The 54,718-nt window shown below is 64.9% G+C and carries 57 protein-coding genes (2 of these 57 cut by a window edge); 17 read left to right on the top strand and 40 right to left on the bottom strand.

What is annotated here, in order from left to right; all coding sequences use genetic code 11:
* Positions 1-644, top strand: the final stretch of a protein-coding gene (locus tag I6F28_RS02025) for an AMP-binding protein (protein ID WP_225139453.1). 931 nt of this gene lie to the left of the window's left edge; 644 of the gene's 1,575 nt are visible here — the last part of the coding sequence; its start codon lies off the left edge, out of view; it ends in the stop codon at positions 642-644.
* Between the two features lie 20 nt (positions 645-664).
* Here I6F28_RS02025 and I6F28_RS02030 read toward each other — a convergent pair whose 3' ends face one another.
* Complete coding sequence (locus I6F28_RS02030; RefSeq protein ID WP_060735112.1) at positions 665-1,831, bottom strand: acyl-CoA dehydrogenase family protein; 1,167 nt, start codon at positions 1,829-1,831, stop codon at positions 665-667.
* Between the two features lie 96 nt (positions 1,832-1,927).
* Between I6F28_RS02030 and I6F28_RS02035 the strand changes: the two genes are divergently transcribed.
* Both I6F28_RS02035 and I6F28_RS02040 read left to right on the top strand, forming a co-directional pair.
* A complete protein-coding gene (locus tag I6F28_RS02035) occupies positions 1,928-2,431 on the top strand; it encodes a MaoC family dehydratase (protein WP_341850358.1) in 504 nt (167 codons plus the stop codon).
* A complete protein-coding gene (locus I6F28_RS02040) occupies positions 2,431-3,282 on the top strand; it encodes an HpcH/HpaI aldolase/citrate lyase family protein (protein ID WP_225139166.1) in 852 nt (283 codons plus the stop codon). The genes I6F28_RS02035 and I6F28_RS02040 overlap by 1 nt, the downstream gene beginning before the upstream one ends.
* Positions 3,283-3,313: 31 nt before the next feature.
* On the opposite strand, the gene I6F28_RS02045 is transcribed toward I6F28_RS02040, so the two are convergent.
* Complete coding sequence (locus I6F28_RS02045; protein ID WP_192893299.1) at positions 3,314-3,715, bottom strand: hypothetical protein; 402 nt, start codon at positions 3,713-3,715, stop codon at positions 3,314-3,316.
* Positions 3,716-3,979: 264 nt separating this feature from the next.
* On the opposite strand from I6F28_RS02045, the gene I6F28_RS02050 reads away from it, so the two are divergent.
* Positions 3,980-4,198: a hypothetical protein gene (locus I6F28_RS02050; protein ID WP_036007194.1), complete on the top strand. Its 219-nt coding sequence runs from the start codon at positions 3,980-3,982 to the stop codon at positions 4,196-4,198.
* Entirely contained in the window at positions 4,195-4,371 is a 177-nt protein-coding gene (locus I6F28_RS02055; protein ID WP_172786903.1) for a hypothetical protein, read from the top strand. The genes I6F28_RS02050 and I6F28_RS02055 overlap by 4 nt, the downstream gene beginning before the upstream one ends.
* A gap of 294 nt (positions 4,372-4,665) precedes the next feature.
* Here the strand turns inward: I6F28_RS02055 and I6F28_RS02060 are convergent, their stop codons facing one another.
* From I6F28_RS02060 to I6F28_RS02075, 4 genes are all read right to left on the bottom strand, one after another.
* A complete protein-coding gene (locus tag I6F28_RS02060) occupies positions 4,666-5,775 on the bottom strand; it encodes a trypsin-like peptidase domain-containing protein (protein WP_425248837.1) in 1,110 nt (369 codons plus the stop codon).
* Between the two features lie 161 nt (positions 5,776-5,936).
* Positions 5,937-6,272, bottom strand: a complete 336-nt coding sequence (locus tag I6F28_RS02065; protein WP_225139167.1) for a hypothetical protein — start codon at positions 6,270-6,272, stop codon at positions 5,937-5,939.
* Positions 6,273-6,359: 87 nt separating this feature from the next.
* Positions 6,360-6,851 (bottom strand): Hsp20/alpha crystallin family protein, encoded by a 492-nt coding sequence (locus I6F28_RS02070; RefSeq protein ID WP_057026078.1) that lies wholly within the window; start codon positions 6,849-6,851, stop codon positions 6,360-6,362.
* Positions 6,852-6,928: 77 nt separating this feature from the next.
* Positions 6,929-7,390, bottom strand: coding sequence for an Hsp20 family protein (locus tag I6F28_RS02075; RefSeq protein WP_225112090.1), 462 nt, complete (start codon positions 7,388-7,390; stop codon positions 6,929-6,931).
* 310 nt (positions 7,391-7,700) lie between these two features.
* Here I6F28_RS02075 and I6F28_RS02080 point away from each other — a divergent pair, with 310 nt between their 5' ends.
* Positions 7,701-9,263, top strand: coding sequence for a glycosyl hydrolase family 79 N-terminal domain-containing protein (locus tag I6F28_RS02080; protein ID WP_225139168.1), 1,563 nt, complete (start codon positions 7,701-7,703; stop codon positions 9,261-9,263).
* On the opposite strand, the gene I6F28_RS02085 is transcribed toward I6F28_RS02080, so the two are convergent.
* The gene (locus I6F28_RS02085) at positions 9,252-10,553 is read right to left on the bottom strand and encodes an MFS transporter (protein ID WP_225139169.1); all 1,302 of its coding nucleotides are present in this window, start codon (positions 10,551-10,553) and stop codon (positions 9,252-9,254) included. The genes I6F28_RS02080 and I6F28_RS02085 overlap by 12 nt on opposite strands.
* Before the next feature lie 366 nt (positions 10,554-10,919).
* Between I6F28_RS02085 and I6F28_RS02090 the strand changes: the two genes are divergently transcribed.
* The 3 genes from I6F28_RS02090 (at position 10,920) to I6F28_RS02100 (ending at position 14,748) form a co-directional block, all read left to right on the top strand.
* On the top strand, positions 10,920-12,134 hold the full coding sequence (locus tag I6F28_RS02090; protein WP_225139170.1) for an ABC transporter substrate-binding protein: 1,215 nt from the start codon (positions 10,920-10,922) through the stop codon (positions 12,132-12,134).
* 8 nt (positions 12,135-12,142) lie between these two features.
* The gene (locus I6F28_RS02095; protein WP_225139171.1) at positions 12,143-13,876 is read left to right on the top strand and encodes an FAD-dependent oxidoreductase; all 1,734 of its coding nucleotides are present in this window, start codon (positions 12,143-12,145) and stop codon (positions 13,874-13,876) included.
* A 77-nt stretch (positions 13,877-13,953) separates the two neighbouring features.
* Complete coding sequence (locus I6F28_RS02100) at positions 13,954-14,748, top strand: IclR family transcriptional regulator (protein WP_225139172.1); 795 nt, start codon at positions 13,954-13,956, stop codon at positions 14,746-14,748.
* Between the two features lie 154 nt (positions 14,749-14,902).
* Here I6F28_RS02100 and I6F28_RS02105 read toward each other — a convergent pair whose 3' ends face one another.
* Genes I6F28_RS02105 through I6F28_RS02120 form a run of 4 tightly spaced genes read right to left on the bottom strand, consistent with a single transcriptional unit; the run spans position 14,903 to position 19,407 of the window.
* A complete protein-coding gene (locus tag I6F28_RS02105; protein ID WP_225139173.1) occupies positions 14,903-15,682 on the bottom strand; it encodes an SDR family NAD(P)-dependent oxidoreductase in 780 nt (259 codons plus the stop codon).
* Positions 15,683-15,722: 40 nt separating this feature from the next.
* Positions 15,723-16,466, bottom strand: coding sequence for an aspartate/glutamate racemase family protein (locus I6F28_RS02110; protein ID WP_036027373.1), 744 nt, complete (start codon positions 16,464-16,466; stop codon positions 15,723-15,725).
* 9 nt (positions 16,467-16,475) lie between these two features.
* A complete protein-coding gene (locus I6F28_RS02115) occupies positions 16,476-17,741 on the bottom strand; it encodes an NAD(P)/FAD-dependent oxidoreductase (RefSeq protein WP_225139174.1) in 1,266 nt (421 codons plus the stop codon).
* Between the two features lie 4 nt (positions 17,742-17,745).
* Positions 17,746-19,407 carry a thiamine pyrophosphate-binding protein gene (locus tag I6F28_RS02120; RefSeq protein ID WP_225139175.1) on the bottom strand — a complete coding sequence of 554 codons (1,662 nt, stop codon included), beginning with the start codon at positions 19,405-19,407 and terminating at the stop codon, positions 17,746-17,748.
* A gap of 213 nt (positions 19,408-19,620) precedes the next feature.
* On the opposite strand from I6F28_RS02120, the gene I6F28_RS02125 reads away from it, so the two are divergent.
* Positions 19,621-20,310: an aspartate/glutamate racemase family protein gene (locus I6F28_RS02125; RefSeq protein WP_109145921.1), complete on the top strand. Its 690-nt coding sequence runs from the start codon at positions 19,621-19,623 to the stop codon at positions 20,308-20,310.
* A 49-nt stretch (positions 20,311-20,359) separates the two neighbouring features.
* Here I6F28_RS02125 and I6F28_RS02130 read toward each other — a convergent pair whose 3' ends face one another.
* The 6 genes from I6F28_RS02130 to I6F28_RS02155 form a co-directional block, all read right to left on the bottom strand.
* A complete protein-coding gene (locus I6F28_RS02130) occupies positions 20,360-21,151 on the bottom strand; it encodes an ABC transporter permease (protein WP_109144792.1) in 792 nt (263 codons plus the stop codon).
* Positions 21,148-21,960, bottom strand: a complete 813-nt coding sequence (locus I6F28_RS02135; protein WP_225139176.1) for an ABC transporter permease — start codon at positions 21,958-21,960, stop codon at positions 21,148-21,150. Before I6F28_RS02135 ends, I6F28_RS02130 begins: the two co-directional genes overlap by 4 nt.
* A 68-nt stretch (positions 21,961-22,028) precedes the next feature.
* Entirely contained in the window at positions 22,029-23,075 is a 1,047-nt protein-coding gene (locus tag I6F28_RS02140) for an ABC transporter substrate-binding protein (protein ID WP_225112081.1), read from the bottom strand.
* A gap of 22 nt (positions 23,076-23,097) precedes the next feature.
* The gene (locus tag I6F28_RS02145) at positions 23,098-24,405 is read right to left on the bottom strand and encodes an NAD(P)/FAD-dependent oxidoreductase (RefSeq protein ID WP_225139177.1); all 1,308 of its coding nucleotides are present in this window, start codon (positions 24,403-24,405) and stop codon (positions 23,098-23,100) included.
* Positions 24,406-24,419: 14 nt separating this feature from the next.
* Positions 24,420-25,136: an HAD family hydrolase gene (locus I6F28_RS02150; RefSeq protein WP_057026006.1), complete on the bottom strand. Its 717-nt coding sequence runs from the start codon at positions 25,134-25,136 to the stop codon at positions 24,420-24,422.
* 36 nt (positions 25,137-25,172) lie between these two features.
* The gene (locus I6F28_RS02155; protein ID WP_225139178.1) at positions 25,173-26,255 is read right to left on the bottom strand and encodes an ABC transporter ATP-binding protein; all 1,083 of its coding nucleotides are present in this window, start codon (positions 26,253-26,255) and stop codon (positions 25,173-25,175) included.
* Between the two features lie 210 nt (positions 26,256-26,465).
* On the opposite strand from I6F28_RS02155, the gene I6F28_RS02160 reads away from it, so the two are divergent.
* Entirely contained in the window at positions 26,466-27,404 is a 939-nt protein-coding gene (locus I6F28_RS02160) for a LysR family transcriptional regulator (RefSeq protein WP_225139179.1), read from the top strand.
* Between the two features lie 248 nt (positions 27,405-27,652).
* Here I6F28_RS02160 and uxuA read toward each other — a convergent pair whose 3' ends face one another.
* From uxuA to I6F28_RS02190, 6 genes are all read right to left on the bottom strand, one after another.
* Complete coding sequence (gene uxuA / locus I6F28_RS02165; protein ID WP_225123942.1) at positions 27,653-28,843, bottom strand: mannonate dehydratase; 1,191 nt, start codon at positions 28,841-28,843, stop codon at positions 27,653-27,655.
* A gap of 14 nt (positions 28,844-28,857) precedes the next feature.
* Positions 28,858-29,907 (bottom strand): L-idonate 5-dehydrogenase, encoded by a 1,050-nt coding sequence (locus I6F28_RS02170; protein WP_225139180.1) that lies wholly within the window; start codon positions 29,905-29,907, stop codon positions 28,858-28,860.
* Complete coding sequence (locus tag I6F28_RS02175; protein ID WP_225139181.1) at positions 29,904-31,310, bottom strand: TRAP transporter large permease; 1,407 nt, start codon at positions 31,308-31,310, stop codon at positions 29,904-29,906. The genes I6F28_RS02170 and I6F28_RS02175 overlap by 4 nt, the downstream gene beginning before the upstream one ends.
* Before the next feature lie 4 nt (positions 31,311-31,314).
* Positions 31,315-31,893 (bottom strand): TRAP transporter small permease, encoded by a 579-nt coding sequence (locus tag I6F28_RS02180; protein ID WP_036007120.1) that lies wholly within the window; start codon positions 31,891-31,893, stop codon positions 31,315-31,317.
* Positions 31,894-32,109: 216 nt separating this feature from the next.
* The gene (locus tag I6F28_RS02185; RefSeq protein WP_425248851.1) at positions 32,110-33,075 is read right to left on the bottom strand and encodes a sialic acid TRAP transporter substrate-binding protein SiaP; all 966 of its coding nucleotides are present in this window, start codon (positions 33,073-33,075) and stop codon (positions 32,110-32,112) included.
* An 82-nt stretch (positions 33,076-33,157) separates the two neighbouring features.
* Entirely contained in the window at positions 33,158-33,970 is an 813-nt protein-coding gene (locus tag I6F28_RS02190; protein WP_036007117.1) for a FadR/GntR family transcriptional regulator, read from the bottom strand.
* Positions 33,971-34,113: 143 nt separating this feature from the next.
* On the opposite strand from I6F28_RS02190, the gene I6F28_RS02195 reads away from it, so the two are divergent.
* Positions 34,114-35,598, top strand: a complete 1,485-nt coding sequence (locus tag I6F28_RS02195) for a mannitol dehydrogenase family protein (protein ID WP_225139183.1) — start codon at positions 34,114-34,116, stop codon at positions 35,596-35,598.
* Positions 35,599-35,693: 95 nt separating this feature from the next.
* Positions 35,694-36,101 carry a nuclear transport factor 2 family protein gene (locus I6F28_RS02200; protein ID WP_036007097.1) on the top strand — a complete coding sequence of 136 codons (408 nt, stop codon included), beginning with the start codon at positions 35,694-35,696 and terminating at the stop codon, positions 36,099-36,101.
* A gap of 24 nt (positions 36,102-36,125) precedes the next feature.
* On the opposite strand, the gene I6F28_RS02205 is transcribed toward I6F28_RS02200, so the two are convergent.
* Positions 36,126-36,881 (bottom strand): HAD family hydrolase, encoded by a 756-nt coding sequence (locus I6F28_RS02205; protein ID WP_225139184.1) that lies wholly within the window; start codon positions 36,879-36,881, stop codon positions 36,126-36,128.
* Positions 36,882-37,026: 145 nt separating this feature from the next.
* Here I6F28_RS02205 and I6F28_RS02210 point away from each other — a divergent pair, with 145 nt between their 5' ends.
* Together I6F28_RS02210 and I6F28_RS02215 are read left to right on the top strand one after the other, a co-directional pair.
* Positions 37,027-37,875, top strand: coding sequence for an SDR family oxidoreductase (locus I6F28_RS02210; protein WP_225139185.1), 849 nt, complete (start codon positions 37,027-37,029; stop codon positions 37,873-37,875).
* Positions 37,876-37,997: 122 nt separating this feature from the next.
* Positions 37,998-39,266 carry a serine hydrolase domain-containing protein gene (locus tag I6F28_RS02215; protein WP_225139186.1) on the top strand — a complete coding sequence of 423 codons (1,269 nt, stop codon included), beginning with the start codon at positions 37,998-38,000 and terminating at the stop codon, positions 39,264-39,266.
* 55 nt (positions 39,267-39,321) lie between these two features.
* On the opposite strand, the gene I6F28_RS02220 is transcribed toward I6F28_RS02215, so the two are convergent.
* Entirely contained in the window at positions 39,322-40,209 is an 888-nt protein-coding gene (locus I6F28_RS02220) for a dienelactone hydrolase family protein (protein ID WP_225139187.1), read from the bottom strand.
* A 616-nt stretch (positions 40,210-40,825) separates the two neighbouring features.
* On the opposite strand from I6F28_RS02220, the gene I6F28_RS02225 reads away from it, so the two are divergent.
* Positions 40,826-41,404 carry a MarR family winged helix-turn-helix transcriptional regulator gene (locus I6F28_RS02225; RefSeq protein WP_225139188.1) on the top strand — a complete coding sequence of 193 codons (579 nt, stop codon included), beginning with the start codon at positions 40,826-40,828 and terminating at the stop codon, positions 41,402-41,404.
* A 12-nt stretch (positions 41,405-41,416) separates the two neighbouring features.
* Here the strand turns inward: I6F28_RS02225 and I6F28_RS02230 are convergent, their stop codons facing one another.
* Positions 41,417-42,373, bottom strand: a complete 957-nt coding sequence (locus tag I6F28_RS02230; RefSeq protein WP_225139189.1) for a hypothetical protein — start codon at positions 42,371-42,373, stop codon at positions 41,417-41,419.
* 818 nt (positions 42,374-43,191) lie between these two features.
* On the opposite strand from I6F28_RS02230, the gene I6F28_RS02235 reads away from it, so the two are divergent.
* The gene (locus I6F28_RS02235) at positions 43,192-43,962 is read left to right on the top strand and encodes a response regulator transcription factor (RefSeq protein WP_192893304.1); all 771 of its coding nucleotides are present in this window, start codon (positions 43,192-43,194) and stop codon (positions 43,960-43,962) included.
* 233 nt (positions 43,963-44,195) lie between these two features.
* Here I6F28_RS02235 and I6F28_RS02240 read toward each other — a convergent pair whose 3' ends face one another.
* The 14 genes from I6F28_RS02240 to I6F28_RS02305 all read right to left on the bottom strand — a co-directional run.
* Positions 44,196-44,654 carry a hypothetical protein gene (locus I6F28_RS02240; RefSeq protein ID WP_057030136.1) on the bottom strand — a complete coding sequence of 153 codons (459 nt, stop codon included), beginning with the start codon at positions 44,652-44,654 and terminating at the stop codon, positions 44,196-44,198.
* Positions 44,651-45,163: a flagellar biosynthesis protein FlgN gene (locus I6F28_RS02245; RefSeq protein ID WP_225134451.1), complete on the bottom strand. Its 513-nt coding sequence runs from the start codon at positions 45,161-45,163 to the stop codon at positions 44,651-44,653. Before I6F28_RS02245 ends, I6F28_RS02240 begins: the two co-directional genes overlap by 4 nt.
* Before the next feature lie 39 nt (positions 45,164-45,202).
* Positions 45,203-45,682 carry a rod-binding protein gene (locus tag I6F28_RS02250; protein ID WP_225139190.1) on the bottom strand — a complete coding sequence of 160 codons (480 nt, stop codon included), beginning with the start codon at positions 45,680-45,682 and terminating at the stop codon, positions 45,203-45,205.
* Complete coding sequence (locus I6F28_RS02255; protein WP_225139191.1) at positions 45,679-46,098, bottom strand: hypothetical protein; 420 nt, start codon at positions 46,096-46,098, stop codon at positions 45,679-45,681. The genes I6F28_RS02250 and I6F28_RS02255 overlap by 4 nt, the downstream gene beginning before the upstream one ends.
* 7 nt (positions 46,099-46,105) lie before the next feature.
* Entirely contained in the window at positions 46,106-46,858 is a 753-nt protein-coding gene (gene fliR / locus I6F28_RS02260) for a flagellar biosynthesis protein FliR (RefSeq protein WP_225139192.1), read from the bottom strand.
* Positions 46,855-48,936 carry a flagellar biosynthesis protein FlhA gene (gene flhA / locus I6F28_RS02265; RefSeq protein WP_225139193.1) on the bottom strand — a complete coding sequence of 694 codons (2,082 nt, stop codon included), beginning with the start codon at positions 48,934-48,936 and terminating at the stop codon, positions 46,855-46,857. The genes fliR and flhA overlap by 4 nt, the downstream gene beginning before the upstream one ends.
* A gap of 75 nt (positions 48,937-49,011) precedes the next feature.
* Positions 49,012-49,278 (bottom strand): flagellar biosynthesis protein FliQ, encoded by a 267-nt coding sequence (gene fliQ, locus I6F28_RS02270; protein ID WP_025034323.1) that lies wholly within the window; start codon positions 49,276-49,278, stop codon positions 49,012-49,014.
* Positions 49,275-49,694, bottom strand: coding sequence for a flagellar hook assembly protein FlgD (gene flgD / locus I6F28_RS02275; protein WP_157281883.1), 420 nt, complete (start codon positions 49,692-49,694; stop codon positions 49,275-49,277). The genes fliQ and flgD overlap by 4 nt, the downstream gene beginning before the upstream one ends.
* 15 nt (positions 49,695-49,709) lie before the next feature.
* Entirely contained in the window at positions 49,710-50,120 is a 411-nt protein-coding gene (gene flbT / locus I6F28_RS02280) for a flagellar biosynthesis repressor FlbT (protein WP_225139194.1), read from the bottom strand.
* On the bottom strand, positions 50,120-50,464 hold the full coding sequence (gene flaF / locus I6F28_RS02285; protein ID WP_036007043.1) for a flagellar biosynthesis regulator FlaF: 345 nt from the start codon (positions 50,462-50,464) through the stop codon (positions 50,120-50,122). The genes flbT and flaF overlap by 1 nt, the downstream gene beginning before the upstream one ends.
* A gap of 68 nt (positions 50,465-50,532) precedes the next feature.
* Positions 50,533-51,579, bottom strand: a complete 1,047-nt coding sequence (locus tag I6F28_RS02290; protein WP_057030132.1) for a flagellar hook-associated family protein — start codon at positions 51,577-51,579, stop codon at positions 50,533-50,535.
* Between the two features lie 3 nt (positions 51,580-51,582).
* On the bottom strand, positions 51,583-53,058 hold the full coding sequence (gene flgK / locus I6F28_RS02295; RefSeq protein ID WP_225139195.1) for a flagellar hook-associated protein FlgK: 1,476 nt from the start codon (positions 53,056-53,058) through the stop codon (positions 51,583-51,585).
* A gap of 34 nt (positions 53,059-53,092) precedes the next feature.
* A complete protein-coding gene (locus I6F28_RS02300) occupies positions 53,093-54,325 on the bottom strand; it encodes a flagellar hook protein FlgE (protein ID WP_109144812.1) in 1,233 nt (410 codons plus the stop codon).
* A gap of 106 nt (positions 54,326-54,431) precedes the next feature.
* Positions 54,432-54,718: the final stretch of a transglycosylase SLT domain-containing protein gene (locus tag I6F28_RS02305; protein WP_036007033.1), read on the bottom strand. The gene runs 295 nt beyond the window's last position; the window shows 287 of its 582 coding nt (coding positions 296-582); its start codon lies off the right edge, out of view; its stop codon occupies positions 54,432-54,434.

Here is a 54,718-nt window from a genome sequence, read left to right on the forward strand (position 1 = left end):
ATGGCCTCTACGGATCGAGCGAGGTGCAGGCGCTGTTCTCGATCGGCAGCCCCAGTGATGCCTTTGCCGATCGGATCGAGGGCGGCGGCTGGCCGATGTCGCCGGAGGCGAAAGTCCGCGTGCGCGATGTCGAGACCGGAGAACTTGCGGCCAGCGGCGTCTCCGGCGAGATCGAGATCAGCGCACCCTCGCGCTTCCTTGGCTATTTCAACAACCCGGAGGCAACGCGCGAGGCGATCACCGTCGACGGATTCTTCCGCACCGGCGACATCGGCCGGCTGCGCGGCGACGGGTCGTTCGTCTACGAGACTCGCGCCGGCGATGCGATGCGCCTCGGTGGCTTCCTGGTCGCGCCCGGTGAGATCGAGGACGAGCTCAAATCCTGCACCGGTGTCGCCGACGCCCAGGTCGTCGCCATCGATCTCAAGGGGCAGGCGCGCTGCGTCGCCTTCGTGATCCCGACAACGGAGCCGCCCATCCAGGAGACGCTGATCGCGCGTCTGCGCGAGCGGCTCGCCGGCTACAAGGTGCCGGCGCGGATCTATGTCGTGGACGCCTTCCCGGTGACCGACAGTGCCAATGGCGTGAAGATCCAGCGCGCCAGGCTTCGCGCCATGGCGATGGAGCGGATCGCCGCCGAATAGATTCGCTCAGTACGACTTGTTCAGTACGATTTGGCGAGCCCCAGCACCTTTTCCGCGATGAAGCTGAGCGCGAGCTGCGGGCTGACCGGCGCGATGCGCGGGATCAGCACCTCCCGCAAATAGCGCTCGACATGGAATTCCTTGGCGTAGCCGAAGCCGCCATGGGTCATCACCGCCTGCTCGCAGGCCGAGAAGCCCGCTTCGCCCGCCAGATATTTTGCGGCATTGGCCGCGGCGCCGCAGGGCATGCCCTTGTCGTATTGCCAGGCCGCCGACATCACCATCAGCCAGGCCGCCTCGAGCTCGACCCAGTTCACCGCAAGCGGATGCTGGATGCCTTGATTCTTGCCGATCGGACGATTGAACACGACACGCGTCTTGGCGTATTCGGTCGCGCGCGACAGCGCGAGCTTGCCGAGACCGACCGCCTCGGCCGCGATGAGAATGCGCTCCGGATTCATGCCTTCGAGGATGTACTCGAAGCCTTTGCCCTCCTCGCCGATGCGGTCCTCCATCGGGATCTCGAAGTCCTCGAAGAACAGCTCGTTGGAATCGACGATCTTGCGGCCCATCTTTTCGATCTCGTGGACCTTGATCCTGTTGCGGTCGAAATCGGTGTAGAACAGACTGAGACCGTGGGTGGGCGAGCGCACCTCTTCCAGCGGCGTGGTGCGCGCCAGCAGCAAAATCTTGTGCGCGACCTGCGCGGTCGAGATCCACACCTTCTGGCCATTGACGATGTAGCGGTCGTTCTTGGCGACCGCACGGGTCTTGAGCTGGGTGGTGTTGAGGCCGGTGTTGGGCTCGGTGACGGCGAAGCACGCCTTCTCGCGGCCCTCGACCATCGGCGGCAGCATGCGCCTGCGCTGCTCCTCGGTGCCGAACACGACGACGGGGTTGAGCCCGAACACGTTGATGTGCACCGCCGAGGCACCGGACATGCCGGCGCCCGACTCGGCGATGGTGCGCATCATGATCGCGGCTTCCGTGATGCCGAGCCCGGAGCCGCCATACTCTTCCGGCACGCAAATGCCGAGCCAGCCGGCGTCCGCCAGCGCCTTGTGGAAATCGTGCGGGAAACCGCCGTCGTGGTCCTTCTTCAGCCAATAGGCGTCGGGAAAGCCTTCGCAGATCTTGGCGATGGCGTCGCGAATGGCTTCCTGCTGATCGGTGAGCGCGAAATCCATGGTCTTGATCTCCCTTCGCCAAGCGTTCTTTAGCTCGAAAAACTGCATGCAGATACGTGAATTTGCCCGCGAAGTGTGCCTACCATGCATGGGGTCATGCGGCGCGACGTGACGCGCGCGCCGTTATTTCGCAGGGAGGAAACCGCGATGGCCGGACTATATTTCGAGGACTTTTCCGTGGGCCAGGAGTTCAGGCATCCGCTGACCCGGACCGTCACGGAGATGGACAACACCATGTTCAGCCTGCTGACGCTGAACCCGCAGCCGCTGCACATCGACGCGCATTTCGCCGAGAAGACCGAGTTCGGCCAGCGCATTTTCAACAGTCTTTACACCCTCGGCATCATGATCGGCATGACGGTCTATGATACGACCCTGGGCACCACCGTCGCCAATCTCGGCATGACCGACGTCACCTTTCCGAAGCCGGTCTTCCATGGCGACACGTTGCGGGCCACGACAAAGGTGCTCTCGGTGCGGGAATCCAGATCGCGGCCCAAGGCCGGTATCGTCGAGTTCGAGCACCATGCCCTGAACCAGAACGACGAGATTGTCGGCAAATGCCGCCGCATGGCGATGATGCACAAGAGGCCGGTCTGATGCGTTCGATGCTGTTCGTGCCGGGCGATTCCCCGCGCAAATTCGAGAAGGCGAGCGAAGGCAAGGCCGACGCGCTGATCATCGATCTCGAGGATTCCGTCGTCACCGAGAAGAAGGCGGAAGCGCGTGAGCTGACGCTTTCGATGTTGAAGAGCCGACCCGGCCCGCATCAGCTCTATGTCCGCGTCAACGCGCTCGACACCGGCATGACGCTGGCCGATCTCGCCGCGGTGATGCCGGGCAGGCCTGACGGCATCGTGCTGCCGAAATCGCAAGGCGGCGACGACGTGCGTCAGGTCGCGACCTGGCTCGAAGCTTTGGAAGCCGCCTCCGGCATCGCGATCGGCGCGACCCGCATCGTCTGCGTCGCGACGGAGACCGCCGGCTCGATCTTCTGGCTCGGCAGCTACAAGGGCTGCTCCCCTCGCCTCGCCGGCCTGATGTGGGGCGCGGAAGATCTCTCCGCCTCGCTCGGCGCTACCGAGAAGGCGAGCGGCGGCGTGTTCCACAGCCCCTATCGCCTGGCGCGGGATCTCTGCCTGATGGCGGCGGCAGCCGCCGAGGTCGCGCCGATCGACACGGTTTACACCGACATCGACAACCTTGCCGGCCTCGAAGCCGAAACCCGCGCCGCGCGGCGCGACGGTTTTTCGGCCAAGGCGCTGATCCACCCCAAGCATGTCGACATCGTCAACGCGGCCTTTGCGCCGACGGAGGCCGAGCGCGCCTGGGCGGAGAAGGTGATCGCGGCGTTCGCGAGCAATCCCAATTCCGGCACGCTGCGGCTCGACGGTCAGATGATCGACAAGCCGCACCTTCGCGCGGCGATGAAGATTCTCGGCCAGTCCTAGAGCGGGACGCAAGCCGGGCCGGCTGCCGGCCTCAGTCGAACCCCTGAACGGGCGGTGCCGAGGAATGCGCCGGCGCGGCAGGCGCGGCTTGAACCGGCGGAGCCTGGACCGGCGGGGCCGGATTGCCGGCAGCTCTCATCTGGCCGTTGGCGGCCATTGCCTCGCGCGTGCGCGACGGGCTACCGGTCGCGGCGGCGCGACGCGGCGGCGGCTGCCGGTGCCTGGCCGACTGCGAGCCTCTCAGGCCCCAGGACCGGGCGATCGAAGGTCCGGCCGTGTAGCCGATCAAGGCGCCGGCGACCGCACCCACCGGCCCAAGCACGACCGCACCCGAGACCGCGCCGAGCGCCGCGTCGCCTGCGCGCTCCTGCGCGAGCGCGCCCGCGGGCACGCAGGCCAGCATTGCGACAGCAGTGATCAGTGCCTTGTTCATCGGACCGCCTCCCTCGCGACAGATCACTCCTGCTCAAATATGGCCACACGAGGTTCGCTTGCCGGCCAACAAAAGGCAATCGCGCCCGGAACCCGGGCGTCCGGACAGCTCGATTGGCCGACCATCGATCTCCAGGAGCCAGCGACACGGACAGGCGCGCCAACATCTTGACACCGCTCACCCGCTGAATATTTTTTTGCCGAGAAGAGATCTTCTCATCCTCGCAAACCAAAGGATCTAACGCGACCGTCTGGAGAGACGACGATGCTCGATGAGAATTTGGCCCGCATTCGTGCGCACCGCAACAACATCCACCGCTACCGGCGCCTGCTGAAGACCAGGCTGTCGCAGCTCGAGCGCCAATTCATCGAGAGGCGACTTGCCGAAGAGCGATCGGCGCTCGATGGCCTGACCGCCAGCACCTTTCCCGTCGGCTTCCGCGCCGCCGAAGCGCCGGCGAACGCGTTGGGGATGGCCCAATGAACAGCCAACGCGATCTGCTGATCCGCGGCAGCGAGAAGGTCATCGGCCATTACGAGCTGCTTCTTGCCAGCGCCAAGAGCGAGCATGAGCGCGAGCTCTATCGCCAGCGCATCGAACGCGAGCGGCGGCTGATCCGGGACCTGCAAGGCGAATGGGATCACCGCGCGGCCTGAGCTGGGAGATCACGCCTCCCCGGCACCGTCGCAGGGAGGGCTATCGCATTTGAGAGCTCTCCCCTGCGGCCATCCTTCGAGACGCCCGCTTGAGGCGGGCTCCTCAGGATGAGGACGGAGTGTGTGGCTGCAGTTTCAAGAGGCACTGACGCTGATGAGCCTCATCCTGAGGAGGCGCGTAAGCGCCGTCTCGAAGGACGAGGCGTGCGCAACGACCGCCATCACAAGTCATATGCCATAGCCCTGCCGTCGCAGGGACGAACCGCTTCCGCGGTTCGTCCCTGTGCATTCGTTTCAGCGGACGAGGCGGTTGGGGCCTGCGAGTGCGCTGCTCGTGCCGGCTGCGGGCGCCACTCTCACCGTGGCGGTGAACGGCGCACCGTTGCGCAGCAGCGTGAGCTTCACGTCCTCGCCGATCCGCGCCAGGCCGATCGTGTTGCGGAGCTGGGCGGCAGTGCGGATCGGGCGGTCGTCGGCGCCGGTCACGACATCGCCCTTGCGCAGGCCGGCCTTCTCTGCGGGCGAATCCGCCGCGATCTCGGCGATGACGGCGCCCTGATTCAATCCCTTGTTGACCGACGGATGCAGGTCCTTCAGCGAAATGCCGATGCGGCCGCGCTCGACCCGGCCGCTCACGATGATCTGCTCCATCACCTTGCGCGCCATGTTGACCGGAATGGCAAAGCCGATGCCGACGTTGCCGCCCGCGGGCGAGATGATCGCCGAGTTGATGCCGACGAGCTCGCCACGCAGGCTGACCAGCGCGCCGCCGGAATTGCCGGGATTGATCGCCGCGTCGGTCTGGATGAAATCCTCATAGCCCTGCTTGCCGAGGCCGGTGCGGCCCAGCGCGCTGACGAGCCCCGAGGTCACGGTCTGGCCGAGGCCGAAGGGATTGCCGATCGCGAGGACGAAATCGCCGACATCGAGCCCGTCGCTGTCGCCGAAGGCAAGCGCCTTGAGCCCGACCGGGTTCTGGACCTGGAGCACTGCGACATCCGTGGGCGGATCACGGCCGATGACCTTGGCGGAAAACTGCCGGCCGTCCTTGGTCGTGATCTGAACGGCGGATGTGCCCTCGACCACGTGATTGTTGGTCAGCACATAGCCGCGCTGGGCGTCGACGATCACCCCGGAGCCGGTCGCATTGACCTCCTTCTCGATCTGCCGGGGAACGTCGAAGAACTCGCGAAACAGCGGATCGCGATAGAGCGGATTGTCCTCGCGCACGCGGCCGTGCACGGAGATGTTGACCACGGCGGGCGTCACCTGGCGCACCAGCGGCGCCAGGGTCGGCACCGGGCCGCCGGTCTTCACATCCGGGATCTGGCCGGCGGCAGGCTGCGACGCCGTGAGCGTCAGCATCAGCAAGGCCAGGAACAGCAGACGCACAGCATTCATCATCGTCACCCTGCCGCTTGTGTTGTGGGGAGTTTCGAAACCTTCGTGGCTTCAGCCTTCGTCGCCTGACGCGACGATCCAGCCTTGCAGGGCCAGAAGCGGGACAGTCCAGGCTGCCGCGGCCTGACCGAGCAGCACGAGAGCGAGGACGGTGGGCGTGACTATCATGCCGCCTGCCCTTCGGCGGCGGCCCATGGCCGCCGCAGCCGCATCGGCACGCCGCCGCCGCGCGGCGGGTCGTCATTGTCGTTGTCGCCGTCGAGCTTGCGCAAGGCGGCTAGAATGTCGACGAGCCGGACCATGTGGCTCATGCCGGGAATCTCGCGCAAGGCGGGACAGGATTCGACCGCATACATGTCCGATGCCCAGGACGACAGGATGACGCGCTTCTCGGGCGACGAGAGCTCCTCGGCATTCAGGACGTCGGTAGGCGAGTCGTAGTGGGCGGCGGGATGAAACAGCGGATTGAGAGTGCCGGAACTGGTATTCACGTTGGTCATCGATAGGTCTCCCACATGCTCCTTTCCAGGGGGACGGCTTGTTGACGATGAGACGGCGGCGCCACATCGCCGCCGTCTCACCTGACGTTAGTGCGTATTGATCGCGATGCGCTTGACGCCTTCGCGTGCCTTCTCCGATTTCGGCAGCGACACGGTCAGGACGCCATTCCTAAACGACGCCTCTGCCTTGTCCTCCTCGACACCCTCCAGCGGAATCTGCCGTTCGAAGGCGCCGTAATAGCACTCGGTGAAGAACCTGCCTTCGCCGTTGCGCTCCGCCTTCTTCTCGCCGCGGACGGTCAGCACGCCATTGGCGATCTCGACCTGAACGTCCTTCTCCGTCAGGCCGGGAAGTTCGGCCGAGACGGTCAGCGTCTTGTCGGTCTCGCTGAGCTCGACCTTCGGCCAGCCGAAACGGCCTTCCATCAGCGGCGACAGGTTGGTCGCCCCGAAGCCGCGGAAGACATCGTCGAACAGACGGTTCATCTCGCGGTGAAGCGTCAGGAACGGATCGAAATTGTCGCGCGCTGGCGCAAGCTCCTGGTTTTTCGACCAGGGAATGAGATCACGAAAAGCCATGGTACCCTCCTTCATGCATCGGAAAGCGCGGCCCGCGCACGCGCGCGCCGCGTTCCGCTACCTGTTCGATCGAGCGATCAGGCTGCTTTCTTCTGCTCGATCTGCGTTGCCGCAGGAGCGCCGCCCGCGATCGGAATGCGACGCGGCTTCATGGCTTCCGGAACCTCGCGGACGAGGTCGATGATCAGGAGCCCGTCCTGGAACGAGGCCTGCTTCACCTGGACATAGTCGGCGAGGTTGAACACGCGCCGGAACGGACGCGCGGCGATGCCCTGGTACAAATATTCCCGCGCGGCGGTCTCGGGCTTCCTGCCCTCGATGGTGAGCGCGTTCTGTTCGGCCGTCACGGTGATGTCGCTGACGCCGAAGCCTGCCACCGCAAGGCTGATCCGGTAGTGGTCTTCGCCGGAACGCTCGATGTTGTAGGGGGGATAATTGTCCTCGGTCGCCTGGCGCAGCGTGCTGTCGACGAGGTCGGCCAGGTGGTCGAAGCCGATGGTGGAGCGCCACAGCGGCGCAAAGTCAAAGCTGGTCCTCATAACCAAGTCCTCCAAAGAGCAAGATGGATACGAAGGAGCGCAAGGCGGGATTTCAGACGGGTCCGAAAGACCAACCCCGCGCCCGTGCCGGACCCGGTTGGCATCCGACACACCGCTCTCGCGGCGAAAAACGACTTAGAAAACCGCAAACCGGTTTCAAGAGGGGCCAACGGATTTTTTTTCGACCCCATCGATGGTCCGCCGAGCCCGGACGCACTCGGCGGCAACGGCAAGGTAAAAAAGGGGTAAAATGGGCGGGTCGAGGGTAAGGCCAGGTTGCCTCCGCGCGTCTGGCCCCGGGGCAACGCGCATGACGAACCAGGCGGCAGCACACCGCAGACCAGGGACCCGACCGCGTCCGGCCGGTCGCACGGCCGGCGCGATTGCCCTGCTGGCCGTCGCAACCGCCTTTGCGGCGCAGGCCGATGACATTGCCATCTCGCCTGCCGGGCTAAAGACGCTCGGAACGATCGATGCGCGCTTTCAATCCTACAACATCGAGATGGTGGAAGTGACCGGCGGACGGTTCTGGAAGCCTTATCCGCGAACCGCACGTGCCTTCGACGAACGGGATCGTTACAGCGCGCGGCCGCCGATCGATCTTGCCAATGCGCGACTGCGCCTGCTCGCCGCGGCGTTGTCGCCGGCCTATCTGCGCGTGAGCGGCACCTGGGCCAATGCGACGTTCTTTGCCGAGGCGCCGGGAGCCCCACCGCCGGGATTCAACACGGTGCTCAGCCGAGCGCAGTGGCGCGGCGTCGTGGAGTTCGCGCATGCGGTCGATGCGGAGATCGTCACCTCCTTTGCGATCAGTCCCGGCAGCCGCGATGACCACGGCATATGGAAGCCGGATCAGGCGCAGCAGCTGGTCGACACCACGCGCGCTCTGGGTGGGCGCATCGCCGCCGCCGAATTCATGAACGAGCCGACGCTCGCAGCGACGGGCGGTGCACCGGCGGGCTATGACGCGGCCGCGTATGGCCGCGACTTCAAGGTCTTTCGCGAGTGGATGCGGCGCGCCGCACCGGAGACGCTGATCCTCGGTCCCGGCTCGGTCGGCGATGCACCATCGCCGTCCGGAGCGGGGCTCACCACGCGGGACCTGCTTGCAGCATCCGGTCCCGGCGTCGATCGGTTCTCCTATCACCATTACAACACGATCTCGCCGCGCTGCGGCGGGCACGACGATCCGGCGCAGGCCCTCTCGGAGCAATGGCTGGCGCGCACGGATGCGACACTCCGGACCTACCAGGCGCTACGCGACGCATTCGAGCCGGGCAAGCCGATCTGGTTGACCGAGACGGCTGATGCCGCCTGCGGCGGCGGCTTATGGGACAGGACTTTTCTGGACACGTTCCGCTATCTCGACCAGCTCGGACGCCTGGCGAAGGCCGGCGTTCAAGTGGTGATGCACAACACGCTGGCTGCCAGCGATTACGGCCTGCTCGACGAAACAACGTTCCGGCCGCGGCCGAGCTATTGGGCCGCGCTGCTCTGGCGCCGGCTGATGGGAACGATCGTGCTCGACGCAGGCAAACCTGCTGCGCGCGATCTCCATCTTTACGCGCATTGCCACCCAGCCACGACAGGTGCGGTGTCGCTGCTCGCAATCAACACGTCGCGCGGCACATCGCGCACGTTATCGCTGCCGGATTCCGCCGAGCGGTACACGCTGCACGCAGCGCAGTTGCATGGTAAGATTGTGCAGTTGAACGGCAAGAGGCTCACGCTGACCCCTGAGGGCCAGCTGCCCCGGCTCGAGGCACGCGCAGCACCGCCGGGAACGGTCAGACTTGCGCCAACGACCATCACCTTCCTGGTGTTTCCGAACGCTGCAAATCCGGCTTGCTTGTCCCGACGCTCAGGATCTTAGCGCTCCCCGCGCCGTCTCCGGCGCCAGCAGCGTCGCGACGATCGTGATGACCGACAGCGCTACGATGTAGACCGACACCGCCCAGTACGATCCGGCCCAGGCCAGCAGCGCAGCCGCGATCAGCGGCGAGAAGCCGCCGCTCAAGGCCGCCGCGACGTTGGCGCCGAGCGAAGCGCCGCTGTAGCGCACCTGGGTGCGAAACAGCTCCGGCATGAACGCGGCCTTCGGCCCGAACAGCAGCGCATGGGTGAGCGTCATCGTGACGACGAGCGCAAGCGTGATCAGCGCCGGCTCCCTGGTGTCGAGGAACCAGAACAGGGGGAACGCCAGGGCCACCGAGAAGACGCCGCCGGCCAGATACAGCGCCTTGCGTCCGAAGATGTCGGACAGCCAGCCGGCCAGCGGCAGCGTCGCGAACTCGACGATCGCGGCATAGACCACCGCATCCAGGATCACCTGCCGGGGCAGGCCGAGCCTGGTCGTCGCGTAAACCACCGTGAACACGGTGAGGAGATAAGCGAGCCCGACCTCCGATACCGTGATGCCGATCGCGAGCAGAAAGCTGCGCCAGTCGCGGCGCAGCACTTCGAGGGCCGGCTGCGCCAGCACCTCCTTGCGCTCGACGATCTCCTTGAAGTGAGGCGTCTCGGCGAGCTTGAGCCGCACGATGAAGCCGACGCCGACCAGCAGAATGCTGATCAGGAACGGCACGCGCCAGCCCCAGCTGAGGAAGTCCGCCTCGGGCAGCTTCGTCATCAGGGCGAAGATGCCGGTGGAGGCGGCGACGCCGACGGGAAAGCCGACCTGCACCAGGCTGCCGTAGAAGCCGCGGCGATTGCCGGCGTGCTCGATCACCATCACGACCGCGCCGCTCCACTCGCCCCCGAGCCCGATGCCCTGAACGAAACGAAGGATCACGAGCAGGATCGGGGCCCAGACGCCGATCTGATCGTAGGTCGGCAGGCAGCCGATCAGGAAGGTGCCGAGCCCCATCGCGATCATGGTCGCAACCAGCATGGTCTTGCGGCCGAGCCGGTCGCCGTAATGCCCGATGATGGCGCCGCCGATCGGCCGCGCGACGAAACCGACCGCATAGGTCGAGAATGCCGCGAGCGTGCCGACGAAGGGATCGAAGCTCGGGAAGAACAGCTTGTTGAAGACCAGCGCCGCCGCCGTGCCGTAGATCAGGAAATCGTACCACTCGATCGCGGTGCCGAGCGCACTCGCCCACACCACATGCGCCGTCGTCGATCGCTCCGCGGAAGCGGAGACCCCCGTTGCTGTCGTCATGCCCTGCCCCAAAGGATTCCAGTGGGCATCATGGCCAAACGTTGTGACGGTTGCAATCTGTGGAGGTGTTGCCTCCTCACTGGAAAGCGGCGCGGGATTTTGTGCGCAGGTGGCGCAACACCCGTCATTGCGAGGAGCCCTTGCGACGAAGCAATCCAGACCGCCTCCGCGGAAACACTCTGGATTGCTTCGCTTCGCTCGCAATGACGGGTGTTGAGGCAGGAGCGCTCCTTACGCGGCATCACCCGGCCATCGTGGAACCAGCCGATAGCCGTTGTTCGCCATTGACAAACTGATTTGCCATTATCTAATTTGCCTCCACAACGACCCTGCCGCACCAAGCGGCCAAAAAGAGAGGAAACGATAATGAGAGGGCTTCTGGCCTGCGCCGTGCTCGCGGCCATGACTTCGGCTGCCATGACCACAGGTGCCAGCGCGCAAGTGTCCGACGACGCGGTGCGGATCGGCGTGCTGACGGATTTGTCGAGCTGGGGCCGCGACAACTCTGGGCCGGGCTCGGTCGAGGCCGCCAAGATGGCCGTGGAGGAATTCGGGCCGACCGTGCTCGGCAAGCCGATCGAGATCATCAGCGCCGACCACCAGATGAAGACCGATGTCGGCGTTCAGATCGTCCGCGGCTGGTTCGACAACGGCAAGGTCGACGCCGTCGTCGACATCCCCAATTCCGGCATCGCCATCGCCGTGCACAACATGGTGCGCGAGCGCGGCAAGGTCGCCCTGCTCTCCGGCCCCGGCGCGAGCTCGCTGACCGACGAGCTGTGCAGCCCGAACACCGTGCACTTCACCTACGACACCTATGCGCTGTCGAAGGTGACGGCTTCCGCTGTGATCAAGGAAGGCGGCAAGTCCTGGTACTTCATCACGGCCGATTATGCCTTCGGCCACCAGCTCGAGAAGGACGCCACGCGCTTCATCAACGAGATGGGCGGCAAGGTGCTCGGCGGCGTCAAGCATCCGACCAACACCGCCGACTTCTCCTCCTTCGCGCTGCAGGCGCAGAGCTCGAAATCCGACGTGGTCGCCTTCGCCAATGCCGGCCAGGACACCGACAACGCCATCAAGCAATCCGGCGAATTCGGCCTGGTCCAGGGCGGCCAGAAGCTGGTCGGCCTCTTGATGTTCGACACCGACGTGCACGCCATCGGCCTGAAGGCCGCGCAGGGCACCTATATGACCACGGCGTCCTACTGGGCCATGGACGAGGCGACCCGCGCCTGGTCGAAAAAGTTCTACGAGCGCACCAAGGTGATGCCGACCATGATCCAGACCGGCGTCTATGGCGCGGTGCTGCACTATCTCAAGGCGATCAAGGCGGCCGGCACCGACGATTCCGCCAAGGTGATGGCCAGGATGCGCGAACTGCCGATCGAGGATATCTTCGTCCACGGCGGCAAGTTGCGCGAGGACGGCCGCGTCATCCGCGACATGTATCTCGCCAAGGTGAAGTCGCCCGCGCAGTCCAAGGAGCCGTGGGATTATCTGGACATCGTCAAGACCGTGAAGGGCGATGACGCCTTCCGTCCGGTCTCCGAGTCCAAATGTCCGCTCCTGAAGAAGTGAGGTGAGCAATGACCGGCAACGAGCATGGCACCATGGAGACGTACGAGTGCGACGTGCTCGTCGCCGGATCGGGTTGCTCCGGCATGTCGGCCGCGATCACCGCGCGTCATCGCGGGCTCGACGTGCTGATCGTCGAGAAGGAGCCGCGCTTCGGCGGCACCACGGCCCGCTCCGGCGGCTGGCTCTGGATTCCCGGCACGTCGCTGGCAAAGGCATATGGCATCGAGGAAACGCCGGAGCAGGCCCGCACGTATTTGCGGCATGAGGCGGGCAACAATTACGACGCAGCACGCGTCGATGCCTTTCTGAGCGCCGGCCCCGAGGCGGTCGATTTCTTCACCACCAAGACCGCGCTGCGCTTCGACATGCCGCTGGTGTTTCCCGATTATCACGCGGAAGCGCCCGGCGGTGCCCAGGGCGGCCGCTCCATGGTGACGCGCCCGTTCGACGGCCGCGAGCTCGGCAATCTCATCAAATCGCTCGGCATGCCGTTGCCCGAGCTCACCGTGTTCGGCATGATGTTGGGAAGCGGCAAGGAGATCATCCACTTCATGCGGGTGACGAAGTCGCTGACCTCGGCGGTCTATGTCGCGAAGCGCCTGACGCGGCATTTGATGGACGTGCTGCGCTATGGCCGCGGCATGACGCTCACCAACGGCAATGCGCTCGCAGGCCGCCTCGCAAAGTCAGCGCTCGACCTGAAGATTCCGATGTGGCTGTCCTCGCCGGTGCGCGAGCTGACGGTCGAGAACGGCACCGTGACCGGCGCCATCGTCTCGCGCGAGGGACGCGAGGTGCGCGTTCGCGCCCGACAAGGCGTCGTGCTCGCCTGCGGCGGCTTTCCGCATGACGTCGAGCGGCGCAAGAAGATGTTTCCGCACGCGCCGACCGGCAACGAGCATTATTCGCCCGGGCCGACGGGCAACACCGGCGACGGCCTCCGCCTTGCCGAAGGCGCGGGCGGCAGAATCGAGGATCGCCTGCCGAACGCGGCGGCCTGGGTGCCGGTGTCGCTGACCACGCGCAAGGACGGCTCCAAGGGCGTGATGCCGCACTTCATCGATCGCGCCAAGCCCGGCGTGATCGCGGTGATGCGCGACGGCAGGCGTTTCGCCAATGAAGGCAATTCCTATCACGACTTCGTCCAGGCCATGATCAAGGCGGCCAAGCCCGGCGAGGAGATCGCCGCCTTCCTGGTCTGCGATCACAGGACCTTGCGGAAATACGGCCTCGGCTGCGTGCCGCCCTTCCCGATGCCGCTGGGTCATCATTTGAAGACCGGCTATCTCATGCGCGGCGACACGCTTGAAGCGCTGGCGGCGAAAGCCGGGATCGATGCCAAGGCGTTCGCCGAGACCGTCAAGCAGTTCAATGCGACGGCGCCGCTGGGACAGGACGCCGCCTTCGGCAAGGGCTCGAAGGCCTATAACCGCTACCAGGGCGATGCGCTGCACGGCCCCAACCCCTGCGTCGCGCCGATCGAGAATGGTCCGTTCTACGCCATCAAGATGGTGATCGGCGATCTCGGCACCTATGCCGGCATCATCACCGACGCGAACGCGCGGGCGCTCGACGCCGAGGGCCGGGTGATTCCCGGCCTCTATGCCGCCGGCAACGACATGGCGAGCATCATGGGCGGCAATTATCCCGGCGCCGGCATCACGCTTGGGCCGGCGCTGACCTTCGGCTACATTGCCGGCCGACATCTTGCCGACAGCGCTGCCAAGCGCGACGCGGCGTAGAGCATGATCCGGAAAAGTGTGCAGCGGTTTTCCGAAGAGATCATGCTCAAACAGTGACTGAGGCCCATCGGAGGCGCATGAAGAGAGAGAGCCGCGGCATCCAGTCGATCGAGGTCGGCGGCGAATTGCTCCGCGCGCTCGCCCGCAGCGGCGAGCCGATGATGCTGCGCGATCTCGCCCGCGAGGCCGGCATGACGCCGGCCAAGGCGCATCCTTATCTCGCCAGCTTTTCCCGCATCGGCCTGATCGAGCAGGACGAGAGCACCGGCCGCTACGAGATCGGCGCACTGGCGCTGGAGCTCGGCCTGATCAGCCTGCGCCGCCTCTCCGGCGTACGCATCGCGCGTCCCAGGATCGCGGGCCTTGCGAGCCAGATCGGCCACGCCGTCTCGCTCGCGGTCTGGGGCACGCACGGCCCGACCGTGGTGCAGCTCGAAGAGCCGGCCCAGCCGGTGCACATCGTGATGCGCGTCGGCTCGGTGATGGCGCTGCTGGAGACCGCGACCGGCCGCGCGTTCGCAGCCTTCCTGCCGGAAAAGACGATCAGCGCCGCGCTCGATAGCGGCCTCGATCGCCATGGTGTCGGCTACAACCCGAAGCGCGCTGTGAAAGGCACGAAGGTCGCCGAGATGCTGACCGAGGTGCGCAAGCACGGCCTCGCCCGTGCGCTCGGCGATCCCCTGCCTGGCGTCAACGCGTTCTCCGCGCCGGTGTTCGATCATTCCGGCCACGTCGCGCTGGTCATCACCGCGATGGGCCCGGAAGGCACTTTTGATGCCCGCTGGGACAGCCCGATCGCGCACGCGCTGCGCGACTGCGCGGGGGGCATCTCGAAGCGGCTGGGTTACGGGTTGACGGTCGCGGCGGAGTAAGAGGCAGACTGCCTGCCTCACGACGACTGTCATTCCCCGCGAAAGCGGGGAATCCAGTACGCCGCGGCCCATCGATTCAATCACTGCTGCCTCGGAGTACTGGACCGCCCGGTCAAGCCGGGCGACGACACCGAGTGTGGGGGCGACAACGGCCCTACTTCTCCTTCACCGGCACCGTGTAGTTCAGAACCAGCCGGCCGCCATCCGGATAGATCGTCTGCCCGGTGATATAGGACGCATCGTCGCTGGCAAGGAAGGCTACGACGGAGGCCACCTCGCTCGGCTCGCCGCCACGGCCAGCGGGCGTGCGCGACAGCACGGTCTTGCGCGCGTCCTCGGACGTGTAGATCGCGGAGGCCACCATGTCGGTCAGGATCGTGCCGGGTCCGACCGCGACGACGCGGATGTTGTGCGGAGCGAGTGCGACGGCGGCAACCGATGTCAGCTGCTTCATGCCGCCCTTGGACATCGCATAGGTCGCGAGCGCCGGGATCGCCAGCAGCGCATTTACCGAGGACATGTTGACGATGACCCCGCCGCCGCCTTGCGCGATCATCTGCCTCGCCGCCGCCTGCACGCCGAAGAACGCGCCTTTCAGATTGATGCCGATGATCTCGTCAAATTCCTCTTCGGTGATGTCGAGGATGTCGCGGTTGCGGGCGACGCCGGCATTGTTGACCATGATGTCGAGCCGGCCGAACTCCTTCACCGCGGTCGCGACCAGTTGATCCACGTCCGCGCGCTTGGCGACATTGCCGACGGCAGTGCGCAGGGAATCCGGCCGCCCGAGCTCGGCGGCCGTGGCCGCCAAGCCCTCGGCATCGACGTCGGAGATGACGACCTTGACGCCGTCGTCCAAAAACCTCTTTGCGCAGGCCTTGCCGATGCCGCGCGCCGCGCCGGTGATGGCCGCGACCTTGCCCGATAGTTTCATGGGTTCACTCCTGCAACTTGTAACGATCTCTCGGACGCATTCACGCAAAGACGCGCGGGCGCAGCCCGGCATGAAACCAGGTGATCATGGAATAGATGTCGTAGACGGGCAATCCGACCTCAGCCTGAAGCGCGGCGGCATAAGGCGGCATGTTGGTGCATTCGAGCACGATGGCGCCGACATCCGGATGCTTGGCAACGAGCTCCTTGCCGGCCTCGACCACGTCGCGCTCGGCTTGCGCGATGTCCATGTCGTCCTTCTCGGCCTTGATCAGGACGCGGAAGAACTCCTTGCCGCTCTCGGTGCCGACCAGCGGCGTGTCGAGCGGCACGCCGGCGCCTTCGAGATGGGCCGGTGTCAAGGTCGAGCCCGACACCGTGACGAGGCCGACGCGCTTGCCGGGCGGCAGGGTCGCCTGCACCCACGGCACCTGCATCAGCGAGGAAGTCGCGACGGGAACGCCGACGGCCGCCGCGATCTCCTTCTGGAACAGCGAGAGGAAGCCGCAATTGGTGGTGATGGCCTCCGCCCCGAGCCGCACCAGATCCTTGGCCGCATCGATGAAGTCGGGCAAGAGGCCGGCCGCGCCCTTCAGCACTACCTTTTCCGGCGAGGCGCCGCTCACCACGCGATAGAGCACCGGGAATGGCCAGGTCGTGCCGTTGCCCATGTCGCCGGGAATGCGGGGAAAGCGCGCCTCCAGCATCAGGATGCCGAGCGGCGCGCCGTAGATGGCCTTGCCGCCACGGGCGATGCGGGAGGACGAGCTGGCTGAGGTGGTCATGGTGCGCTCTCAGAGGAAACGATCGGGCGCGAACGGCGCGAGTGGAATCTCCGGCGCCTTGCCGCTCACGAGCTGGGCGACCAGACGGCCGGTGCGGGCCGAGCCGACCAGGCCGACATGGCCGTGGCCGAAAGCATAGACGATGTCGCGCGAGGCGCGCGCATAGCCGATGCAGGGACGTCCGTCCGGCATGCTCGGCCGATGGCCGAACCAGGTCTTGACGCGCGAGACCGGAATGTCCTTCGGCAGTTTCGGGAACATGCTGACGAGGTGGTTGCGCAGAATCTCGGCGCGCTTCCAGTTCGGCGCGGCCTCGAGGCCGGCGATCTCGACCGTGCCGGCGGCGCGCAGGCCCTTGTTGGTCCAGTTCACCACCAGCTTGGCGTCGGAGGCCATGATCGAGCTGCGCGGGCCGACTTCCGGATTCTCGATCACGACATGATAGCCGCGCTCGGTCTCGAGCGGGAGGGGATCGCCGACCGACGCGGTGAGCTGCTTCGAGCGGGCACCGGCCGCGACCACCGCGGCGTCACAGGCGATCTCGCCGGTCTCGGTGACCACAGCGACGAGCTTGCCGCCCTTGAGCTTCAGCCCGGTCGCCTTGGCGCGTACGTGCTTCGCGCCGCTGGCAATCGCATGATTGGCAAGGGCTGCAACATAAGCGCCGGGATCGCGGCAGCGCCCGGCTTCCTCCACCACGACGCCAAAGGTGTAGCGCGGATGCAGATCCGGCTCACGCTGGCGCATTTCGTCGGCATTGAGCTCCAGCCATTCGACGCCAACCTTCCTGCGCAGGCGCCAGCCGAGATCATTGTCGAAATTGCCGCGCGATGTGAACACGTGCATCACGCCGTTGCGCTCGATCAGCTCGGGGACGCCGGCTTCTTCCGCGAGCTTCCTGTGCAGCAGCGGCGCGTCCTTCAGGAGATCGCGCAGCGCGAACGCCGTGGTCTCGACCCGCGCCGCGGTCCAGCCCGAGAGCAGATACTTGATCAGCCAGGGCAGCGCCTTCGGCAGGTAAGACCAGCGGATCGCGAGCGGGCCGAGCGGGTCCAGGAGATAGCCCGGCACCTTCTTCCAGACGCCCGGCTCGGCCGGCGGGATCACCGAATGCGACGACAGCCAGCCGGCATTGCCGTAGCTCGCCGCCTGCTCGCCGCCGGGCTCGCCCGGATCGATCAGCGTCACGCGATGTCCCTCGCGCAGCGCCTCGATAGCGCTGATCACGCCGATCGCGCCGGCTCCGATGATGGCGACGTGGCGGCCGTCAGGCATCGCTCTAGGCTTTCACCGCCGGCGTGAAATCCTTGCCGACCGAGATCGCCCTGGGATCGATGATGCAATGGAGGATCGACGGCTTGCCCGAGGCGAGCGCGCGCTCGAACGCCGGTGCGAACTCTTCGGTGCGCTCGACGCGCTCGCCATGCCCGCCGAACGCCTTCGCATACATCGCGAAATCCGGGTTCTTGAGCTGGGTGCCGACGACGCGGCCGGGATAGTAGCGCTCCTGGTGCATGCGGATGGTGCCGTATTGCGAATTGTCGATGATAATGACGACGAGCGGCGCGTCGTACTGCACGGCGGTGGCGAATTCCTGGCCGTTCATCAGGAAGCAGCCGTCGCCCGCAAACGCGACGACGACGCGATCCGGATATTGCCGCTTGGCCAGCACGCCCGCCGGCACGCCATAGCCCATCGAGCCCGAGGTCGGCGCGAGCTGGGCGGCGAAGCTGTGGAAGCGGTGATGGCGATGGATCCAGCCGGCGTAATTGCCGGCGCCGTTGCAGACGATCGCGTCGTTCGGCAGGCGGTCGCGCAGCCAGGTCATCACCTCGCCGTACTGGAACCTGCCCGGCAGCTCGCGCGCCTTCTCGGTCCAGGCCAGATAATCGGCATGCGCCTTCGCGGCCTCGCCCTTCCATGCCACCGCACCTGACGGCTTCAACGTCTCGACGGCGGCGGCGAAGGCGGCCGGCGTCGCCTGGATCGCCAGTTCAGGCTGATAGATGCGGCCGAGCTCTTCGGAGCCCGGATGCACATGGATCAGCTTCTGCTTCGGATTGGGAATGTCGAGCAGCGTATAGGACGACGATGGCATCTCCGACATGCGGCCGCCGATCAGCAGGACGACGTCGGCATTGTCGATGCGCGCCTTCAGGCCGGGGCTCGGCCCGATGCCGAGGTCGCCGGCATAATGCGAATGGTCGGCGTCGATCAGCGCGGCCCGGCGGAACGAGGTCGCGACCGGCAGGTCGAACCGCTCGGCGAACCGCGCGATGCTCTTGGCCGCCTCGTCGGTCCAGCGCGAGCCGCCGAGAATGACGAGCGGCGCCCTTGCGCCGGCCAGCATGGCGCCGAGCTTTTCGATATCGGCAGGCGCCGGCCAGCTCACGGCGGGCTCGATGCGCATGGCATCGGCAACGGCCGCGGTCTCGGTCAGCATGTTCTCCGGCAGCGCGATCACCACGGGACCGGGGCGGCCCTGCATGGCGACGCGGAAGGCGCGCGCGACCAGCTCCGGAATGCGGTCGGGACGGTCGATCTCGACCGCCCATTTCGCCATCGAGCCGAACACCGCCTTGTAGTCGAGCTCCTGGAACGCCTCGCGCTCGCGCATGCCGGTGTCGACCTGGCCGACGAACAGGATCATCGGGGTCGAATCCTGCATCGCGATGTGGACGCCGTGGCTGGCATTGGTGGCACCGGGGCCGCGGGTGACGAAGCAGACGCCCGGCCGCCCCGTGAGCTTGCCATAGGCTTCCGCCATCATCGCCGCGCCGCCTTCGGCGCGGCAGATCACGACGTCGATCGGGCTGTCATGCAGCGCATCGAGCGCCGCCAGATAGCTCTCGCCCGGCACGCAGGTGACGCGCTCGACGCCCTGGGCGACGAGCTGATCGATCAGGATCTGGCCCCCGGTGCGGGTGTTGCGAATGGTCATGTCGGCTCCCTCAAGACTTCGGCGATACGCACGTGTTCGGGAACTGGCCTAAGACAGGCCGAGAGCGTGCGCAAGGTCGAAAGGCTTCTCGCAGCCTGCGCAGGCGTCATGCCCGTCCCTGCCGTTTGCACTACAGGCCCTGCCGCGGCCATGATGGCGAGCTTCGGCATCTTCGTCTAAGATCCCTCTGAATCACTGTTCGGGAGCACCGGAATGCAAACCATTGGCCTGATCGGAGGCATGAGCTGGGAGAGCACCGCGCTTTACTACAAGCTCATCAACGAGCGGGTCCGCGACCGCATCGGCAAGCTGCATTCGGCCCCGCTTCTGATGTATTCCTACGATTTCGAGGAGATCAAGCAGATGCAATATGCTGGCCGCTGGCAGGAGGCGGCGGCGAGCCTGGCGGAGGTCGCGCGGCTGCTCGAAAGTGCCGGCGCGCGGGCCATCGTGCTGTGCACCAACACGATGCATAAATTGGCGCCGGAGATCATCTCCAGCGTCAACGTTCCGTTCATCCACATCGGCGATGCGACGGCCGAGCGGATTCGCGCCAAAGGATATCGGCGGGTCGGCTTGCTCGGCACCAAGTTCACGATGGAGGAAGACTTCTACATCGACCGATTGCGCGCGCACGACCTCGACGCCATGGTCCCTCCCGCGGACGAGCGCGTCGAGGTGAACCGCATCATCTACGACGAGCTGTGCCTCGGGAACGTCGCCGCGCCCTCGCGCCGCCGCTACCAGGAGGTGATGGCGGCGCTCGTCGCCGGCGGCGCCGAGTGCATCATCCTCGGCTGCACCGAGATCACCATGCTGGTCGGCCCTGATGACACGTCGGTCGAGACATTCGACACCACCGCCATTCACGCAGAGACGGCCGCCGATTTCGCGATCGGGTGAATTGATCTCCTCAGTCCAGCCCGTGCCGCGAGGTCCCGGGGGACGTGGACTACCCTGACCCGCTCCGCTTCTGTCGCGCGCTCGCCAGCAGCACCAGCATGAATGAGGCCGCCGTCATCAAGGTCGAGATCGCGGCGATGGTCGGATCGATCTCGTCGCGCAGCGCGGTGAACATGCGCTTGGTCAACGGCTGATACTGGCCGCCGGAAATGAACAGCGCGACGATGGTCTCGTCCATCGCCGAGATGAAGGCGAAGATTCCGCCCGCAACCACGCTGGACTTGATCTGCGGCAGCGTCACCGCGAAGAAGCTGCGCAGGCGGTTCATGCCGAGGCTGCGCGCCACCATCTCCTGCGCCGGATCGAAACTCTGCAGGCCCGCGAGCACCGAGATGACGACATAGGGCAGGCCCAGCATCACGTTCGCCAGCACGAGGCCGGGCATGGTCGCGACCAGACCGACTTTGGCATAGACGAAGAAGATGCCGACGGCGGTGATGATGATCGGCACCACCAGCGGCAACAGCAGCGCCAAGTGGATCAGCCTCATGATGCGCAGCTTCGACTGGCTGATGGCATAGGCAGCGGCCACCCCGAACGGGGTCGCGATCACGACGGTAAGGAGGGCGACCGTCAGCGTCACCCGCGTCGCCTGCATCCAGGCGGGATTTGAGAAATATTGCTGGTACCAGCGCAGCGAAAAGGACGGTGGCGGAAAGGTGAGAAAGCGCGCGCTGGAGAACGAGATCGGCGCGATAATCAGAACGGGGAGGATCAGATAGACCAGCACCAGCGCGCTGACCACGTAGAGGGCGATCCGTGCGGGCGAGGCGCGCATCATTTCTGCCCCAACACGCGGTCGAGCGAGATGAAGCGGCTGACGATGACGAAGATCACGAGCACACTGATGAGCAGCACGACGGCGACCGCGCTCGCCGCCCCGAACTGGTTGTAGAGCTCGACATTGCGGCTCACCAGCATCGACACCATCACGGTGCGGCCGCCGCCGAGCAGCTCCGGCGTGATGTAGAAGCCGAGGCAGAGCACGAACACCATGGTGCAGCCGGCGAGCACGCCCGGCAGCGACAGCGGCAGGAACACGCGCATGAAGGTGAGCGACGGGCTCGCGCCCAGGCTGGCGCCGGCCTGCATGAGATCGTTGGGAATCTTCTGCATGGTGGCGTAGAGCGGCAACACCATGAAGGGCAGCAGGATGTGCACGGTCGCAACCACCGTGCCAAAGGTGTTGTGGACCAGCGCGAGCGGCTCGGAGATCACATCGAGGTAGCGCAGGAACTGGTTGATCACGCCGGTGCGCTGCAGCAGCGCCAGCCAGGCATAGGCGCGGACCAGCACGCTGGTCCAGAACGGCAGCACGACCAGCGAGAGGATGAGGATGCTCCACCCTTTCGGCACCGAATTGGCAAGGTAGGCCACGGGATAGCCGAGCAGCAGCGCGATTGCCGTGACCGCGAGGCTGATCTCGAAGGTCAGCGCAAAGCTGCGCCAGTAGACGTCTTCGGTGAAGACGCGGCGATAATTCTCCAGCGTGAAGCCGTCATGGTAGATCGACTGCCAGGCCAGCCAGCCCACCGGCAGCAGGATCAGAGCCAGGATCACCAGCAGCGCCGGCGACACCAGTGCCAGCATCAGGCCGTGCTCACGGCGCTGATGTTTTTGGGAGGGATCTGGCACTGAAGTCGTCAACGCTGCCTCGCTCACTTCTGCATGAAGGACGCCCAGCGCTTCTCGGCGGCTTCGCCCGCCGGCGAGGACCACCAGGCGTAGGACATCAGCGCTTGCTTCGCCGCATTGGCCGGCTCGCTCGGCAATTGCGCGGCGCGCTCGGGCTTGATCACGCTGGTCTCGAATGCCTTGGGATTGCCCGGACCATAGTCGATGTGCAATGGCAGATTGGCCTGGTGCACTGGATCGACGGCCTCGTTGAGGAACTTCACCGCCGTGGCGAGATTCGGCGCGCCCTTGAGGATGCAAAGTGACGTACTCTGCAGGATGCCCTGGTTGTAGGTAAAGGTGACCTTCGCGCCTTCCTTGGCGACCGCGCTGACGCGACCGTTCCAGGCCATCTCCATGTCGACCTCGCCGTCATTGAGCAACTGCGCCGACTGCGCGCCCGAGGTCCACCACACCGTGATGTGCGGCTTGATCTCTTCCAGCTTCTTGAAGGCGCGGTCGACGTCGAGCGGATAAAGCTTGTCCGGTGCGACGCCGTCGGCCATCAGCGCCGCCTCCAACGTTGCAAACGGATGGTTGCGCAGCGCGCGGCGGCCGGGGAATTTCTTCACGTCCCAGAAATCGGCCCAGCTGTTCGGCGCGTCCTTCGGGAATTTCTTCTGGCTGTAGGCAAGTACGCTCGAATAGAACTCGTAGGACACTGAATAGGGGCTGCGATAGGCCTCCGGCATCGCCGCGCCGTTTGGAATCTTCGAGAAGTCGAGCTTCTCCATCAGCCCCTGTTCGCCGCCGCGCAGGCAGTTACCGGTCGGGGTGTCGACGACGTCCCAGATCGGCTTGCCGCTGCCGACCTGCGTCTTGATCGCGGGCCAGGCATCGGGAATGGAGTCCTGGTTGATGGTGATGCCGAGCTTCTTGGCGGAGGGATCGAGGATCGCCACCGTCTGCGCCTGCTGATAGGCGCCGCCCTGCGAGACGAAGGTGATCTGCTCGGCGGCATCAGCCGCGCTGGTCAGTCCGATTGCGCCCAGCAGCGCGCAGCCCAATCCAAATTTCTGCTTCATCGTCATCCTCACCTCCTCCAAATAGATCTCACTGACCGATCGCATCGAGAAACTGGTACCAGCCGGCGACCACGCGCACGGCGGGCTCCCGCAGCGGATAGAACGGAATCGCCTTCATGCGCCGGGCGTCGAGCAGGCCGACGTCGGGCGTCTCGCCGCGCACGAAGGCGGCGAGATAGCGGCCCATCAGGCTCGACATCGCGACGCCTGCGCCGTTGTAGCCGACCGAGAAGAGCGTGCGGTCATCGAGCCGGCCGATATGCGGGACCGAGTCCAGCGTCATCGCGACCAGGCCCGACCATTTGTATGCGAGCGGGACATCGGCGAGATCGGGGAAGATGCCGACCATCGCCTTGCGCAAGGCGTCGAATGCGGCCTGCGAGTCCTGCTTGCCGAAGGCGCCGCGGCCGCCGAAGATGACGCGGTTGTCGACCATGCGGAACCAGCGCATCATGCGCTTGGTCTCGGTGTAAGTGCGCCCCGTCGGCATCAGTTTTCCCGCGAGATTGCCGGGAAGCCGCTCGGTTGCGACCATGGCGCTGCGGAACGGGATCAGCGTGCGCGGCAGATGCGCGGTGGCACCGGTCAGATCCGAATAGCTGTTGGTGGCAATGATCGCCTGTTTTGCGCGCACCGCGCCTTGCGGTGTCTCGGCAACGATGCCGTCCTTCTCGCGCCGGAGCTTGACGACCGGCGACTCCTGGAAAATCGGAACGCCGCGCCTTGCAACGCCGTTTGCGAGGCCGCGCAGATAGTTCAGCGGATGGATCCCGCCCGAGCCGGGATTGAGCACACCGCCGACAAAGATCTCGGAGCCGGTCTCCTCACGCACCTGTCCCTTGTCGAGAATGCGGACCGCGGCGGAGCCCATCTCGCGCGTCATCCAGTTGGCTTCGTCGATCGCGGCCTTGAGCGTCGTCTCATTGTGCGCGGCCTTGACCTGGCCGGTGCGCACAAGGTTCGCGCTGGTGATGCCGAATTCGGAGACGAGCTCCTCGACCATGTCGGTCGATTCATGCGCGATCTCGTACATGCGCCGCGCCATGTCGCGGCCGTGTGCGGCATCGATCTCGCGGAACGAGAGGCGGAATTTTGCGGTGATCACGCCGCCATTGCGCCCGCTCGCGCCCCAACCGGGACGGTTGGCCTCGAGCACGACGGGACTGAGCCCGCTCCTGGCGATGTGGTGCGCGGCGGAGAGGCCGGTGTAGCCGGCGCCGATGATCACCACATCCGCCTGTTGCTCGCCCGACAGCACGGGAAACGCGCGCGCCGGCTCCGCCGTGGCTTCCCACAGCGAATTGACGGAAGGCAGCGCGCACCAGTCCCGTGTCATGCCACAGCTCTCCGTTACGTCGCCGGCCCGATGGCCGCGTCGGCAAGCGCCTTCAACGTCGGATAATGGAAGTCCGGCTTGGTCAGCGTCTCCACCGCCGGCGTGCCGCCGAATCCGGCGATGCCCTGGCGGCGCTCGATCCAGCACACCTTGTAGCCGAGCTTCCGCGCGATCCCGATGTCGTGATACTGGCTCTGCGCGACGTGCAGGATGTCGGACTGCTTGTAGCCGAAGGCGGACTGGCGGCCCTTGTTGTAGGCGAAGAATTCCGGGTTCGGTTTTGCAACGCCGGTGTCGTCGGCGCAGACGGTGTCATCGAAGGGATTGCCGAGCGCATGCGCGTAGCACGACAGCGCCACGCGGTCGGCATTGGTCATCGCGACCAGGCGGAATTTTGTGCGCAAGCGCTTCAGCGCCTCAACGGAATCGGAGAACGGGCCCCAGCGCAGCACGGCGAGCTGGAAGACGTCGCAGGAGGCATCGTCCGCCGGCAGCCCCAGCTCCTTGGCGAGATAGCGATACACGTGGAACATCACCTCGCTCGAGCGCTCGTAATGCTTGTCGCGCCCGCGCTTGTAGGATTCGAAAATCTGGTCGTCGCTGAGCTCGGCCGCCTTCTTGCCTCCGATCTTGCGCACCGCTTCAAGTACGCCGGTCTCGAAATCGATCAGGGTGCCGACGACGTCGAAGGTGAGGACCTTGAAATTGCTGAACGCGGCTTGGGTCGACATGTCAGTTTCTTCTCTCGGGTTGGATGAGGCTTGAGTTCAGTCCCTCACCCTGGGCACGACAATGGTGTCCTCGGGATGGAGGGTGACGGTGAGGCTGCCGCCGAGCGGCGGAATGCGGTGATAGGCCTGGTGATAGCTCGGCTGGCGCAGGCTGAGCGCGATGCCGTCGGCGAGCGCGAGGAAAATGCGCAGGCTCTCGCCCTGATAGACGATGTCGGTGACGGTCCCGGTCAGCCGGTTACAGGCGGCATCCTGCGCGCCGTCATCAATCAGCAGCTTCTCGCTGTGCACGGCCAGCATCAGGGCATCGCCATCGGGAATGGCGCGTGCGCTGCGCAGCAAGGCATTGCCGAGCGCAACGCTGGAAGCATCGACGCGGCGGACCGGCAGCATCGTGGCTTCGCCGATGAAGCTGGCGACGAAGGAATCGGCGGGATGGTCATGCAGCCGCGCCGGCTCGTCGATCTGGACCAGCCGGCCGTCCTTCATGACGGCGACGCGGTCGCTCATGGTCAGCGCCTCGCGCTGGTCATGGGTGACGTAGATGATGGTCGCGCCGATCCGCTTGTGCAACGCGCGCAGCTCGATCTGCATGGATTCGCGCAGCTGCTTGTCGAGCGCGGAAAGCGGCTCGTCCATCAGGATCAGGCGCGGCTCGAAGATCATGGCGCGCGCCAGCGCCACGCGCTGGCGCTGGCCGCCGGAGAGCTGCGCGATGCCGCGCTCTTCATAGCCGGCAAGCCCGACCATGCTGAGCGCCGCGCGCACCTTGTCCGGCCAGAAGGATTTCGGCAGGCGTCGCGCGCGCAAGGGAAAGGCGACGTTCTCCCCGACGCTCATATGCGGAAACAGCGCGTAGTTCTGGAACACCACGCCGATGTCGCGCTTGTGCGGCGGCATGTAGGTGACGTCACGGCCTCCGAATAGAATCGTGCCTGAGGTCGGCAGGATGAAGCCGCCCAAAATGCCGAGCAGCGTGGTCTTGCCGGAGCCGGACGGGCCAAGCAGTGAGACGAATTCACCGGCGCTGACATTGAGCGAAACGTCGTCGAGGGCGCGAACGGCGCCATAGGCCTTGCTGGCGGACCTGATCTCGACGCTCTCCGCGCGCTTGTCCAACGATCGACCTCGCGATGTCCCTCAGCCGGCGTGCCTCACTGCGCGCCATAAGCCTGCTTTATAGACAGGGATTTGGAGCACTCACGGCAAAGCGTGCGCTGCACCAAATCCTCTCTCGAAGGGCCTGTCTTTAAGCTGTCATGCTGATGACACCAGACTTGGCAAAATCCGGCAATTGCCAAATTCTCACCGCGCCCATAACATGACGTTATGCCAGAGCTCCGTCGCATGCTGCCGTCCAGCAACGCCCTGTTCGTCTTCGACGCGGCGGCGCGCAATGGCAGCTTCACGGCTGCGGCCGCCGAGCTGAACGTCACGCAGCCGGCGGTGAGCCGGATGCTCGGCCAGTTCGAGGAGCATCTCGGCGTTCGCCTGTTCGATCGCAAGGCGGGTCGCGCGGTGCTCACCGAAGAAGGCGAGCTGCTCTATCGCCGCGTGCTCGAAGGCTTTCGCAGCATCGAGAGCGGGCTCGTCGAGATCGAGCGGCGGCGCAAGGGCACCGAGACGGTGACGCTGTCGGTCTCCTCCGCCTTCACCACGCACTGGCTGATGCCGCGCATCGACAAGCTGCAGAAGCAGTTTCCGCAAGTCGATCTGCGCTTCCAGTTGATTTCCGGCGCGCTGCGCGGGCCGGTGGAGAATGTCGACCTCGGCATGCGCTTCCGCGATCGCGACGAGCCGCCCTCCGGCGGCACCCTGGTGATGAAGGAAGTGATGCTGCCGATGTGCAGCCCCACCTATCTCGGCGAGACCGATCCCGCCGAGGGCAACACCATCATCCGCCTCGCCGAGACGCCGGGCGACTGGGCCGCGGATTACGCTTCGCTCCTCACCGGCCGCCGCGGCGCGGCCAAGGCGCTGAGCTTCACCGACTATGCCTTCGTGGTGCAGGCCGCGCTGCTCGGCCAGGGCATTGCGCTCGGCTGGCTGACGGTCGCCTCGCACTGGCTGCTCACCGGCGCGCTGGTGCCGGCCTCCGACCGGCTCACCACCACGCGCCGCATCTGCGAATTCCTGCCGCCGCGCAACCGCCCGATGCGCCCGATCGCCGCCGAGATCCGCGACTGGATCATCGCGCAGATGAAAAGCGAGATCGCCGCGATCGACCGGCTCTATCCGAAGCTCGGCGCCATGGCGGCGTGCTATTGAGCCTGGAGCGAGCTTCACAAGAAGCCGTCATGCCCGGGCTTGTCCCGGGCATCCACGTTCGCCGTGCCACGTGGTAAGGCGTGGATGGCCGGGACAAGCCCGGCCATGACGCTGTGGAGGCGTCGCCCCCCCTCCCTCCACGTCATTGCGAGCGCAGCGAAGCAATCCAGAGTCTTTCCGCGGAGGGATTCTGGATTGCTTCGTCGCAAGAGCTCCTCGCAATGACAGTGTGGAGAGAGGTTTGCCCGCTACCGATGCTCGATCGCCCTGATCGCACCGCGCAACTCTGCGAGGCCGCGCAGGCGGCCGATCGCGGTGTAGCCGGGATTGGTGCGCTTGGTGGCGGCGAGATCGTCGAGCATGCGGTGGCCGTGATCGGGACGGAACACGATTCTCTTGTCCGGTGCGCGCCGCGCGTTCTCCTTCAACAGCGCCTTGAGCACCGCGATCATGTCGACGTCACCGTCGAGATGGTCGGACTCGTAGAACGACAGGACGTCCGCCTCGCGCTTCGTCGCGCGCAGATGGGCGAACGCGATGCGCGGGCCGAAGCGCTCGGCCATATCAGGGAGATTGTTCTCCGCGCGCACGCCGAGCGAGCCGGTGCAGAAGCAGATGCCGTTGGCCTTGGACGGCACGGCATCGAACAGCGCCTGATAATCGTCGGCGCTGGAAGCAATGCGCGGCAGGCCGAACAGCGGCCGCGGCGGATCGTCCGGATGCAGCGTCAAGGAGACATCGAGCTGCTCGGCCACCGGCGTTACGCGCGCGAGGAATTCCGCGAGATGCTGCCGCAATATCTTTGGCGTGATGTCGCGATAGGTGTCCAGCCGATCGCGGAATTGCGGGATCGTCATCGGCTCGGTGGTCGAGCCCGGCAGCGCGCTGGCAATGACCATGACGAGATAGTCGATATCCGCCTGGCTCATCTGCTCGAACAGCTTTTTAGCGCGCGCCTGCTGCTCGGGGGTATACTCCTGAGCAGCCGCCGGGCGCTTCAGGATGTGCAGCTCGAATGCCGCAAAGCGGTCCTGGTCGAAGCGCATGGCACGGGCGCCGTTCGGCAGCTCCCATTCCAGATCGGTGCGGCACCAGTCCACCACGGGCATGAAGTTATAGCAGATGATCTTGATGCCGGACGCGGCGACCGCCTCCAGGCTCGCGATCCACGCCTCGATCGACTTGGTCGCTTTTCCGCCGAGGCGCTTGACGTCGTCAGGGATCGGAATCGATTCCACCACCGACCAGGTCAGCTGCGAGCGGCCGGGCTGGCCGTTCTCGATGAAGTTCTTGCGCTCCTCGACCGCCTTGCGCGTCCAGGCCTCTCCGATCGGCACCTGATGCAGCGCCGAGACGATCTGGCTCGCCCCGGCCTGCCTGACGTCATCGAGCGAGACCGGATCATCCGGCCCGTACCAGCGCCATCCCTCCAGCATCATCGAATTCTCCCGGATCAATTCGCGGTCAACACGACCTTGACGCTCTGCGAACGGTCGAGCGCCAGCCGCAGCGCGTCGGGCGCAGTCGAGAGCGGCCGCTCGGCGGTGACCAGCGACAGCACATCGACGCTGCCGTTGCCGATCAGTTCCACCGCATTCATGAACTCTAAGCCGAAGCGGAACGAGCCGCGCAGATCGATCTCCTTCGCCATCACCGCATTCGACGGCGTCGGGATCTGGCCGCCCGGCAGATTGCCGATCTGCACCACGACGCCGCCGCGCCTGACGATGCCGATCGCGCTGGCAAGGCCGGCAGCCGTGCCCGAGACCTCGAACGCGACGTCATAGGGGCGCGACGCAGCCTGCGCCTTCAACCCTTCCTCGCCGGCCGAGACATTCTCGACATGGGAGGCGCCGAGCTTGGTCGCAAAGGCCAGCGGCGCCGGAGCGATGTCGGCCACGGTGATGTCAGCCATGCCGGCGCGGTGCGCCGCGAGCATGGTCAAGAGCCCGATCGGGCCGGCACCGAAGATGATGCCGCGCTTGCCCTCGATCTTGCCGGCGCGCGCGACCGCGTGCAGGCAGACCGCGAGCGGTTCGGCCAGTGCCGCCGCCTGGTAGGAGACGTGATCGGGAATCTTCACGCACTGCGCCGGGATCGCGTCGAAGTAATTGGCGAAGCCGCCTTGCATGTGCGGCGTCTTCGAGGCCGAACCCATGAAATAGATGTTCTCGCACAGGTTCGGCCGTCCCTCGCGGCAGGCGACGCAATGGCCGCACCAGCGCGACGGGTTGACCGCGACGCGGTCGCCGACCTTCAGGTTCGCAGCCGCGCCGGAGATCTCGACGACCTCGCCGGAGATCTCATGGCCCAGCACCAGCGGCGACTTCACCACGAAGTCTCCGGTGCGGGCATGACGGAAATAGTGCATGTCCGAGCCGCAGATGCCGCCGGCGCCGAAGCGGATGCGCACCATGCCGTCAGCGAGCCTGTCGAGCGGATGCTCGATCATGCGCAGGTCTTCGGGGCCAAACAGGGTCGCGGCGAGAGCAGTCGAGGTCATTTGGAGAGTCCCATGTATTTTGGCAGCCAGAGGGTCAGGTCGGGAATGAAGGTGATCGCGATCAGCGCCAGCATCAGCGGCACTAGCCAGGGCAGGATCGCCACCGTCGTGCGCTCGACCGAGAGCTTGGCGACGCGGGCGAGCACGAACAGCACCATGCCAAGCGGCGGATGCAACAGGCCGATCATCAGGTTCAGCGTCATGATCAGGCCGAAATGAATGGGGTCGATGCCGAGCTTGAGCACGATCGGGAGCAGGATCGGCACCAGGATGGTGATCGCCGCCGTGGTGTCGATGAAGCATCCCACGAACAGGATCAGCACGTTGGCGAGCGCCAGGAACACCCATTTGTTCTGGGTGATGCTGAGCATCCAGTCCGAGAGCATCTGCGCCGCCTGTGACACCGTCAGCAGCCAGGCGAAGATCGAGGCCGCGGTGACGATGAACAGCACCGAGGCCGTGGTCTCGATGGTGTCGAAGGTCGCCTTGGCGACGGTCTGGAACGTCATGGTGCGGTAGCGGACGAGGCCGAGGAACAGCGACCAGATCACCGCGGCGACGGCGGCTTCCGTCGGCGTGAACCAGCCGAGCGTCATGCCGCCGATCAGGATCACCGGCGCCATCAGCGCCATCACCGCCGAGAAGTCGAAATACCAGTCGATCAGGAGCAGCGTGCCGAGGCCGATGACGACGGCCGTGTTGACCGAAAGGCCGGCCAGCACCATCAGCCAGATCGCCATCGGGAACGACAGCACGATCAATATCTCGAGCCCGGCCGAGCCGAGCTGCGGCCAAGAGAACGGCGTGTCGCTGCCCCATTTGTTCTTGTGCGCGAAATAGGTGACGGTCACCATCATGAACAGCGTCAGCACGACGCCGGGAATGACGCCGCCCAGGAACAGCGCGCCGATCGAGACGTTCGCCATCATGCCGTAGATCACGAACGGCAGCGACGGCGGAATGATCGGTCCGAGCGTTGCCGAGGCCGCGGTGACGCCGACCGAGAACTCGGTGGAGTAACCGTGGTCCTTCATCGCCTTGATCTCGATGGTGCCGAGGCCGGCGGCATCCGCAATCGCGGTGCCGGACATGCCGGAGAAGATCACCGAGCCGATGATGTTGACGTGGCCGAGGCCGCCGCGCATCCACCCCACCAGCGCAACCGCGAATTTGTAGATGCGCCCGGTGACGCCGGCGATGTTCATGAGATTGCCGGCCAGGATGAAGAACGGCACGGCGAGCAGCGGGAAGCTCTCGACGCCGGCGATCATGCGCTGCGCCAGCGTGACGTCGGGCGTCACGCCGCTGACCAGGATATAGAGCAGCGACGACACGGCCATGGCGATCGCCACGGGAACGCCGAGCAGCATGAGAACGAGAAAGCCTCCGAGCAACAGCAGCATGGTTTTATCCTTCCGATCCGTCGTAGGCACCGGGACGTTCGAGGACCGAGTAACCCTGCCGCCAGTTCTGGATCGCCACCTGCACGGAGCGTGCGAACATCAGCACGAACCCGAGCAGCACGGCGTAATAGACATAGTCCTTGGGAAGATTGATGGTGGTCATCTGCTCGTCGCCGATGATCCTGATGTAGACCCAGACCAGCTTGATGGCGTAGCCGAAGAAGGCGATCCGGATCAGGTCGATCGCGGTCGACAGCACGCGCCCTACGGCATGCGGCAGGTAGCGATAGACGAGATCGACCTGGATATGCCGCGACAGCCGTACGCACATCGACGAGCCGATGAAGACCACGCCGATCAGGCAATAGGTCGCGATCTCCTCGGTCCAGGCGTAGCTGTCGTTGAGCACGTAACGGGTGAAGAACTGCAGGAAGACGGCGAGCGCCATTACCCAGAAAATCGCTAGCGCCACCCAGTCCTCGAAGGCGTAGACGCCGAGATCGACCTTCGGCGTCGCCTCCTCCTCGAAGGTGTGCGCGATCTCGTCGGCGGTGATCTGCCGGTGGATTTCGGCGGTGGACATGTTACCTCTCTCCAAATCGTCGTTCCGGAGCTCGCGAAGCGAGAACCCGGAATGACGTCTTTGTTCTACTGTCTCACGCTTGCTCCGCTCCTCATCCTGAGGAGCTTGCGAAGCAAGCGTCTCGAAGGATGCCCCCGGGGCACACCGGGGCCCTCATGGTTCGAGATGCGCTTCGCGCTCCTCACCATGAGGGTCTTATGGCGGGGCAAGCGGCGGTCACTTCACCGCCTGGATCTTCTCCCAATCCGCCTTGCGGTAGCCGAAGGTCTCGAACGCGACGTTCTTCAGCACGGTGTCGCGGAACTCGTTCTTGTCGACCTCGGTCACGGTCAGCCCCTTGTCCTTGAAGAAGGCGACCAGCTTGGCCTCGTTCTGCTTGATCTCGCCCGTTGCCTTGGCAGCGGCCTCCTGCGCCACGTCGGTGAAGATCTTCTTGTCCTCGTCGGACAGCTTCTTCCACAGCGCGCCGGCGATCACGGTGTTGAGGTGATCGACGATGTGGCCGGTCAGCACGATGTGCTTCTGCACCTCGTAGAACTTCTTGGCCTCGATCGTCGTCAGCGGATTTTCCTGCGCCTCGACGGTGCCGTTCTGGAGCGCGAGATAGACCTCGGCGAACGCGATCGGCGCGGTGTTGGCGCCGCAGGCCCGCGGCATCGCCAGATAGGCCGGAACGTCGGGCACGCGGATCTTCAGGCCCTTCATGTCCGCGCAGGTCTTGATCGGCTTGTTGGACGAGGTCTGGCGCACGCCGTAATAGGTCACCGCGACGATGTGGTGGCCGCTCTTGTCCTCATAGCCCTTGGCGAGCTCCTTGAAGATGTCGCTCTTGGTGTAGGCGAGCAGATGATCGGCATCGCGGAAGGTGTAGGGATAATAGGTTACGCCGATCGGCGCGAAGCTCTTGGCCGCGAAGCTCGATCCGGAGATGATGATGTCGACCGAACCGAGCGAGAGGCCCTGGTTGATGTCGGTCTCCTTGCCGAGCTGCGAGGCCGGATAGACCTCGATCTGGTAGCGCCCGTTGGTGCGCTTATTGATCTCCTGCGCGGCCCAGACCGAGGCTGTGTGGAACGGCTCCGAGGGCTCGTAGACATGGGCCCATTTGAGCTTGGTCTGCGCCATGCTGGCGCTGGTCGCTGCCAACAGCGTGGCGGCGGAAATCACTGCTGCAATCGTCATCTTCTTTAACATCGACTTTTCCTCCATCGTTCAAGTCTGCTTCTTGTTCGCCCGCCCCGGCATGGATGCGGGCCGCCCAATCTCATCGCCGCCGCGAGCTGCCGCTCTTGGCCTGTTTCTTCGATGGTCGTTTTGATTTCGCCGGCTGAACCCCGGACGGCGCCGCCCGCCTCCGTGCAGCCGGCGCCCCTGCTGATGTCTCGGCACCAAAATTCTGTGCAAAGCGCTCCTGCGAATGCGCGAGGTGATCGCGCATGGCGTCATGGGCCGTCAGCGGCCGGCGCGCAGCGATGGCGTCGCGCACGGCTCGGTGCTCATCGAGCGCGGTTCGCCACGTGGTGGGATTCTCGAAATAATGCGCTAGCTGCGCGAAATAGGGATTGAGGCGCTGGTCGAACAACTCGCCGACAACCCGCACCAGCACGGCATTGCCGAGACATCCTGCCACGGCGATATGGAAGGCGCGGTCATGAACCATCGAGGCTTCGCCAGGATGGTCGACATTCTCCATCGCGACGAGCGCGGCGTCGATGCGGTCGATGTCATCTTTGGTCGCCACGCGCGCGGCCTGTTCGGCGATGGCGCTCTCCAGGAATTCGCGGGCGCGCAAGAGTTCGAACGGGCCTTCGATGACGGCAGTAGCTGTCGGCGCGGCCACGGCGGCGGGCTCGATCACATAGATGCCGGATCCGACGCGGATGCGCAGGCGCCCTTCGACCTCGAGCGCAATCAAGGCTTCGCGCACCGTGGGCCTCGACACCTTGAGCTGTTCCGCGAGGTCGCGCTCGGTCGGCAAGCGGCTGCCGACCGCGTACTCGCCGCTGTCGATCAGGCTTCGCAATTGATCGGCGACCTGGCGATAGAGCCGTCTCGCCTCCACAGCTTCCAGCGGCACGCTGGTCCTCCCGAAAAGGTCTCGCGCGGCGCCTCCGGCGCCCGCGACCCGCCAATTTTGGAGAATTGGTCTTACCAATTGACCGGAGCATTGACCTGATACGGACGCCATGTCAAGCAGCGGCAAAGCAAGGGGAGACGTCCATGCGCCAGAGCTCGATGCGCCTTGGTCGCGCCAATCTCGACCGCCTGGCACCTGCCATCCGCCGTCCGGCCTATGACCGATCGCGCGTCACGCCCGGCATCGTGCATCTCGGGCTCGGGGCGTTTCATCGTGCCCATCAGGCCGTCGTCATCGACGATTGCCTTGCTAGGGGCAGCATGTCCTGGGGCATCATCGGCGCGAGCCTGCGCAGCCCGGAGACGCGCGACGCCCTCGCCCCGCAGGACCATCTCTACACCGTCGCTGTGCGCGCCGCCGAAGGTACCGAGCACCGCGTGATCGGCGCCCTGCTCGACAGCGTCGTGGCGCGCGAGAAGCCGGCAGCCCTGGTCGAGCGGATGGCCGATCCCGCCATCCGCATCGTCTCGCTCACGGTGACCGAGAAGGGCTATTGCCACACGCCGCAGACCGGCGATCTCGACGAGCGGCATCCTGATGTCGTGCACGACCTCAACAATTTCGACGCGCCGCGCTCGGCGCCGGGCTTCATCGTCGCCGCGCTGGCACGCCGGCGGGCGCAGGGTCTTTCGCCCTTCACCGTGCTGTGCTGCGACAACCTCGCCGCCAACGGCCACACCGTGCAGCGGATCGTCACGCAGTTCGCCGCGCTGCGGTCCAGGGAACTTGGCAAGTGGATCGCCGACACGGTTGCGTTCCCCTCGACTATGGTCGACCGCATCGTGCCGGAGACGACGGATGCCGACCGCGATGCGGTCGCATCCGCGCTGGGCATGCGCGACGCTTGGCCTGTCATGACCGAGCCGTTCACGCAATGGGTGGTCGAGGACCGCTTCACCGCGGGCCGGCCGGACCTTGCCGCAGCGGGTATCGAGCTCGTCGGCGACGTCAAGCCGTTCGAGCTGATGAAGCTGCGGCTGCTCAACGCCAGCCATTCCGCGCTGGCCTATCTCGGCTATCTCTCCGGCTACGAGACCATCGCCGACACGATGCAGGATCCGCATTTTGCGCGCCTCGCCGCGCAGGTGATGGAAGAGGCCGCGGTGACGCTGACCATGCCATCAGGCACGGATCTCGCCGCCTATCGCGCCTCGCTGCTCAAGCGCTTCGCCAATCCGGCGCTGCACCATCGCACTTGGCAGATTGCCATGGACGGCTCGCAAAAGCTGCCGCAGCGGCTGCTCGGCGCGATGCAGGATCGCCTTGCCAGAGGCCTGCCCATCGCAACGCATGCGCTGGCGGTGGCCGGCTGGATCCGCTACGTCAGCGGCGTCGACGAGCAGGGACGGCCGATCGACGTGCGCGATCCATTCGCCGCCGAGTTCGCCGCGCTGGCGCGCGAGGCAGGACCCGTTGCCGAGCGCCTCGCGCCGGCACTGCTCGGGGTGGCGAAGGTGTTCGGGCCGCTCGGCGCCGAGCCGCGCCTGCGCGAGGCTGTCACCGCGGCGCTCGGCCGCCTCTATGCCGACGGCGCGCGGCGGGCCGTGGCAACGCACGTTTCAGCGTGACCACGACGCGGGCAGCATCCTGAATGCTGCACTGCGGCCAAAGTCGACGGAAAGTCGCGCTTGATTTTTGCCTGTCCTTGCCCCACCCGAGAGCGATGGGAAACGACACCAAGGTCATTGCCGCCAACGCGGCCTTTTACGCGGCATTCTCGACCGGCGACTTCGCCGGCATGGAACGGATGTGGGCGGATGACGACGGCATCTCCTGCATCCATCCCGGCTGGCCGGCCATCATCGGCCGCGCCACCGTGATCGGAAGCTGGCGCGACATCCTGCAAAACCCGCAGCGGCCGCAGATCGTCTGCGCCGAGCCGCAGGCCATCGTCGACGGCGACAGCGCCCGCGTGCTCTGCATCGAGATCGTCGACGGCACCGCGCTGGCTGCGGCGAACCATTTTCGCCGCGTCGGCGACGACTGGCGCCTGGTGCATCATCAGTCCAGTCCGATCGCACAGATTGTCGAGCAGGCCGAGGACGATAGAGCAAGTCACCGCGTCCACTGAGCACGGCGATCACGGCGCCGTGATCTACTGTGCATGGGGTTGTTTTTCAGCTTTTGTTTGGCGGGCCGAAAGTTCCGACAGATCGTCGAGCACGACATGCGCGCCGGTGAAGTCGTCGTCCCCGAAGAACGTGCTGCGGGTGATCAGAACCGGGACGCCGGCGCGCGAGGCCGCGATCAGACCGTTGGCGGAATCCTCAATCGCAACGCAATCGGATGCCTCGAGCTTCAGCCGCGCCAGAATCTCGAGATAGACGTCGGGCGCCGGCTTCTTGTGCCTGACGTCGTCGCCGGCGACGATCGCATCGAAATCCGCGGCCCAGCGTTTGCCCAGCGCCTGCGACAGCAGCGCATCGATATTGCCGTGCGATGTGGTGGTCGCAATCGCAAGCCGCTGGCCGCGCTCCTTCGCGGCCCTGAGCAAATCCGTCACGCCTGGCCGCAAGGGACAGCGGCCGGCCTCGACAAATTCGGCATAATGCGCGGTCTTGATGCGGTGAAGTTCTGCGATGTCCCCGTCCGACAAGGGCGGAGCGGTCACTAGCCTCTCGTGGTAGGCGCGCATGCGCTCCTTGCCGCCCGTCACCCGCAACAGGTCCTTGTAGACGGCGCGGTCCCACTGCCAGTCGAGACCGAGGCGGGCGAAGGCGAGATTGAAGGCCTGCCGATGCAGCTCCTCGGTTTCGGCCAAGGTGCCGTCGACGTCGAAGATCAGCGCGGCCGCGCCCCGGATCAGTTCGGCGGCGTCTGCTGGCGCCTGAACCAACGCTTCGGCCTGCATGATCGATGCCTCCTGTCCCAAGCGAACATCGCCCGAAGCGACAGACGAGTAAAATCGCAATATCTTTTGCCGGACCCAAAAATCTCTTATGAGCGAACGGTGCGCGACGGCGCGAACGGGAACTTTCGATCTGCACAGGAGACGCATGCGGCTCTTCATCCTCGGCCTCGGCTACAGCGCGCGGCATTTCGTTCGCAAGCACGGCGGCAGCTTCTCGCATGTCGCCGGCACCGTGCGCGATCCCGCGCAGCGGAATGACCTCGCCGGGATCGAGGTGCATCCGTTTTCCGGCAGCCTTCCGTCGCCCGAGACGGTTGAACGGGTTCGCGACGCCGACGTCCTCCTGGTGTCGATCCCGCCCGGCAGCACCGGCGATCCCGCGATCGCGGCGTTTGGCGGCGTGCTGCAGGGAAGCCGCCGCAAGGCCATCTATCTCTCCACCATCGGGGTGTACGGCGATCACGCAGGCAGCTGGGTCGACGAGAGCACGCCGCCGCAGGCCATCCTCGACCGCACGCGGATGCGGATCGCGGCGGAGCAGGCCTGGACGGATGCGACGGGCGGCGATGCCGCGATCCTGCGGCTTGCGGGCATCTACGGTCCCGGCCGCAACGCGCTGGCGACACTGCGCGCGGGAACGGCGAGGCGCATCATCAAGCCGGGACAGGTGTTCAACCGCATCCACGTCGATGACATCGCGAGCGCGATCATCGCCGCTATTCATCACCAGGGCGGCGGCGTTTGGAACGTCTGCGACGACGAGCCAGCGCCGCCGCAGGACGTGATCGGCTATGCCGCGCAGCTGATGGGCGTGGCGCCGCCGCCGGAAGAAGCGTTCGCCACCGCCGAAATGTCGGCGATGGCGCGCAGCTTCTATGCCAGCAGCGCCCGCGTCTCCAACGAGAAACTGAAGCGCGAGCTCGGCGTCACGCTGGCCTGCCCCACCTATCGGCACGGCCTCGACGCTCTCTGGCGCGCAGGCGAAGGACGTTAGGGTTCCTGCGCTTCGATGCGTCCCAGACATGCCGCCCCCGCGCTTGACTTCGTCCCTGTGCGGTCATGATCTAGGCATCGAGCGAGCCACCGCACAACGAGCTCGCCTCTTGGGAGAATGCAATGAACAAGACGATCGCCATGATCGCGGCAACGATTGCTGTCGTCACGCTCGGCGCCGCGCGCGCTGCGCCGCTGCCCGAAGCCAATCCCGACGATGTCGGATTTTCGAAGCAAGGCCTTGCACGCCTCGATAATTTCTTCGCGCGCGAGATCGCGGCCAAGCGCGTTCCCGGCGCAGTGGTCGCCATCGCGCGCGACGGCAAGCTCGTCCACTACAAGGCCTATGGCCTGCTCGATCCGGCCAAGGGCACGCCGATGCCGCTCGATGCGATCTTCGCGCTGGCCTCGATGACCAAGCCGATGGCCGCGGTCGCCGGCCTGACGCTGATGGAACAGGGTCGGCTGCCGCTCCAGGCCAAGCTGTCCGAATACTATCCGGGCTTCGCCGACATGAAGGTCGGCGTGCCTCAGGCGGACGGATCACTCAAGCTCGAACCGCAGACCTCGCCGATCTTCATCCACGATCTCTACCGGCATACGTCGGGGTTGATGTATGGCGGCCGCCCCGACTCATCGAGCCCGGTGGCGCGGCAATATCCCGATGGCATTGCGCCGGCGATCGAAGGCGACACCCAGGCTTTCATCGATCGCATCACCAAGCTGCCGCTGGCGCAGCAGCCCTCGACCGCGTTCGAATACGGCTTTTCGATCGATGTGCTCGGCGCTGTCGTCGAGAAGGTGAGCGAGCAGAAGCTTGGCGACTATCTCGCTGCCAATGTCTGGCAGCCGCTCGGCATGAAGGATGCGACTTTCCATCCGACCGAGGCGCAGCGCCCGCGCCTCGCCCGCCCCTTCCCGAACGATCCGCTGACGGGCAAGCCGCAGGCCATCAAGCTCCTGGACACTCCAACCAAGTTCGACTGCGGCGGCGCCTGCTCCTTCGCGACGGTCGGCGACTACGTCCGCTTCGGACAGATGTTGCTCAACGGCGGCGAGCTCGACGGGCAGCGCATCCTCGGTCCGAAGACCGTCCGTCACATGACGGCGAACCATCTCGGCCCCGAGATCAAGAACAACGTCGCCAATGTCGAGCCGCATCGCGGCGGCTTCGGCTTCGGCCTTTCGGTGGCGGTCCGGACCAGCGAAGGATTGTCGTCGGTCCCCGGCAATCCGGGCGAGTTCACCTGGAACGGAGCCTACGGGACGCAGTTCTTCTGCGATCCCAAGGAGCGTCTCGTCGTCGTGGTGGGAACGGCGGCACCGGGTGAGCTCAGGAAGTATTATCGCGAGCAGGTCCAGGACATCGTCTACGGCGCGATGACGAAGTGAGACCGTCACATGAAAGAGAAAGGGCGGCCACTTGGGCCGCCCTCTTGATTGACCGTCAGCTCAACACGCCGTGTTTCTTGAACCAGGCCTCTGCCTGCTTCCAGGCATCTTCCGCGGCGTCCTTGCGGTAGCTGCCGCGATAGTCGGCATGGAAGCCGTGCGGCGCTTCGGGGTAGATCTTGAAGTCGGCCGTCTTCTTGCTCTGCTCGAGCGCGGCCTTCATCTGCTCGACCTGCGCGACGGGAATGCCGGTATCGGCGCCACCATAGAGGCCGAGCACCGGCGCCTTCATCTCGGGCGCGAGCTGCAGAGGGCTCTTCGGCCACAACGGGTTGGCTGGATCGACCAAGGTCCCGTAGAAGGCAACGCCCGCCTTGAGCACACCGCTGTGAGCGGCATATTCCCAGACCGTGCGGCCACCCCGGCAGAAGCCGATGATGCCGAGCCTCGTCGTGTCGCCGCCTTGCGATCCTGCCCAAGCCACCGTCGCGTCCAGATCCGACAACAGCTCCGCGTCCGGCTTCGCATTCACCACCGGCAGCAGCTCCTTGATATCCGTGACCTTGGTCAGGTCGATGCCCTTACGGAAATAATAGTCGGGCGCCACTGCGAACGCGCCGAGCTTGGCGAGGCGTCGCGTCACGTCCCGGATGTATTCGTGCAGTCCGAAGATCTCCATCGCCACGATGATCACCGGCGCCTTGGCGTTGCCGGCCGGGCGGGCGAAATAGGCGGGCATTTCCTCAGAGCCGACCTTGATCTTGGCATCGCCGGCCTGGAGGCCGCTGGTATCCGTCGTGATGATGTCGGCCCGGACCGGACCGGCCGCGAGCGTGTAGCCAGCGGCGACGGCCGCGGTGGCGCTCATGAATCCGCGGCGCGAGAGCGGGGCGACTTTCGTCAGTCCAACGACGTCGGATGTCATGGTGGTTTCAAAGCTCATCGATCTTCCCATTCCTGATTCCCATGCTGATGCCCCTCGGGCGCCGCATTCGCCAGTAATTGCCAGATAAACGCAAGTCACCAGCCTGCGAGCACGCGGCTCACCACTTCATCCCTTCGTTAGCGAGCGCCGGTGTCCGCCGCCCGCCGAAGAGTGGGCCGTGTGCCGGACTTAACCGTCTGGCTGCACTGCACCGCAACATCCATTAACCGAAAAGAATGGTTCTTTGCCTGCCGGCCAGGCCGCTTGGCGCTGCGCAGAATGCGCCTGAGCGCAGACCCGACAGGCTCTGCCGCAACAAATAGCAATCGCAGCGACGATGGTGACACATCATGTTGCTTACGCATCGCTCATCATCACCAAATCACGTGCGAACCGCCGTCATTTGATTGAAATTTTCGGAGGATCTTGGCCGCGCGATTTACCCGGTCTTTCTTTGTGACACCCTAGTTCCACGGCCGGAAGTTCCATCTTCGGAAACGCAGAGGCTTCTTCCCGCGACGCGCGATGCTCGCCCGCAACGGACGGCGGAGCGCGAGCGGGTCTCATTCTCGTCCGCCCCGATTGCGCTACCCGAGGCCCAATTGAATAAACGTTTATGCGACCTGGAACTGAAATGAATTTGGCTCGTGAATCGATTGAACTGTTGGAGCAGGCCGCACGCATCCTGTGGTTCGAAGGCACCAAGCACGGTTTGCGCGACCGCGAATGGATGGCGCTGCGCTTCCTCTCCCGCGCCAACCGATTTTCCCGAACCCCCTCGGCGCTGGCGAGCTACGTCGGCACCACGCGCGGCACCGCCTCGTTCATCATCGGCGAGCTCGAGCGGCTCGGTTATCTCGAGCGGAAGCGCTCGGCCACGGACAAGCGTTCGGTGACGTTGAGCGTGACCCAGCAGGGCAAGAAGTTCCTGGTGCGCGATCCCGTCAACGTCCTCATCGAAGCGATTGGCGTTCTGGACAACGAGGTCAAGATCCGCTTCCGCGACACGTTCCGGCACGTGCTGGACCACTCCGATGCCGCCGAGCAGCGGCACCACACCGACGTCTGCAAGCGGTGCATCTTCCTGCGGGAGGATCGCGCCAATACTGACAGCAAGACGACGGCCGAGTTCAGCTGCCGCCTGTTTCGCGCACCGATCGCCGAAGCGGAGGTCGATCTGCTGTGCACCAGCTTCGAGCATCACCGCCAATAAAAGGCGGCTCGTTCAGGGCGTTGCCTTGCGCGACGAATAGATGACGCCGCCGCTTGATTCCACCACCAGGCGCCCGTTCTCGTTCCTGATCTCTTCGATGCGGCCAAGACCGGGCACCTGTTGTCCCAGCACGGCTTCGATGACACCGTTCGGGCCCTGCAGGATCGCAATTCCCTCATAGGCCTGGCGGACCGACCAGCCCTTGATCGCCTTGCGCGGCGCCAATGCACGCTCGGGTGCAGGCACCGATCCCGTGAATTCGGGCGCGGCGACCGCGGCCATCATCGGCCCTTGCGCTGACACCGGCTGCGTCTGCACCGTCGCCGGCGCGGGAGCTTGGGCTTGGGCTTGCACCTGAGCGAGCTTGTCGAGCTTCACCGTAGAGGACGAGCTCACCCGCTCGATCCGGTCGAGATTCTCGGCAAACCGGCCGAAGCGATCGTTCGTGACCTTGCTGGATTGATCGACCGCGGTCCGCAAGCCATCGAGGTTTTCAGACACGCCCGACACTTGCTTGCGCAGTTGCGCGACGGTCTCGCGCAGAATCCTGATCTCTGCATTGGCCGCAACGTTGTTTGGCGCGGGCTGGGTGGTGAGATAGGCGATCACGCCGGTGCAGGCACAGACCACCAGCATGGCAGCGACCGCCAGAGTTGCGAGCGGCGCGACCCAGGTCGGACGGGGTGGCGGCGGCTTCGCCACAATCACGGCCGGCTTGATCACGACCGGCGCCGGCTTCGGGATCGCCATCTTGTCGAGGCGGGCCTTGGCACGAATCCGCTTCAAGCCGTCGAGTGCCTCCTTTGCGAGAGCCTCGTCGCTCGCCGTCGCCGATACGCGCTTTGCACTCGCGGCAGGCTTGGTCGTCCGCGCCGCGTTGTCCATTGCATCGCTCGCCTCTGGCGCTGGCTTCGCCGCCGCGGAAGCGTCCGCGGTCGCGTTGGGACGAGCTTGTCCATCGGACAACATATGAAAATGCTCCGTTCGGTTCGGTCTGTCGAGCGACGACGTTATCTGTCGAAGCTTGCCTGAAACGTGCGGGTCGAAAGCCGTTCATCGCGCGTGATGCGACGTCGCATGAGTCGATTGCGCCATACACGTGGCGATAGTGCGACTCGAAAGACACACACTCGCCAAGATTTCATCAAGCTGGAGGCGCGGCGCAGACGTGAGTCGAACTTCCGCATGCGGAAAAGCGAGTTCCAGAGTCAATCCGGGGTTGAAAACCCATCAATGTGCGTGCCTCGGAGCACCACCGAAATAGCTGTAATTGTACGGGGATGCGGAACTATACAACCATCACAATGCAAAACTAGTTCAGCATCAAAATCAACTGATACGTTTGGATGCATCAAGAAACAACCCGAAACAAATCAACAGCATCAAGTGCGTGTAGCAATCGCTTTCTTTCGCACGCTTGATCGGGAATCGGCAATCGCTACGGTTCTACTCAAGTGATTCTCGCCAGTTGGCGAGGAGATCGACATGGTTCAGCAGTGTTCGGACGCGATGAGCAACTTGGCGCAACTGTTCTAGGTCGTTTCTCAATCTGCTCCGCGAGGTGATCAGTAAGACACCCGCCGAGCCTCACGCAGTAAGCGTTTCAGTATCGAGTTGAAGTAACAGGCCTGCGAGACGCAGGCACTGAACGCGTAGGGCTGCCCGCGAATATCGAAACCACAACAACGGTTCGCGGGATGGAATGTCGTCAAACAGCATCGTTGCCGAGCCGGAGCATCACAACAACCAACCGGCCGCAACAAGTGCGAAACAGGGGCGAAAGACTGATGTATATTATCGTTGATGATCGTGAGAGCGTCGCGAACAGCTATGTCGGAGGGCTCGTTCGCGAAGGCGTATCGTCGATCGGGTTCTCCTCCGGAGAATTCTGGGACTGGCTGCAATCTGCGAGCGAGTCCGATCTGGCGGCGGTGGACGCTTTTCTCCTCGGCGATTGCGATGCCCGCGGAAGCCTGCCGCGTGCGATGCGCAAGCGCTCCTCGGCTCCCATCATCGCCATGAGCGGCCAGAAGATGCTCAAGAACACGCTGGAGCTGTTCGAATCGGGCGTGGACGACGTCGTACACGTGCCGATCCACCTGCGCGAGATCCTGGCACGAACGGCCGCGATCGCGCGCCGCCGGGTGGGCGAGCTGCCGAGGCCCTGCGAGAGCAGGATCCAGGTCTTCTTCAACGGCCGTGATCCCGAAATCGCGGGCCACGCCCTCACCCTGCCCCGCCGCGAACTGCGCATTCTCGAATATATGGTGGCCAACCACGGCAAGTGGATCACCAAGACGCAGATCTTCAATGCGGTCTACGGCATCTTCGAGTCCACCTTCGACGAGAGCGTGATCGAGAGCCACGTCAGCAAGCTGCGCAAGAAGCTCCGCGACCGCCTCGGCTTCGACGCGATCGTGGCAAGGCGTTACGTCGGCTACCGCCTCAACATCCCGGCGGGCGAAACTCTCGACGAGCCGGTGCAGGAGCTCGAGGACGTCGGCATCCTCTTGAACCGGGCGCAGGCCGCCCCCGCGGCATACCCGGCCGGAAACTGACACGGCAGGACAGCGCCACGAACCGGCAACGGCCTCTGCGAAGCAGCTTCGCGGAGGCCGTTACACTTTTGGCGGCGAGCTGAGCGCACGCCTCGTCCTTCGAGACGGCGCTGACGCGCCTCCTCAGGATGAGGCTAATCGGCCGCGGTGCGCGCTGAGACTGGCGCCGCGCATTCCGTCCTCATCCTGAGGAGCCGCGTAGCGGCCTCTCGAAGGATGGCCGCAGAAAAGAGCTATGGCTTCTGCTGGAATTCTTCCTTGGAGACGTAGTTGAAGTCCTCGACCAGGACGTCCTGGACGATGTCACCCTGCATCCGTTCGTTGACGCGCTGCTTGATGGCCGTCGTCAGGATGGCGAGGTCGTAACGGGCGAGCTTCCTGAAGTCGAGACGATCGTCGGCGTAGATCCTGCGGAAGGCCTCGTCGACGACGAACGGCTCCGGCGGGACGTTCAGCTGGTGCATGGTCCGCGCTTCCATGGTGTAGACGAAGCGGGCGACGATGTAGCCCTGGACATTGCCGTTCTCGACCATCGGCACGCTCAGCGCCCGCGTCTTGTGATATTGCAGCCCTTCGAGATATTCGTCCTTCGCCGGCAGCAGGTTGCCCTTCTCCTTCCAATAGGCAACGGCATAGCTCGTGCCCGCCGTGAGGATGCATACCCAGAGCCCGGCCAGCACCAGCCTGATCATTTTCCGTCCTGCGCCGTGCGACCGGTATAGGTGCCGTCGGACTCGGCGTCCTTGACCGCCTTGACGATGATGCTCGCGACTTCGCGGACCGCGTCGTAGTGCATTTCCAGAATGGAACGATTCCGCTCGAGCTTCTCGCGCAGCCGCTGAATCTCCTCGGTGATCTCGACCTCGCCGCCGAGGTGCATCCGCGCCCGCATCAGGCGGACGAACTCGAGCATGCTCCGGCTCTTCCGCGCGCTGAAATCGTCGAAATCGATCTTCTGGCCGGTCGCGAGCGCAGTCGTCTCCTCCTCGACGATAGTCGCGAGCCGGCGGATTGCGGCCAGCAGGCCACGCATCTCGTCCGATCTCACCGTGTCCGCGGCGTCGACCCTTGCCTCGCCACCCCCGATCGGCAGCAACACGGGCAGCAGCGCATCGCTCGCTGCGGCTTCCGTCGTCATCATCTCGGTGTCCGCGACCGCCTGGTCCATCGCCACGGCCACCGCGCCTTCTTGTGCCTGCATTGGAAATTCACCTCTCAACTTCTATCACCCGTTCGCGGATCATGATTTGACCTTCGCAGCGTCCGCTCCAGCCGGATGCGCGGCGGCGAGCTGCCGGGCTATGCCGACACCGTTGCCCTTTGCCAGCTGGTTGCCGAGCTGCTCTGCAAGCATCGACTTCCAGACGCCGCCAGCCGTGCCCTTGCCAAAGACCTCCTCCGACTCCTTCGGCAACATCGTCTCGACGAAGGTCTGGAGGATGAAGGCCTCGAACTTCCGGTAAATCTCGCCGGATGCCGGCGCCTTGATCACCTGCACCGGCGCGCCATTCACGGCACCCGACTGCGCTTCCGCGACTTTCGCCGCGGCTTGATCGGCGGTCGCCGCTTTGGCCTTGCCGACTTCCGCCTCCATCGTGGCGGCGAAATCGGCGTCCGACGATTTCAGCGCGTCGAGCTTCGCGGTCGCGGCGCGCTGCGTCGCGGGGTCCGCGGCTTCGAGGACGTCGAGGACGAGGTCGGGCGTCGCTGTCACGATCATGTCTTGTTCCGGTTGGCTGGCTGTGGCGTCCAGGCGTGCACGGTAAGGCTCGTTCCCGTCATGTCCTCGAGCGAGCGCTTCTCGGCATCGCGGAGCTTTGCTGCGAGTGCGGCCTTGGCGACCTCCTCGAGCTGTTTCACGCGGCGGGTCTCCCGGCGAACCTGATCGAGCTGCTGCACGGCCTGCGCCTGCACCTCACGGGCGCCGACGCTCGCCCTGTTGAGACGCCGCGCGATCGATTCGTTCGACGATCCCGCCGGCGGCTTTCCATCGTTCAAGGCTCCGACCAGCCATTCCTGCTCGTCCTGCAGGCTGCGCTCCTGCTGCCGCAATTGCGCGAGCTGCCATTCGGAGAGCCGGAGCTGCAGCTTCACCAGCGAGACCATCCGGCCGAGCTTGTCCGCGCGCGATGTCATGACCCGGTCACTCCGCCAGCCACGACGACACGCCCAGCATGAACTGCGTCAGCAGCTCGTCGCTGGTGAGGTAGAGCAGCAGGAAGCCGCCGAACAGCACGAAGGGCACCGAGATGAAATAGACCGGAATGGCCGGCGTCAGCTTGTTGATCAGGCCGACCGCCAGGTTGACGATGACCGAATAGACGATGAAAGGGCTCGAGATCCGCAGCGTCAGCACGAACGCTTCCGAAAGGCGGCCGACGAGCAGCTCGAGCGCGACGCTGCCGCCCAGCCTGCTGCCGGGCTTCCAGACGTCGTAGGAGTTCATCAGCCCCCGCAGCACCTGCCAGTGCTGGTCGGTCATGAAGAACAGCGTGGTGACGGCCGCCATGATCAGCGGCACCAGGGCCGGCGCCGGATCGGTGTCGGCGATCGGTGTGCCCGGGATGTTGCTCAGCCCGATCGCGCTCGCCATCATGGTCGCCATGGTCTGGAGGGCGAGGAAGAACACGCGCCCGCCGAGCCCGATGACGCTGCCGACCACGAGCTCGGAGCAGATCAGGAGCGCGAGCGTCAGGGGAGCCGCGTTGTCCGTGAGCGGCTTCAGGACGGCAATCAGGATCGGCGTCAGTGCAAACGTCGTGACCAGTGCGACGAACAGGCGCACCTGGGACGGAACGTTGACGCTGGAATAGCCGGGCACCAGCATCAGGCAGGCGCCGATGCGGCAAAACACGATGAACGTCACCAGCACGCTGTCGGCGAGCCCTGAGATCACGATATGGCTCCGAGCGCCCTGATCTCGGCGCTGCGCGCGACTTCGACATGCGACAGGATCGGCAAAGTCGGGAACACCCGCTCCAGGATCATCCGGACATAGGGGCGCGCTTCCGGCGTCACTGCCAGCACCACGCTGGTGCCGCTCTCGGTGAATTTCCGGATCGCGGCGCTGGCTTCGGTCGCGAACTGCTCGATCAGGCGCGGGTCTGCGTCGAACTCGATGACGTCCCCCTTGGCATCGCGCTTCAGGCTCTGGTGGAAAGCGAGGTCCCAGCGGTTACCGAGACGAACCACGTTGAGCACGCCATTGTCGGAGAGATCGCCGCAGATCTGCTGGGCGAGCCGGGTCCGAACGTGCTCCGCCACCTGCTCGGAGCGCCGCACATGGGGCGCGATCTCGGCGATCGCCTCGAGGATCAGGTGAAGATTGCGAATGGAGACTCGCTCGGCAAGCAGGATCTTCAGGATCGCCAGCAGGCCCGAATAGGAGATCTGCGACGGGCAGAGATCCTCGACCAGGCGCTTGTATTCGGGATCGAGCCGGTCGAGCAGGGCACGCATGTCCTTGTAGGACAGCAGCTGGGCAAGGTTCGCCCTGATCACTTCGCTCAAATGCGTGAGCAGCACCGACAGATTGTCGACCGGCTTGCAGCCCTGCCGCTTGACTTCGTCGGTGAAGGCTTCCGTCACCCACAGCGCCTTCATGCCGAACGCAGGCTCGATCACCTCGTCGCCCGGCACGTCGGGCTTGCCGTCCTTGTCGACCAGCACCAGCACCTCGCCGAGCCTGAGCTCGCCATGGGCAACGCGCGTGTCGTGAATCCTTATCTGGTAGCTCTTAGGATCGATCGACAGATTGTCCGTGAGCTTGATCTCGGGAATGACGAAGCCGTACTGCTTGGCGAATTTCTTGCGGATCTTGGCCACGCGGTGGGCAAGCTCGGTGCGCGAGCCCAACAGATGGATTGAAAGGTGGCCGCCGAGCGCCAGCTCGATCTCGGCGGTCTTGAGCTGCTCCTTGACGGACTCCTTGGCCTCAGCCTGCGCGCGCTCGTCGGCCTTGCGGGCCTCCTCCTTCTGCTTCAGCGCAGCCTGCCGCTTCGGCAACGAATAGCCGACGAAGGCCATGACACCCCCAAGCAGCACAAACGGCGCCATCGGCAGTCCCGGCATCAAAGCGAGCACGAACATCATCAGCGCGGCGGCCGACACCGCGCGCGGATAGCCGCCGAGCTGCCGCAGCACCGCCTGCTCCGCCGAGCCCGTGGTGCCGCCCTTGGAGACCAGGAGGCCCGCCGACAGCGACACGATCAGCGCCGGCATCTGCGACACCAGACCATCGCCGACGGAGAGCTTGGTGTAGACGTCGGCCGCGCGGGACAGAGTCAATCCGTGATGGGTGACGCCGATGACGATGCCGCCGAAGATGTTGATCGCGGTGATGATGAGACCGGCGATGGCGTCGCCACGGACGAATTTCGAGGCGCCGTCCATGGCGCCGAAGAACGCGCTCTCCTCTTCGAGCTCGCGGCGCCGTCGCTGCGCTTCCTTGTCGTCGATCAAGCCGGCGGACAGGTCCGCATCGATCGCCATCTGCTTGCCCGGGATGGCGTCCAGGGTGAAACGGGCGCCGACTTCGGCGATACGCGTCGCGCCCTTGGTGATCACGACGAAATTCACCGTCACCAGGATCGCGAAGATGATGAGACCGATCACGAAGTCGCCGCCCATGACGAACTTCGAGAAGCCTGCAACGACATGGCCCGCCGCATGTTCGCCCTCCCCGCCCCGTGACAGGATCAGGCGCGTCGTCGCGATGTTCAGCGCCAGGCGCAGGATCGTCGCGATCAGCAGAACGGTCGGGAAAGCAGAGAAGTCGAGCGGGCGCTGAATCCACAGCGCCACCATCAGGATCAGGGCCGAAAGCGCGATCGAGAACGCGAGGCCGAGGTCGATCAGGATCGGAGGAATCGGCAGGAACAGGATCGTGAGCATGGTCACGATGCCGGCGGCAAAGAAGGCATCCGTTCCGAGGCGGCGCGGATTGGGCGGGCTAGCAGCTAACGTATCGGCCATGGGTCACCGGCAGAGGGGTCCGGTCGCAATCTGCCGCGCAAAGCTTACGCGGGGATGGTGCCGGGGCCGTCCGGATCAGAAGCCGCGCTCGATCCTGGAATAGACCATCTCAGTGAAGGTCGACAGATGCGCGCCGATGAAGGAGCCGGAGACGGCAACAACCAGGAGAATGACGATGATCTTCGGAACAAAGGTCAGCGTCACCTCCTGGATCTGGGTCAGCGCCTGGATCAGCGCGATGACGGTGCCGACCAGCATGGCTGCGCCGACCGCAGGCCCGGAGGCGACGATGATGGTCCAGATCGCCGCCTGGACGATATCGAGGGCGTCCCGCTCGTTCATGACTGGCTGATCGTGAGGCCCGGTCCGACCGCGACCTTGGTGCCGTCCTGAAGCGTCGCGATCGAGCCGTCGCTGTTGATGGAGACCGAGACGACCTTGCCGCTGAAGGTCGCGCCGGTCGAGTCGGTGAAGCTGACCGTCTTCCCGATCAGCCCGTTGGCCTGCGACAAGGACTGCGAGGACAGCAGCGCGTCCAGCTTCGCATTCGTCTGCATCGCCTGCTCGACCGTCGAGAGCTGGGCGAACTGGCTCATATACTGCGCGGTGTCCATGGGATTGGTCGGATCCTGGTTCTTCATCTGGGCGATGAGGAGCTGGAGAAACGTGTTGTAGTCCACGCTGTTGCTCGACGTCGTCGAGTTGGTGTCGGTCGAACTGGATCTGCTGGTGCTGTCGGTCGCGCTGTTGACGTTCATCTTGTCTCTCCGCTGTCAGGCAGCTTCGACTGGGGAAACGGCGGCGGCGCCGGCCAGGATGGCCTGCTCCACCGGAAACAAGGCGCGAATCCGCTTGAGCGCCTCGAAATAGCGGGTCGCCCCGACCAGTTCGTGGATCGCGCCGAGCCCATCGAGCATCTCGCGGTTCTCGCAAACGGCACACAGGGCCGCGTGATGCTGGGCGTAGAGCGCCGCAGCGTCGCGAACGTCGGTCGGGTTCATCAGCATGAGCTGGACGATGAAATAGAGCTGCCGCAGGGCCGTGGTGGCGTCGGACGCCTGCATGACCTGCCCTTCGAGCAGGAACATCACGTCGTTGACGAGCTCGACGGAGACCTTGCGGTCGACGCGGAGCACCGCGCCGTTGATGTAGATCCGTTCGCCCGCGCGCAAGGAGATCTTCATTAAAGCGCGTCTCGGATCAGGCGGTTGATTTCGATGAGCTGCACCACGTCGCTGGACCGCTGCTCGCGGAGACGATCGGCTTCCTTGACCACCCACAGGCCGATCGAGATGATGTCGGCACGCAGCTTGTCCGGCAGGCCGTTGTCCGGGTGCGCGAGATCCTCGATGAAGATCGTCCACAGCCGCCGCACATAGAGCAGGCTCTCGACCTGATCCTCGGGGCTGAAACGTCCCTTCTGGATCCGCTCGAGCCGGTCGATGCCAAGGCTGAGTGCCTGCCGCTCACGGCTGCGCGCCTCATAGCCACTGTCGTCAACGACCGCTTCATAGGCTTCAAACGTCATCAGGACCACTCTTCGCAGAAAACCGAACAACTGGACAAAGGTTACGAGCCTGACAGCGCAGCCTTGGCTCAGAGATAATTGATGAGGCTGATCTTCTGGAGCTGCGAGGTGAGCGCCAGCGCGGTCTGGATCTGTGTCTGCAGCGTATTGACGCGGACCGAGGCTTCGGTCGGGTCGACCGCTTCCATTCCGACGATCTGATTGTTCAGAATGTCCTGCTGCGTCTTGAGCTTGGCGGTTGCGGTGGTGACCCGCTGCTGGACCGTGCCGACGCTGCCGCCGAGCGCAGCGAGATCGTTGATGGCGTTGCCGACCAGCCCGATGGCCTTGTCCACGACGACCTGGAACGTCTCCTGGCTCAGCTTCACGTTCCCGAGATCGGCCATCATGGTGTAGGCCTCGGCGAGCCTGCGGAAGCCGATCTCGTTGGCGCTCACTGACGTGTCCGCGATCTCGGTGGTGGAGATTCGGCTTTGCATGGTCTGGTCCGTCGCCGAGGACCAGTTGGTGTTCCAGGCCGGGCTCGCGAACCCGGCATCGAAGGTGGTGTCCAGGAAGGTCTGCATCTGGGCCGGCGTAATGGTGGCCACGGCGGGCGAGGATTGCGGGAAGCCGAAGGCCGCGAGAAAATCGGCATCGACCTGGTTCTTGCTGGCCGAGCCCGCGGCGTACGGCGTGATGGGCGCGTTCTGCGTGTTGATGCCCGAGAACAGCGACGAGCCGTTATAGGAGACATTCAACGCGCCGATCAGGTCCTGGAGATTGGAGGATGCAGGCGGCAGGATGACGCGCCCGCCGCCGTCGGTGCTGCGGGCCGCGATCAGATCCTTGAGGAAGTCGGTCGCGGTCTTGTTGAGCTGGGTGATCCTGTTCTGCGTCACGTCCAGGCGTCCCGAGACGAGACCGTTGGTGTCGACGAGCTGGTCGGCAAAGCTCCAGTCCGCCCGCAGCGTGAGGTCGCTTCCCGTCGTCGCACCGAGTTCCAGACCAACGTCGTAGAAGCGGCCGGTGGTCGCTTCGGTCGAGGCCTTGCTCAGCGCCGCCTGGTTGTTCGTGATCGAATACCTCAACGACGAGGACAGCATCAGGGTGGAAACGTAATTCGCGCTCATCATGGCTCAGTTCCCCACGGCGGCCAGCAGGCTCTGCAGCATTTCATCGACGGTCGAGATGATCTTCGACGAGGCCGAATAGGTTCGCTCGACCTGGAGCATCAAGGCCATTTCGTCGTCCATGTTGACGCCGTTGACGTTTGACAACGCCGTGATGCTGCGGTTGAGCAATGTGCTCTGGTACTCGGAGTTGGCGTCGGCGGTCTTGCGCTGGTTTTCGATCCAGCTCGCCGATGATGATGCGAAGTCGATCAGGCTGCCGCTCGGCTTGCCTTGCGTCGTTGCATCGAACGGCTGCGCGGCATCCATGCCGCCGATGAGCTGCTGCAGTCGGGCCGAATAGCCGCCGTTGCCGGCGGTGTTGTATTGGTAGGCGGGGTTGCCGCTGATCGCGCCGTCGCGTAGCAAATTCGGGTTGCCGCCCAGGCTCGGATCGACCGAGGCCGCGACCGAGATCGTGCCGGCGAGGCCCACCGAGACGGTCGCGCTCGCCGGCATCGCCGGCGCGCCCGGATAGGTGAAGAGACCGGGAACGTCGGGCAGCGCCGCGGCGGTCTGATCGCTTTCCCTGAACTTATTGATCAGGCCGCGCGCGATTTCGTCGAGCTGGCCCTGATAGGTGACGGTGTCCTGGTCGCGCAGCTGGGCGAGGCCTGCGAGCTTGCCCGACTTCAGCGGCATCACCGAATTGGCGCCGGTCACCGGGACCCCGTCGATGTAGACGGCGTTGCCCGTGGTGCCGGCGGTGTAGGCATTCGTCGGCGCAAAGCTCACCGTCCGCGCCGTCTTGTCGAACAGCACCACGCCGCTGTCGGCGTAGAGCGCCGCGTCGCCGTTGGGGCGGATCGACATGTTGACGCCGACCTCCTGCGACAGCTGCGAGACGATGCTGTCGCGCTGATCGAGATAGTCGGTGATGTCGTCGCCGGAGATCGTGCCTTTCACGATCGCAGTGTTCACGGTCTCGAACCGGGAGAGCAACTGGTTGATATTCTGAACCGACGTCTTCATGTCGGCATCGGCGCTTTCGCGGACCGACTGCACGGTCCGGGTCGCCTGGTTGAGCGCGGTCGCCATGTCCCTGGCGGACGCGACGGCCGCCTGCGCCAGGGTGGCGTTGTCAGGGGCGTTGGCATATTTCTGCAACGCCTGCTTCAGCGCGTTGAGCTGCGCCGTCGGCGACTGGTCGAGCTCCGGATCGTCCACCGTCGCGGTGGCGATCTTCTGCAGGCCGTCATAGATCGCGGTCTGCTTGGCGGACGACGAGGTCGCGATCAGGACGTTGTTGTAGAGGCCCGAGCTGGCGGCGCGCTGGATCGCCGCGACATAGACGCCGGCGCCGGGCAGATTGTCCAGCACGGTGAGCTTGCGCGAATAGCCGGTGGCGCTGGCACCGGCGATGTTGCGCGAGATGACCGACGACTGAACGCTCGACGCCATGAGCGAGGAGCGAGCCGAGTTGAGAGCGGCGGTAAGCGACATGGCGTGCTCTTGCCCGAAACGAGCGCCGAGGAATTCAGCGCTTCAAGTTGACGACGACATCCAGCAGATCCGAGCCGGTCTGGAACGATTTCGAGTTCGCCGTGAAGCCGCGCTGGGCCTCGATCATGCCGGTGAGTTCGTCCGCAAGGTCGACGTTGGAGTCCTCCAGGGCACTGGACTGGATCGTGCCGAGCCCACCCGTGCCGGCATTTCCGACCTGCGCGTTGCCGGAATTCATGTTGGTCGAATAGACGTTGCCGGGCTCGGGCGTCAGATTGTCGGGGCTCGCGACGTCGGCGAGCATGATGGTGTAGAGCGTCAGCTGCTGCCCGTTCTTGAGGATCGCCGTCACATGGCCGGCATCGTCGATATCGACCTTGTCGATCGCCGAGGGAACGCTGCCATTGACAGTGGCCTTGAAGCTGAAGTCGGTGCCGACCTGGGTCAAGTTCGACAGGTCAAAGGTCATCGCCGCACCTCCGGGAACGGTGAAGGCGAGACCGGTCGGGCTCGCCGCGGCGAGCGCGCCCCTGCCGGCCGCCGTGGTGTCGAAGGTGAAAGTGGTGGCGGCGCCGAGCGAGGTGCCCGTCGCGGAGTCGTAGACCCCGATCTGCCAGGTATCCGAGCCGGCAGCCGTCGCCGTGTGGGACATATAGACGTCGAGCGTAACGGCCTGGCCGATATTGTTGTAGGCCACGATCGAGCTCTTCGATGAATATGACGCCGGGCCGGGCGGACCAGCAATGACAGCCGCTTTCGGATCCAAATTGCCGGTCGTGAGCGTTCCCGCCGTTGACGGCACCGGCACCTGCGAGACCTGGGCGATGTTGACGATCTGCATGCCGGACAGGCTGTTCTGCGAGAAATTGCTCACGTTGCCCGGCTGGCCGAGAAGATAGAAGCCGGCCGCGTTGACCAGATTGCCCTGGCTGTCGGGCACGAACGAGCCGGCCCGCGTCAGATATTGCTGCGTGTTGTTGGCGTTCGACACCACGAAGAAGCCATTGCCCTGGACGCGGAGGTCCGTGGTCGACGTGGTATACTGCGTATTGCCGCCGTCGCTGATGGCATAGCGGACCTTGGTTTCGACCGCGCCGGAATCGTAATTGCCGGAGCCGCTCTTCAGGATCAGCGAGGAGAATTCCGTGGAAGCCCGCTTGTAGCCCGTCGTGTTGACGTTGGCGATGTTGTCCGAGACCGTCGACAGCTTGTTGGACTGCGCGTTCATCCCGGAAACGCCGGTGCGCATAACACCATACAGGCTCATGAATTGGGCTCCTTTGGTAGGTTGCAGCTACAATGGGGGTTCTTGCTTGCGCGGGGCTGATGATTGGGCGCGATGCACAACTTGTCGTGGTCCGGTCAGCTCTGCTTCAGCTCGTCTTGGGCTGGCAGAACGAGCGCGCCTTGTCCGTCCACGCGCCGAAACCGCTCGAGACGAGATGCGCAACAATGTGACAGACATAGCGCTTCTGCGCCGGCTGATTGTTGGGGCCCGCGTTGTAGCGCGCGACCGCCATGGTCCAGCTGCCTTCGCGCTGCTTCAACTCCTTGAGGAAGCGCGCGGCGTACTCGACGTTCCCCGCGGGATCGAACATCGCCCGGACCGAAGCGAACTTTTCGGCGTGATAATAATGGTTGATCTGCATGCAGCCGAGAT

The sequence above is a fragment of the Bradyrhizobium sp. NBAIM14 genome, assembly GCF_020193895.1.
Taxonomy (GTDB): Bacteria; Pseudomonadota; Alphaproteobacteria; order Rhizobiales; family Xanthobacteraceae; genus Bradyrhizobium; species Bradyrhizobium yuanmingense.

Excerpts from the sequence above, each read along its gene's own strand:
- I6F28_RS02030 (WP_060735112.1), bottom strand. The coding sequence starts at position 1,831 with ATGGATTTCGCGCTCACCGATCAGCAGGAAGCCATTCGCGACGCCATC.
- I6F28_RS02035 (WP_341850358.1), top strand. The coding sequence starts at position 1,928 with ATGCGGCGCGACGTGACGCGCGCGCCGTTATTTCGCAGGGAGGAAACC.
- I6F28_RS02040 (WP_225139166.1), top strand. The coding sequence starts at position 2,431 with ATGCGTTCGATGCTGTTCGTGCCGGGCGATTCCCCGCGCAAATTCGAG.
- I6F28_RS02045 (WP_192893299.1), bottom strand. The coding sequence starts at position 3,715 with ATGAACAAGGCACTGATCACTGCTGTCGCAATGCTGGCCTGCGTGCCC.
- I6F28_RS02050 (WP_036007194.1), top strand. The coding sequence starts at position 3,980 with ATGCTCGATGAGAATTTGGCCCGCATTCGTGCGCACCGCAACAACATC.
- I6F28_RS02055 (WP_172786903.1), top strand. The coding sequence starts at position 4,195 with ATGAACAGCCAACGCGATCTGCTGATCCGCGGCAGCGAGAAGGTCATC.
- I6F28_RS02060 (WP_425248837.1), bottom strand. The coding sequence starts at position 5,775 with ATGATGAATGCTGTGCGTCTGCTGTTCCTGGCCTTGCTGATGCTGACG.
- I6F28_RS02065 (WP_225139167.1), bottom strand. The coding sequence starts at position 6,272 with ATGACCAACGTGAATACCAGTTCCGGCACTCTCAATCCGCTGTTTCAT.
- I6F28_RS02070 (WP_057026078.1), bottom strand. The coding sequence starts at position 6,851 with ATGGCTTTTCGTGATCTCATTCCCTGGTCGAAAAACCAGGAGCTTGCG.
- I6F28_RS02075 (WP_225112090.1), bottom strand. The coding sequence starts at position 7,390 with ATGAGGACCAGCTTTGACTTTGCGCCGCTGTGGCGCTCCACCATCGGC.
- I6F28_RS02080 (WP_225139168.1), top strand. The coding sequence starts at position 7,701 with ATGACGAACCAGGCGGCAGCACACCGCAGACCAGGGACCCGACCGCGT.
- I6F28_RS02085 (WP_225139169.1), bottom strand. The coding sequence starts at position 10,553 with ATGACGACAGCAACGGGGGTCTCCGCTTCCGCGGAGCGATCGACGACG.
- I6F28_RS02090 (WP_225139170.1), top strand. The coding sequence starts at position 10,920 with ATGAGAGGGCTTCTGGCCTGCGCCGTGCTCGCGGCCATGACTTCGGCT.
- I6F28_RS02095 (WP_225139171.1), top strand. The coding sequence starts at position 12,143 with ATGACCGGCAACGAGCATGGCACCATGGAGACGTACGAGTGCGACGTG.
- I6F28_RS02100 (WP_225139172.1), top strand. The coding sequence starts at position 13,954 with ATGAAGAGAGAGAGCCGCGGCATCCAGTCGATCGAGGTCGGCGGCGAA.
- I6F28_RS02105 (WP_225139173.1), bottom strand. The coding sequence starts at position 15,682 with ATGAAACTATCGGGCAAGGTCGCGGCCATCACCGGCGCGGCGCGCGGC.
- I6F28_RS02110 (WP_036027373.1), bottom strand. The coding sequence starts at position 16,466 with ATGACCACCTCAGCCAGCTCGTCCTCCCGCATCGCCCGTGGCGGCAAG.
- I6F28_RS02115 (WP_225139174.1), bottom strand. The coding sequence starts at position 17,741 with ATGCCTGACGGCCGCCACGTCGCCATCATCGGAGCCGGCGCGATCGGC.
- I6F28_RS02120 (WP_225139175.1), bottom strand. The coding sequence starts at position 19,407 with ATGACCATTCGCAACACCCGCACCGGGGGCCAGATCCTGATCGATCAG.
- I6F28_RS02125 (WP_109145921.1), top strand. The coding sequence starts at position 19,621 with ATGCAAACCATTGGCCTGATCGGAGGCATGAGCTGGGAGAGCACCGCG.
- I6F28_RS02130 (WP_109144792.1), bottom strand. The coding sequence starts at position 21,151 with ATGATGCGCGCCTCGCCCGCACGGATCGCCCTCTACGTGGTCAGCGCG.
- I6F28_RS02135 (WP_225139176.1), bottom strand. The coding sequence starts at position 21,960 with ATGCTGGCACTGGTGTCGCCGGCGCTGCTGGTGATCCTGGCTCTGATC.
- I6F28_RS02140 (WP_225112081.1), bottom strand. The coding sequence starts at position 23,075 with ATGACGATGAAGCAGAAATTTGGATTGGGCTGCGCGCTGCTGGGCGCA.
- I6F28_RS02145 (WP_225139177.1), bottom strand. The coding sequence starts at position 24,405 with ATGACACGGGACTGGTGCGCGCTGCCTTCCGTCAATTCGCTGTGGGAA.
- I6F28_RS02150 (WP_057026006.1), bottom strand. The coding sequence starts at position 25,136 with ATGTCGACCCAAGCCGCGTTCAGCAATTTCAAGGTCCTCACCTTCGAC.
- I6F28_RS02160 (WP_225139179.1), top strand. The coding sequence starts at position 26,466 with ATGCCAGAGCTCCGTCGCATGCTGCCGTCCAGCAACGCCCTGTTCGTC.
- uxuA (WP_225123942.1), bottom strand. The coding sequence starts at position 28,843 with ATGATGCTGGAGGGATGGCGCTGGTACGGGCCGGATGATCCGGTCTCG.
- I6F28_RS02170 (WP_225139180.1), bottom strand. The coding sequence starts at position 29,907 with ATGACCTCGACTGCTCTCGCCGCGACCCTGTTTGGCCCCGAAGACCTG.
- I6F28_RS02175 (WP_225139181.1), bottom strand. The coding sequence starts at position 31,310 with ATGCTGCTGTTGCTCGGAGGCTTTCTCGTTCTCATGCTGCTCGGCGTT.
- I6F28_RS02180 (WP_036007120.1), bottom strand. The coding sequence starts at position 31,893 with ATGTCCACCGCCGAAATCCACCGGCAGATCACCGCCGACGAGATCGCG.
- I6F28_RS02185 (WP_425248851.1), bottom strand. The coding sequence starts at position 33,075 with ATGACGATTGCAGCAGTGATTTCCGCCGCCACGCTGTTGGCAGCGACC.
- I6F28_RS02195 (WP_225139183.1), top strand. The coding sequence starts at position 34,114 with ATGCGCCAGAGCTCGATGCGCCTTGGTCGCGCCAATCTCGACCGCCTG.
- I6F28_RS02200 (WP_036007097.1), top strand. The coding sequence starts at position 35,694 with ATGGGAAACGACACCAAGGTCATTGCCGCCAACGCGGCCTTTTACGCG.
- I6F28_RS02205 (WP_225139184.1), bottom strand. The coding sequence starts at position 36,881 with ATGCAGGCCGAAGCGTTGGTTCAGGCGCCAGCAGACGCCGCCGAACTG.
- I6F28_RS02210 (WP_225139185.1), top strand. The coding sequence starts at position 37,027 with ATGCGGCTCTTCATCCTCGGCCTCGGCTACAGCGCGCGGCATTTCGTT.
- I6F28_RS02215 (WP_225139186.1), top strand. The coding sequence starts at position 37,998 with ATGAACAAGACGATCGCCATGATCGCGGCAACGATTGCTGTCGTCACG.
- I6F28_RS02220 (WP_225139187.1), bottom strand. The coding sequence starts at position 40,209 with ATGAGCTTTGAAACCACCATGACATCCGACGTCGTTGGACTGACGAAA.
- I6F28_RS02225 (WP_225139188.1), top strand. The coding sequence starts at position 40,826 with ATGAATTTGGCTCGTGAATCGATTGAACTGTTGGAGCAGGCCGCACGC.
- I6F28_RS02230 (WP_225139189.1), bottom strand. The coding sequence starts at position 42,373 with ATGTTGTCCGATGGACAAGCTCGTCCCAACGCGACCGCGGACGCTTCC.
- I6F28_RS02235 (WP_192893304.1), top strand. The coding sequence starts at position 43,192 with ATGTATATTATCGTTGATGATCGTGAGAGCGTCGCGAACAGCTATGTC.
- I6F28_RS02240 (WP_057030136.1), bottom strand. The coding sequence starts at position 44,654 with ATGATCAGGCTGGTGCTGGCCGGGCTCTGGGTATGCATCCTCACGGCG.
- I6F28_RS02245 (WP_225134451.1), bottom strand. The coding sequence starts at position 45,163 with ATGCAGGCACAAGAAGGCGCGGTGGCCGTGGCGATGGACCAGGCGGTC.
- I6F28_RS02250 (WP_225139190.1), bottom strand. The coding sequence starts at position 45,682 with ATGATCGTGACAGCGACGCCCGACCTCGTCCTCGACGTCCTCGAAGCC.
- I6F28_RS02255 (WP_225139191.1), bottom strand. The coding sequence starts at position 46,098 with ATGACATCGCGCGCGGACAAGCTCGGCCGGATGGTCTCGCTGGTGAAG.
- flhA (WP_225139193.1), bottom strand. The coding sequence starts at position 48,936 with ATGGCCGATACGTTAGCTGCTAGCCCGCCCAATCCGCGCCGCCTCGGA.
- fliQ (WP_025034323.1), bottom strand. The coding sequence starts at position 49,278 with ATGAACGAGCGGGACGCCCTCGATATCGTCCAGGCGGCGATCTGGACC.
- flgD (WP_157281883.1), bottom strand. The coding sequence starts at position 49,694 with ATGAACGTCAACAGCGCGACCGACAGCACCAGCAGATCCAGTTCGACC.
- flbT (WP_225139194.1), bottom strand. The coding sequence starts at position 50,120 with ATGAAGATCTCCTTGCGCGCGGGCGAACGGATCTACATCAACGGCGCG.
- flaF (WP_036007043.1), bottom strand. The coding sequence starts at position 50,464 with ATGACGTTTGAAGCCTATGAAGCGGTCGTTGACGACAGTGGCTATGAG.
- I6F28_RS02290 (WP_057030132.1), bottom strand. The coding sequence starts at position 51,579 with ATGATGAGCGCGAATTACGTTTCCACCCTGATGCTGTCCTCGTCGTTG.
- flgK (WP_225139195.1), bottom strand. The coding sequence starts at position 53,058 with ATGTCGCTTACCGCCGCTCTCAACTCGGCTCGCTCCTCGCTCATGGCG.
- I6F28_RS02300 (WP_109144812.1), bottom strand. The coding sequence starts at position 54,325 with ATGAGCCTGTATGGTGTTATGCGCACCGGCGTTTCCGGGATGAACGCG.